This is a genomic window from Bacillus sp. UMB0893 (genome assembly GCF_002858905.1).
Taxonomy (GTDB): domain Bacteria; phylum Bacillota; class Bacilli; order Bacillales; family Bacillaceae; genus Bacillus_P.
The window spans coordinates 226,852-284,522 of sequence record NZ_PKLB01000005.1 but is presented as its reverse complement, the minus strand read 5'-3'; the positions used below and the strand labels follow the sequence as shown (position 1 = coordinate 284,522).

Sequence of the window (57,671 nt, the reverse complement as noted above, 5' to 3'; positions counted from 1 at the left end):
TACCAAGCTTAATTGAAGAGGTGAAAAGAAAAACAGGGATCCCCATCCTTGCAGGAGGCTTCGTAAAAACCTCAGAGGAAGTGCATAAAGCATTAAAAGCTGGTGCGACAGCCGTCACATCATCAGAGATGTCATTGTGGAAAAATTATCAAAATATATAAAATATATCTGTTGACAACGCTTTCAAAAGAATGTACGATGAGAGCAAGTTAATAAATGTGATGGAGAAACGGAGATCCACAACAAATCTTTACTTGGGTAAAGGAATTTGTTGTGGATTTTTTTATCTTCTAATCTATGAGAATCACATTTATAGATAGGGGGATTTAGAGATGACAGCTTTTTGGGGTGAAGTAATTGGTACGATGATTTTAATCGTGTTTGGCGGAGGTGTATGTGCTGGAGTCAGCTTAAAGAAATCATTTGCACATGAATCCGGCTGGATTGTTATTACAATGGGATGGGGTTTCGGTGTAGCTATGGCTGTTTATGCAGTAGGGGGAATAAGCGGAGCGCATTTGAATCCAGCTGTTACATTTGCACTTGCATTTGCCGGTTCATTTGATTGGAACCAGGTGCCATCCTATCTTTTAGCTCAAATGATTGGAGCATTTTTAGGAGCTGTGCTTGTTTATCTGCAATATTTGCCGCACTGGAAAGAAACAGAAGATCCAGGTGCAAAGCTTGGAGTATTCTCAACAAGTCCAGCGATTCCAAATCATTTTGCAAACTTTATCAGTGAAGCGCTTGGAACATTTATCTTTGTGCTGACGTTGCTTGCGATTGGAGCGAATACATTTACAGAGGGCTTAAATCCCCTGATTGTAGGTTTCCTCGTCGTTGCAATTGGCTTATCATTAGGCGGAACAACAGGGTATGCGATCAACCCGGCACGCGATCTTGGACCAAGACTTGCCCATTTTGTATTGCCGATTGCAGGCAAGGGAAGTTCTAACTGGAAATATGCGTGGATTCCGGTTGTAGCTCCTCTAGTAGGGGGATCATTTGCAGCCGTCTTTTACAATTACGTATTTAAGGGTAATATCGATACTATGTTCTGGTATGTCGCAGCTGTCCTTGTGATCATGCTTGGAATTGTATACGCTCTTACAAAAAAACAAACAAATTCTTCTAGCACAGCATCATATTGAAAATTACTGAGGGGGATTTATTATGGAAAAGTATATTTTGTCATTAGACCAAGGAACTACAAGTTCAAGAGCCATCTTATTTAACAAACAAGGTGAAATCGTTCATATTGCACAAAAAGAATTTAAACAGTATTTCCCTAAGCCAGGCTGGGTAGAGCATAATGCAAATGAGATATGGGGTTCCATTTTGGCTGTTATTGCTTCTTGTTTATCAGAATCAAATGTGAAGCCTGAGCAAATTGCAGGCATCGGGATTACGAATCAGCGTGAAACAGCAGTTGTCTGGGATAAAAACTCATCACAGCCTATTTATAACGCTATTGTGTGGCAATCCAGACAGACTGCAGGTATTTGCGAAGAGTTAAAAGAAAAAGGCTACAATGATACATTTAGAGAAAAAACAGGATTATTAATTGATGCTTATTTCTCAGGAACAAAAGTGAAATGGATTTTAGATAATGTTGAAGGTGCGAGAGAAAAAGCTGAAAAAGGCGATCTTCTCTTCGGAACAATTGATACATGGCTGATCTGGAAGCTATCAGGCGGCAAAGCGCATGTTACTGATTATTCAAATGCTTCCCGTACATTAATGTACAACATTCATGAGTTAAAATGGGATGATGAACTGCTTGAATATTTAACAGTTCCTAAATCGATGCTGCCTGAAGTAAAGCCATCTTCAGAAGTTTATGCTAATACAGTGGAATATCACTTCTTCGGTCATTCCGTGCCAATCGCAGGAGCTGCCGGAGATCAGCAGTCAGCATTATTTGGCCAGGCATGCTTTGAAGAAGGAATGGCTAAAAATACGTATGGCACAGGCTGCTTCATGCTGATGAACACAGGAGAAAAAGCGATTCGTTCTGAAAATGGCCTGTTAACCACCATCGCATGGGGTGTGGACGGCAAAGTAGAATATGCGCTTGAAGGAAGTATCTTCGTAGCCGGTTCTGCGATTCAATGGCTGCGTGACGGTCTCCGCATGTTTAAAGATGCCAAAGACAGTGAGCGCTATGCTGATCGTGTCGAGTCAACTGATGGCGTTTATGTTGTTCCTGCGTTTGTAGGACTTGGTACACCTTATTGGGACAGTGATGTTAGAGGATCTGTTTTCGGATTGACTCGAGGCACTACAAAAGAGCACTTTGTTCGTGCAACACTGGAATCCCTTGCATATCAAACAAAAGATGTGCTGACAGCGATGGAAGCAGATTCTGGCATTTCTTTAAAAACATTGCGTGTTGACGGCGGCGCGGTAAAAAATAATTTCTTAATGGAGTTCCAGAGCAACATGCTTGGTGTACCGGTTGAGCGTCCTGAAGTAAATGAAACAACAGCACTTGGAGCAGCTTATCTTGCGGGTCTTGCTGTTGGATTCTGGGAAGATAAATCAAATATCACAACACAATGGAAATTAGACAAACAGTTCGAACCTGAAATGGAAGATGAAGTACGTGATGAACTGTACGGAGGATGGAAAAAAGCAGTAAAAGCAGCTCAGGCTTTTAAATAATTGCAGCATGTGATATACTAACATTAAGTTAATAGAACGGTTGGAGATATGGAGAGGCCACAACACTAGGGCAGGCATTGATTGCTGCACTAGATTGTTGTGGTCTCTTTTTCATCTCTTGCTGGAAAATATTAGGAGGAATTTAAATGGCTTTTTCAAGTGAAAAAAGAGATGAAATCCTAAATAAAATGACAAAGGAAACATACGATGTATTCGTAATTGGAGGCGGCATTACAGGGTCAGGCATTGCGCTTGATGCAGCGTCACGCGGAATGAAAATCGGTGTCGTTGAAATGCAGGATTTTGCAGCCGGCACTTCCAGCAGATCAACGAAACTGGTCCATGGCGGTTTGCGCTATTTAAAACAATTTGAAGTGAAGATGGTAGCAGAAGTCGGAAAAGAAAGAGCCATTGTTTACGAAAATGGCCCTCATGTTACAACACCTGAATGGATGCTCCTCCCGATGCATAAGGGCGGGACATTCGGTCCTTTCTCAACTTCCATCGGCTTGCGTGTATACGATTACCTTGCTGCCGTCAAGCGCGGTGAAAGAAGGAAAATGCTAAGTGCAAAGGAAACCCTGGCGAAAGAACCGCTTGTTAAAAAACAAGGTTTAAAAGGCGGCGGCTATTATGTAGAATACCGGACAGATGATGCCAGACTGACAATTGAAGTCATAAAAGAAGCTGTCCGCTTTGGCGCTGATGCAGTCAATTATGCAAAAGCCGAAGGATTCATTTACGACAAAGGAAAAGTAGTCGGCGTTCATATTTTAGATACGATTTCAGGCGAGAAATATGATGTATACGCTAAGAAAATCATCAATGCTGCAGGCCCTTGGGTTGATCAGCTGAGAGAAATGGATCATTCGAAAAAAGGCAAATCTCTGCAAATGACAAAAGGGATCCACTTAGTTTTTGATCAAAGCAAATTTCCTCTAAAACAGGCTATTTACTTTGATACACCGGATAAACGGATGGTATTTGCCATTCCGCGCGATGGGAAAACATATGTGGGAACAACAGATACCGTTTACAAAGAAGACCCTAAAAATCCGCGGATGACTGTTCGCGACCGGGACTATGTCATCGAATCAATCAATTACATGTTCCCCGAACTAACAATCACCGCAAAAGATGTTGAATCAAGCTGGTCAGGCATTCGTCCTCTTATACATGAGGACGGAAAAGACCCGTCTGAAATATCAAGAAAAGATGAAATTTGGACATCTGAATCAGGGCTGATCACGATAGCTGGAGGAAAGCTGACTGGTTATAGAAAAATGGCAGAGCATATTATTGATGTGATTGTAAAAGACTTTAAGGATGAAGGTTTAGAGGACTTTGGTATATGCAAAACAAAGAATATGCCGATTTCAGGCGGTCATGTTGGCGGTTCTTCATGCTTAGAAGCATTTGTGAAAACGAAAACAGAACAAGGGATGGAGCTTGGTTTAACAGAAATGCAGGCTAAGCATCTTGCAAGACGCTACGGTTCAAATGCTGACGCCTTACTTGAAAGAGTACAGTCGTTAAATTCGCTTGCTGAAGCATATGGGTTGCCTATTCATATACTTGCAGAAATTGATTATGCGATAACGGAAGAAATGGCAGCAGCTCCAGCTGATTTCTTTGTCAGAAGAACAGGATCCGTGTATTTCGACATCAATTGGGCTAAAACCTACAATGAGCCTGTTACAAATTATATGGCTGAAAAGCTGAAATGGAGTCCTGAGCAAAAACAGCGTCACATTGAAAAACTCCAGGCTCATCTGAATGAGGCAGTTGTCCCTGATGAGGTCAGAAAAGCAAATTAATAGAAAGAATAGGCTGCAGCATTTGTGATTTCCACTCATGATACGCTGCAGTTTTTCTTTAATTTTAGTATTCTAATGTAAAATTTTTTAACAAAATTAAAATATCTGAAAGTCCCATTTTGTGTTAAAATAGGCGATGGAAATGATTGATTTCTATGATTTACATAAGAATTAATGCAGGAATTTTCCTGACGAAAGAAGAAATAATTACTAAAATCTATTACATAAAATCATCGGAGGTACGTTATGAGCTTTGAACAGAGGTATAAGCGCTGGAATGACAAAACGGATTTGAATACTGAGTTAAGACTGCTTTTATCAGATTTAGAGCATAACGATAAAGTTCGTGAGGATTCTTTTTATAAAAATCTCGAATTCGGTACTGGAGGTATGCGCGGTGAAATTGGAGCAGGAACAAACCGCATGAACCTTTATACAGTCCGCAAAGCATCAGAGGGCTTGGCGAGGTACATAGAATCCTTCGGGGAAGAAGCAAAAAAACGCGGAGTTGCTATTGCATATGATTCACGTCATAAATCTCCTGAATTTGCAATGGAATCAGCAAAAACACTTGCAAGCCATGGCATTCAAACGTATGTATTTGAGGAACTGCGCCCAACACCTGAATTATCATTTGCAGTGCGATATTTGAATGCGTTCTCTGGTATTGTGATCACAGCAAGCCACAATCCGCCAGAATATAACGGCTACAAGGTATATGGAGAAGATGGCGGGCAATTGCCTCCGGCTGCAGCCGATGAAGTCATCGCAAGAGTTAATGAAATCGAGGACGAATTAAGCATTGAAGTAAAGGATGAAGCAGCTTTAAAAGCAGACGGGCTTATCAAAATGATCGGCGAAGAGATTGACTCTGCTTATACTGACAAACTGGTCACAATTTCTGTGAATCCCTCTCTTTCTGAAGAAGTTGATTTGAAAATCGTGTTCACTCCACTGCATGGTACAGCTAACAAGCCGGTACGCCGCGGACTTGAAGCACTTGGCTATAAAAATGTAACCGTTGTTAAAGAGCAGGAGCTGCCTGATCCTAACTTCAGCACAGTCAAATCTCCAAATCCTGAGGAGCATGCAGCATTTGAGTATGCGATTCGCGATGGACAGCAAGGAGATGCAGATTTATTGATTGCAACAGACCCGGATGCTGATCGTTTAGGAGTTGCTGTGAAAAATCTGGAAGGCGAATATGTGGTTTTGACCGGCAACCAGACCGGTGCCATTCTTCTGCATTATTTACTATCACAGAAAAAAGAAAAGGGCATCCTGCCTGAAAATGGTGTTGTATTAAAAACCATTGTAACGTCTGAAATTGGAAGAGCTGTAGCAGAATCCTTCAGCTTAGATACAATCGATACGCTAACAGGCTTTAAATTCATTGGAGAAAAAATCAATGAATACGAACGTACTGGCAAGTACAGCTTCCAATTCGGCTACGAAGAAAGCTATGGCTACCTGATTGGAGACTTTGCACGTGATAAAGATGCTGTTCAAGCTGCTCTTTTATCGGTTGAAGTAGCAGCTTATTACAAAAAACAAGGGAAAACACTTTATCAGGGCTTGCTTGATATTTTTGAACAGTATGGCTTCTATCGTGAAGGATTAGAATCACTTACGCTTAAGGGCAAAGAAGGTGCTGAGCAAATTCAAAGCATCTTAGCTTCCTTCCGCAGCAACCCTCCTGAAATGATGGGGGATAAAAAAATCGTTACGATCGAAGATTATAAAGCGGGGACTCGTTATTACACTGAAACGAAAACGACTGAAGAAATAACGCTCCCTTCATCTAACGTGTTAAAATATTACCTTGAAGACGGATCATGGTTCTGCCTTCGTCCATCTGGCACAGAACCGAAAGCGAAGTTCTATTTCGGCGTAAAAGGTGACACACTTGCTGAGAGTGAGCAGAAGCTTAGCGAAGTCACTGCGGCACTTATGAAAAAAGTAAATGAATTGATTTAATGATACAGCAGCTGGAGAAGGTAAGCCTTTTTCAGCTGTTTTAATGGAAAAGAGGGAAAAGAGGATGTTAAAAAATAAAACAGCAATCGTTACAGGTGCATCCAGGGGTATCGGGAAGGAAATCGCGGTTCAGTTATCCAATCAGGGAATGAAGCTTGCCATTATCGGAAGCTCAGAAGAAATTTTCCAAACAGCGAAGGAACTTGCTGAAGCAGGAAATGAGCATATAAAAGCATTTCAGGCAGATGTCGCGAATGAAGAGCACTTGTCAGAAGTAGTAAAAGAAACACTTTCTGCGTTTCAAACAATTGATGTTCTTGTTAACAATGCAGGAATTGGTTTTTTCAAAACAGTGGATGAAACATCCCTTGATGAGTGGAAAAAAGTGTTTGAAGTTAATGTACAAGGTGTGTTTGTAGCAAGTAAAGCGGTATTATCACATATGAAAGAGCGCAATGCTGGAACGATTATTACAATCTCATCAGATGTAGGGAAATACACGATTGCAAATGGTTCAGCGTATACAGCGACGAAGTATGCTGTTCAAGGATTTTCTGGGTCCCTTGCCCAGGAAGTGCGCGAATACGGCATCCGCGTTGGAACAATCAATCCAGGTATGGTCGATTCCTATTTCGCAAATGGAGAACAAGGGGTCGAAGAAAAGAAAGACTGGCTAAAAGCAAAAGACATAGCAGATGCTGTTGTTTATATGGCAAGTGCACCGAAGCATATGATCATCGATGAAATTGTCGTGCATCCGCTGATTCAGCAATATCCGATTTCATAAAATCCGCTATCTTAGCGGGTTTTTTTGTATAGGTTTTAGAGGAGTACATCTCGGCTGGCAGGTCATAGTGCATGGATTATTGGTTTGGATTTCAGTTTTATATGTAGGATTTGAGCACGCGGATTATAAAACAGCCATTTCGATTGATAAGAGTGGATTTTCGGATTATAAAAGGGGTCGTCCAGATAATAAGGTGCGCTTTTTTGATAATGAGGCATGAAATTCTTATTCTGGAGAACTTCATTTGGATTGCAGTCTATTATCTCCATCAAAAGTCGCAGAAAAAATCAGTCACATTGAGAAGGCAGCAAAGACTGGAACGTTGCTATAATAATAATATAAACGGTGTGAGGGAGAGATATATGTCAAAGGATGAAAAAAGGATACTGGAACTGCAGACGCTAAAAACGATAGCGGAAACGCTGAATCAGGCCAATGACCTTGAGCGAATGCTTGATGAAGTGCTGAGTAAGCTGCTTCACTTAACAGGTCTTGAGACAGGGTGGATTTTTCTCATTGATTCTGAAAAACAATACCGTTTAGTTGCAGATCATAAACTTCCCGCTGCGCTTGTAATAGATCATAAAAAGGCGATGTGTTCAGGAAACTGCTGGTGCATTGATCAGTTTTCAGATGGCCGATTGAACAAGGCTGCAAATATCATAAACTGCAAACGACTGGAAGATGCTGAAACATTTAAATGCGGCGATACGAATGATATCACCCATCATGCTACAGTGCCGCTTCGAACAGGAGATGAGAAGATTGGCCTGTTAAATGTAGCATCGCCGAATAAACGTCATTTTTCAGCTGAAGAACTTGCTTTATTAGAAGCAGTTGCCTATCAAATTGGAACAGCGATGAAGCGGATGAAGCTTGTTGAAAATGAACAGCATCTTGCTTTAATTGCCGAGCGGAATCGTTTGGCGCAGGATATGCACGATTCCGTCAATCAGCTTCTTTTTTCAATTATGCTGACAGCAAGAGGAACAAAAGAAATGACAGAGGATGCCCAGATGAAAGAGATGCTTTCGTATGTTCAAGATCTGTCACAGGAAGCTCTCTCTGAGATGAGAGCATTAATCTGGCAGCTGAGGCCACAAGGACTGGAAAACGGGATTGCATCTGCGCTGATGAATTATGCAAAAGTGCTTGGCCTAGAACTTGAAGCTGACATTATTGGCATTCAGACTCTTCCATGCGAAGTGGAGGAAGCTTTATGGAGAATCGGTCAAGAAGCATTAAATAACTGTAAAAAACACGCTCAGATTAAAAACGCTTCAATTAAGATTTCACGGGCGAAAAACGAGGTCTCCATGATCATAAAAGATCAAGGCGCCGGTTTTTCTTACAACGAAACAGTACCGCTGCCTTCTCTTGGTCTTCAAGGTATGAAAAATCGCGCCAAAAAACTGAATGGAACATTCAGTTTATTATCTGAAATAAATAAAGGCACTGAAATACAAATTAATATTCCGATTTAAGGAGGGCAGAAGATGGGAATACGCCTGTTAATTGCTGATGATCATAAAGTCGTCCGAAGAGGGCTTCACTTTTTCTTAACCACACAAAAGGACATAGAAATTGTCGGGGAAGCGGTCAACGGAGAAGAAGCTGTACAGATGGTGAAAAATCTGAACCCGGACGTCATCTTAATGGATCTGTCGATGCCTGTCATGAACGGGGTCGATGCTACTAAAGAAATCCGCTCATTTAACGAGCTTGTGAAAATCATTATTTTGACAAGCTATGCAGATCAGGATCATGTCATTCCCGCTATACAGGCTGGTGCATCTGGATATCAGCTAAAAGATGTGGAACCGGATGAACTCGTTCATACGATCAGGGAAGTATTAAGAGGGGAAAGCAAGCTTCATCCAAAAGTCACATCGCATGTCATGTCCCACCTCATGCAAAAGAATCAAATAGATGAAAAAGGATTGACACCACTTACAAATCGGGAAAATGATGTATTAAAGGAAATTGCAAAAGGCAAAAGCAATAAAGAAATTGCGGCTTCTCTATACATCACTGAAAAAACGGTAAAGACTCATGTTTCAAATATACTCTCCAAGTTATCGCTTGCTGATCGCACGCAGGTTGCATTATATGCCGTCAAGAATGGCTTGGACAAATAAGAGAGGAAGAATGGAAATGAAATTAACAGTTGTTAACGGAAGTCCAAGAAAAAAAGGAAGAACTCGCCTGGCATCCGCATTTATTGCTGAAAAATATAACGCAGACTACATTGATTTAAGCGTTCTTAACCTCCCTTTATTTAATGGGGAAGAAGAACAGGAGAGTCTCGAAGCAGTGCAAAAATTAAAAAAGGCAATGAAAACTGCAGATGGTGTTATTTTATTATCTCCTGAATATCACAGCGGCATGAGCGGAGCATTAAAAAACGCGCTCGATTTTTTAGGAAGTTCTTATTTTGCCCATAAGCCAGTAGCTTTGATTGCTGTTGCAGGAGGCGGAAAAGGCGGGATTAATGCTCTTAATAATATGCGTATTGTGATGAGAGGCGTATATGCAAATGCCATTCCGAAGCAGCTGGTGCTTGATCCCATTTGCTTTGATTATGAAAACAAAAAACTGCTTGAAGATTCTGAAGTACTTGTTCAGCAGCTGATGGAAGAGCTCAAAATGTATACACACTTTTATATGCAAAAGCAAAATTAAAATGGAGGAATGATTCCTCCATTTTTTATCGTTTAGGAAATTATAAAAGGTAAAAGGTTGTGGATAATGAAATAAAGTGATCTACGTCCAGCTCCGGCGCCTAGCTCACTGTGAAAAAGACAATTGCCCAAAGAAGGCAAAAAGCGCCTTCTCCGGTCAATTCCTATTTTCTTCGCGAGCTGACCAAGGCGCCTGCGCTTTTGTTCTTTCCAATCGCTTTTCTATGTTAAATATTCATATTCATTTTCAGCCTCATACCCAGCTTCAACTGCGTGATCAATATAACGAAGCAAAGAATATAATTTCTTCTCGATTTCCCTGTAGTTGTTTTCGAAATTATAAGCGTGCAGGAACTGCTCAATTCGTTTTGAAAGCATGTCATCTTTAGTACGCACCATCAATATTAGAAGGTTATCCCATTGTGATCTGTGTGTATAATACAATGCTTTGTCGTAATCGACTGTCTCCACAAACATTCCTCCCTTGAAGGAGATATGTTTATTTTGTGTGAAACTGACGAAGATTTGCTGTGTAAAAGTTGGAGAACCACCATCCATCAGCTTGGAAGTGTTTCCCCGACATAATTGACTTGAAAATAGCTCATATCCAGTACGATTTAGGAAAAGATATTCAATAAACACCTGTTTGGGAAGTGAAAAGAATGGATTTTTTTCATGGCCAGGAAACTCTAACATCCATTCAATGGGCGTTAAGAGCTGTCATTACCTTTTTCTTTTTGGCATTGATTGCAAAAATTATGGGCCAGAGATCAATCGCCCAGCTTCGGCTGCTTGATTTTATTATGGCACTAATCATTGGCAATATAATGGCTCATCCACTTTCAGATGAGAGCTTAGGACTTAAAGGTTCGATGATCACGATGAGCGTTCTGGTTATTTTATATATTACCGGAATTTTTATTAGCCTGAAGTGGCACTCGTTCCGCATGTTACTTGATCCGCCTGCGTTTCCGTTGATTAAAAACGGAGAGATTTATTATAAATCCTTGGCAAAAGCAAGAATAACAATTGAAGATCTGCTCTCAGAACTCCGCAAGCAGCAGATTGATGATCCTGAAAAAGTGGCGCTTGCTCTTTTCGAATCAGACGGCAAGATTTCATTTTTTTTAAAAGCGGACCATCAAACGGTTACAAACCTTGATTTAAACGTATCTGTCAGTCCATTTGAACTGCCTGTAACCATAATTAGGGAAGGCAGCATCAACAAAACAGAACTTCATCGATTAGGGAAGGACGAAGAATGGTTAACCTCCCAATTAACGAACGTACATCAGAAAAAAGTGAAAGAAATACTGCTTGGCACAATGGATAAGCAAGGAAAACTTCAATTGTTTTTCTATTTATAACATCCCCTGAACTACTTTAAGAATGTAGCACTTTTAAAACACTGAATATTTAAAAAACATTAATATACCCATAAAAATCCATTAGGTTTTATTCATAATGTGTAACCGGTTACATATAGTTGGTAGTGGAAGAAAGCCTTGTTAATAAAGGCGTATTCAGGGGGATGTAATGAGCAAAGAAATTAAGATCCTGTCACCATGCGGAATGCTCGGATATGGTTTTCCAATAGAATCTCTCCAGGCTGGCATGAAAAAAAAGCCCAATGCTATCGTGGTAGATGCAGGTTCGACAGACGCAGGACCTCATAAATTAGGAGCTGGTGTGGGTATTGTTTCAAAACGGGCAGTGAAGAGAGATTTAGGACTCCTCATTGAGGCAAGTTTAAACAATAAAGTTCCGCTCATTATTGGTTCAGCTGGAGGAGCTGGTGCCAGGCCTCATGTGGAATGGACATTGGACATTATTCATGAATTCCTGTCAGAAAAAAAAGCAAAGCCGAAAATGGCCGTAATCTGGGCAGATTTTGAAAAAGATAGCGTCAAAATAGCCTTAAAAGATGGAAGGATTGTAAAAATGAGTCCGAACGTTCCAGAATTAAGTGTCAGTTCCATTTCTGAGACTCATTCTATCGTGGCTCAAATGGGTCATGAGCAAATAGTAGAAGCCTTGCAGCAGCAATGTGAGATTATTGTATGCGGCAGAGCCTTTGATCCATCTCCATTTGCGGCAGTCGGTATTTACCACGGAATGGATGCCGGCCTCTCCTATCACTTAGGGAAAATATTAGAATGCGGTGCTTTATGTGCAGAGCCAGGAACGACGAAAGATTGTATTATTGGAACAATTAAAAAAGACTCCTTTACAGTTCAGGCAACGAATCCTCAAAGAAAGTGCAGCACAATAAGTGTAGCTGCACACACGTTTTATGAAAAGGATCATCCATATCTTCTTCAGGGACCGGGATTTTTACTGGATTTATCACAATGTGAATTCATAGAAGCCGATGAAGGAGTTGTTGAAGTATCAAAGAGTAAATTCATTCCTTCAAATGACTATTATGTAAAGCTGGAAGGAGCAAGAAAAACAGCATACAGAACAATTGTGATTGCAGGTATCCGCGACCCAGTCCTGATTAAAAGCATCGAAGATATTGAAGAGATAGTGAAAGAAGAAGTAATCCTGCATTACAATGATATCTCAAAGGATTCCTACAAAATCAATTTTTATAACTATGGCAAAAATGGAGTTTTAGGAGAAAAAGAGACAGAATTCTTTTCAGGCTACGAAATCGGACTTGTTTTTGAGGTTGTTGCCGACACTCAGGAAATAGCCAGCAGCATATGTGCTTCGGTGCGTTCTACTTTTTTGCATTACGGTTATGAGGGAAGAAAGTCTACAGCGGGAAATCTGGCCTTTCCTTTTGCTCCAAGCGATATTGATTTTGGTCCCGTCTATGAATTCTCAATCTATCATCTTATGAAACTGAATAAAGGTGAAATGCCGTTTCATTTGGAGGTTATATGACGTCTTTAGGAGAATATTCAAAGGTCCTTAGAAGCAAGAATTCGGGTCCATTTGAGATTACATTAGATGTTCTTTTCAGCTGCAGAGAGCACTATTTTCACGTGAAGAATTCAAATAAAATTAATGAATCCAGTATTTGCAGACTTTATAATCTTCGGGCAGAACAGCTGAAGCATATCGTTTTTTTTGATCAGGCATTAGGGTTTAAGGTGACCTTTTACAGAAGCATTTCTTCTGGTGCAGTTTTCGACCGGGATGTATATGGCGCACAGCAGCATGCGCCCTTAATGAACCTTGAAATCGATTAAGGAGAGAGCCGGAAAATGAATAAGATAGCAGTTGTCGGCAGTTTAAATATCGATCTTGTTGCAGTAACAGACGTCTCTCCAAAAATGGGAGAAACGGTCATTGGCAAGGATTTTTCCATGTACCCGGGAGGAAAGGGCGCAAACCAGGCAGTAGCAGGAGCGAGATTAGGAGGGGACATCGAGATTTTTGGCACAATCGGTGACGATCAGCATGGACATATGCTGGAGAGGCAATTGAAAAATGATAGGGTCAGCACATCCAGTCTGCAAAAGCGTTCAGACGTTCCTACAGGCTGCGCATTAATTGAAATCTGCAATGCCCATAACCGAATTATTGTCGTACCCGGGGCTAACGGAAAAACAGATGAAGCCTATTTGAAATCTAGCATGAATGCTATATTAAATGCGGATGTCATCTTACTTTCAATGGAAATACCCTTACCTTCAATAGAATACTTGGTTGAAGAACTATATGAACATAACAAAACAATTGTATTAAATCCTGCTCCAGCCGTTCACTTATGTGAAGAGCTGATAAGCAAGGTGACCTATCTGCTTCCAAATGAATATGAGGCGGAAATTATTTTCGGAGGTACATTATCAGAAGATGCAGCCTTAAAACGATATCCAAATAAGCTGCTGATTACAAAAGGTGAAAAAGGCGTGACTTTTTTTAACGGGGAAGAGATTGAAACAATCCCATCTATTATTGTGAATCCTGTTGATACCACTGGCGCAGGAGATACGTTCGCTGGTGCATTTTCTTACGCCATTTCTGATGGCTTGCCAGTAAAAGAAGCGATCCGATTTGCAGCTATAGCAGCAGGGCTAAGTGTAGAAAAAAAGGGAGCGTAAAGCGGCATGCCGACCTTAGCAGAGTGTAATGAATACAGAAAAAAGGTATCTGATGATGAAGCTTAAACACAATATTGCCCTCATGCGAAAGGAATGGGTTTTATACTTCATGATTTTGCCGGCTTTCCTGTATTTCGGCATCTTTCACATCGTTCCTCTTATCGGCATGAAACTTGCCTTTCAGGATTACCGCATCATCGGGGACAATGTATGGGTCGGATTAAAGCATTTTGAGGTTTTGTTTGATTCACCAGCGTTCTTCTCTGTGCTGAAAAATACAATCATCATCAGTTCGATGAAAATTATTTTCGTTTTTCCGATTCCAATCCTCCTTTCCTTGCTCATCCACGAAGTAAGAAATCATCATTACCGGAAATATGTTCAATCCATTGTTTACCTGCCTCATTTCCTATCGTGGGTCGTGATTGCAGGAATATGGATCAGTCTTCTGAGTCCAATAGACGGAGGTGTGAATGTCATCCGGAATTTTTTCCAGCTTCCTTCTTTGGATTACATGACAAGCAAAGATCAAATACGCTGGGTTTTAGTCTTTTCAGAGATGTGGAGAAGCGCCGGCTGGGATTCAATCATTTATTTGGCAGCCATTATGAAAATCAGCCCTTCGTTGTATGAAGCGGCAAGGATGGACGGAGCTTCAGGTCTGCAGCAAATGAAATATATCACTTTGCCTGAAATGAGCAGCACCATCATCACGGTATTTATCTTGAATTTAGGTTTCTTTATGAATGCCGGCTTTGATCAAGTGATTAACTTTATGAATGATTCGGTCATCAGTGTTGTTGATATTCTGGATACGTACGTTTACCGGATCGGGATCTTAAACGGGCAATATGCATATGCAACGGCAGCAAGCCTTTTTAAAGGGGCAATCGGGGTCGTCCTGATTTTCGGGACACATTTGCTTGCAAAACGATTAACTGGAAAAGGTGTATGGTGAGGAGGATTCTATGAAAACGTTCAAATTAACTAAAATCCTGCTCTATACAGGTCTATTTTTGATAACGCTTACAATGATAATCCCAATTATTAACCTGCTCGCGCTTTCCCTTACTGCACCTGAAAATGCTCACAAGATGAATGGGCTCTCTCTCATTCCTAAAGGATTTTCTCTGATAAATTATCAGATTCTGCTTTCCAATCCGCTGATTGTAAAAAGCTTATTCAACTCTATCTTTATTACTGTTATTGGGACATTGCTGAATCTGCTGCTGACAGCGCTTGCTGCCTATGTTTTGACAAGAAAAAGATTAGTCGGCAGAAGATTCTTTATGGTCATTCTGATTATCATCATGGTGTTTGAACCAGGACTTATTCCAGAATATTTAGTTGTGAAGGATCTTGGTTTATTGGATTCCTATTTATCTCTCATTCTCTATAAAGCGGTCAATGTTTATTACTTATTTATTATGATGAGGTTTTTTGAAGATGTGCCTGAGAGCATTCTGGAGGCAGCCCGTATTGACGGGGCCGGCCATTTAAACATCTTTTTCAGAATCATGCTGCCGCTGTCCAAACCGTCGCTTGCAACTTTAGGTTTGTTTTATGCCGTTTTTCATTGGAATGAGTTTTTCAGAGCGTCTATTTACTTAACAGACCCAGGAAAGTGGCCGCTGCAGCTCGTTCTGAGGCAATTCGTTGTTGAGCGTGATAACGCCTCATTAGTGGGCGTACAAACGCTTTTAGAGTATAAAAGTGTAGCAAGTCTTGATTTTGCATCATTACAAGCAGGAACAATCATGCTTGCCATTGTACCGCTCTTAATCATGTATCCTTTCATTCTCAGGTTTTATGCGAAAGGGGCGCTTGAGGGCGGAGTCAAGGATTAGATCTTTTAAGGAGGATTTCCATGAAGAAAATCATGCTGGTGATGATCGCAAGTCTATTCGCATTTTCTGCGGGCTGCTCAGAAAAAACAGAAACGACAGAAAAGAACAAGGATGGATCGACAACCATTCGCATCGTCATGAAGGATGAAAATCCGTCAAACCCAGCTTCAGTCGCTTACTTTGATGCCCTTGAAAAGGGGTTAAAAGCAGATGAAAAACTGAATGTGAACTTTGAATTGGTTGAAATGCCGCAGGGAAACTATGCTGAGAAGCTGAACTTATTGCTGCTTAGCGGGGACATTCCGGACATCATTTATTTTCAAGGCGGTGATCAGCAGATTGCAGATCAGGATTTGCTTGAAGATTTAACTCCACATATTGAAAAATCAAAGTATTTGAAGCACAGTCTGGAACCATGGAATAAAAAACGATTAGAAAACTATCCATTTTTGCTCTGGGTTAAGCCTCTTTCACAGAAAACACCTGTTATCAGAGGCGATTGGTTTGAAAAAATGGAAACATCTGAAGCTTTGGCGGCAGATCCGACAATCGAAAATTACTATAATTTCTTTAAAGAATTAAAAACCAATCCTCCTGGCGGTACGGGGAAACCGGGGTATGCTTTTACCGCAGCAGGAGATCTTGAAGAACTGAATGCGATTTTTAACATGTCTTTTGGAATCACTTCTTCATGGCTGAACAACGACAGCAAATTTGAGTATTACAAAGTCTCGAATCAGGAAAAGGAGAAGCTTGCATTCTATCAAAAATTATATAAGGAAGGATTGCTTGACCCAGCTTATATTACGAAAGAATGGGATACTAAAGAAAAAGCTTTTTATGACGGTGAAGCCGGCGTGATTGTTGGAACTGCAGGCAAAGTCGTAGATATATACAACGGGAAAATGATGCAGACAAATGGAGATCATACTGGAGTAAAGGTTTTGCCGCCAGCTAAAGGAGAAGGTCAAGGATTTGGCGTGACAGATATAACGAAAGAATCAAGAGGGGTTGCCCTTTCTTCTCAATCAGAGAAAAAGGAGCTTGCGTTCAAAATTCTTGATTATCTGGCAAGCCCTAAAGGACAAATGATTGACCGTCTTGGGTTTGAAGGAGAGCATTATAAGGTAACGGATGGACAGATCGATCTTACGAATACGTATTATGACCAATGGTTTGCAAGATTCTGGGAGCCATCTGAATTTGAACCTGAAAAGCCGCTGAAAAAACCGCTTCTTGGGGAAGCTGCAGAAGAATCGTTAAGGTTAGTGAGTGAATTCTACCAAGAGGATAATCTCTTCATTTTGCCTGAGGAGTATATTGCCAATTGGGACGCAATGGAAAATCTTTATAAAGAATATGCAACGGACATTATTACAGGGAAACGTCCAATTGATGATTTTGAAGCATTCGTAAAAGAATGGAATGCTGCGGGAGGGAAAGAGATTACAGAATACGCCAATAAAAAATTAAACTAGTAAAAGAGAGAGATTCTGATTTCTGGGTCTCTCTTTTTTAAAAAGATAGAATGATAGCCGATCTCCAGACGTAAGTTAGAAAGAACAACAGGAGCTGCAGCGAAACTGAAATGGAGAGGGGAATTGCATTTGATCCCTAAAGACTATCTTGAGCGGGTGTATGCCGGGTTTCTTGGGATGAATATTGGAATAAGGCTCGGTGCGCCAATTGAGCCTTTGGAATGGACGTTTGAGAGAATTGAAGAAGTCTATGGAGATGTGAGAGGGTACCTCAAGGAGTATAAAACATTTTCAGCTGATGATGATGCAAATGGTCCTGCCTTTTTTATACGTGCCCTTTACGATGATGCAAAGAGCCGGGAATTGACAGCTGAAGATGTCGGCCGTGCCTGGCTGAATTACACTCGATTTGGAATCGGCATGTTTTGGTGGGGCGGAGAGGGAATCAGCACGGAACATACGGCATATATGAACTTGCAGAGAGGTATTCTTCCGCCGCATTCGGGTTCTGCAGAAAAAAATGGATTAACATTGGCTGAGCAAATTGGCGGACAGATTTTTGTTGATACATGGGGGCTGCTTTTCCCCGGAAATCCTGAAAGTGCTGCTGATTATGCTGCCAGAGCAGCAAGCGTATCACATGATAAAAACGGGATATATGGCGCTAGATTTATTGCAGCCTGCATAGCTGAAGCGTTTCAAGCAGAGAGCGTCATGGACGTTATTGTGAACGGTTTAAAAACAATTCCATCTGATAGCACGTACGCAAAAATAGTCAATGAAGTGATTGATTATCATTGGGAGCATCCTGAGGATTTCAGAGCCTGCAGAAATTTTTTAGAGGAGAATTGGGGATATGACAAATATCCTGGTGTCTGCCACATTATTCCTAATGCAGGTGTTTGTATTCTTGCTCTTTTATACGGAAAAGGAAACTTTGAGAGAACAATTGAGATCGCGGCAATGTGCGGATGGGATACAGATTGCAATGCAGGAAAGATAGGAACGATTGTTGGTGTGTGGAATGGGATCGGAAAAATTCCGCAGCACTACAGGCAGCCAATCAATGATTTTATTGTGTTATCGAGTGTATCTGGCTATTTAAATATCATGGATATTCCGACTTTTTCAAAAGAGCTTGCGCTGCTCGGCTGCAGGCTTTCAAAACAGCCGCCTCCAAACGGACTGATCAGCAGCTTTAAAGAAAATCAAATCTATTTTGACTTTACGCTGCCAGGATCCACACATGGGTTTCAGACTGATTTCCCTTTCAAAACCTTCATCAGGCATAACAGAGATAAAGGATATCAAACGAGGGGATCACTCGAAGTTTTTATTGATCGGATGGTAGAGGGCGAGGCAAGCAAAGTATTTTATAAACCTTTTCATAGAAGGAAAGATTTTAATGATGAAAAATATAAGCCATCGTTTGCCCCAAAAGCATGCAGCGGTCAAACGGTCAGCATGCAGCTCTTTTTAGATAAATGGCAGGGAGAAGAATTTCTCGTAACTCCTTATGTCCGAAACACCTTTAATGAGATGGATATTAAACTGGAATCTCTTCCACTTCATAATCAGGCATGGAACAAGATAGAGTTTACGATTCCAGACACAGATGGAGCAATTATTGATGAAGTTGGCTTTATTATCGAAAGTCCATCACCGCTCTTAAACCGTGCCTTTGGAAAATTGTATTTAGATGAGTTTCAAATTTACGGCAAATCAAGCTATAAAATTGACTTCAGCAAGCAGGCCGTTGAGTTTCAGTCTGTCACACCATTTGCCCATCATATGGGGAGTGTGAGTCTCGAACAAGGGGAAATGAGGTGTTTCTCTGATACGGAGTGCTCTTCTTTTACAGGAAACTATTATTCAAAAAACTATAAGTACTCAGCAACTATAAAGCCGCTAAGCGGTGAACACCATTCACTGATTTTCAGGGCGGAAGGAATTTATCGCCATTACAAAGCGGGTTTTGACGGGAAAAATAATGTTTCACTGTTAGTAAATGATTTTGGATTAACAAGGCTGATTGAAGTGCCTTTCACATGGAGGTACGGAGAAGAATATCGTTTTGAGGTGATCTGCAGCGAAAATCTCATCCGGTTTTTAATAGATGGAAAACAGATTTTCTCTATGGAAGATGATCGCTATCAACGAGGTATGTTCGGGTTCTCGGTATTGGGAAAAGGAGAAGCTCTTCTGGCAAAGGCTGAAATTGAAGAACTATAGGAAGCAGCAGGGGGAAAATCATTGAGAGACAAGAAAGCTACAATTCGAGATGTAGCAAAGGAAGCTGGGGTGTCTGTTGCTACCATCTCCAGATATCTGAATAAAAAAGGATACGTCAGTCTAGAAACGGAAAAAAGGATTCAGTTCGTGATGGAGACATTGAAGTATAAACCAAATGAAATTGCGAGAGGTCTTGCAAGGCAAAAAACAAATACAATCGCACTGTTCATTCCGGACATTATCAATCCCTTTTTTCCTGAACTCGTCAGTGCGATTGAAAGAGAAGCAAACAGCAAGGGATACAAAATGATTCTCGTACATGCTGATTTTGAGGAAATGACTGAGCCATACATGTGGGAAGGCTTCGAAAATATGTATATAGACGGATTTATTTTTGCTTCCTACCAGCTTAAGCCAACATCCATTCAGCGATTGCAGTATAAAGAGATTCCTTTTGTAATTGTCGATCGTGCAGCAAATGTGACCTTGAAAAACTCGGTCACAATCGATAACTATAAAGGTGCAAAGCTTGCAGTCAGGCATCTTTACTCAGTCGGATGCAGAAAGATTATTCATATTAGCGGACCCATTCATCTTGTGCCGTCTCAAGAAAGGCTGAGAGGTTATATGGAAACCGTAAAGCAATATTCGCTGGACTTTATCCACTATGAAGCAGATTTCAGTCTGGAAAGCGGCATTTCATTAACTAAAAAAGCCATGGCCGAACATCCAGATGCTGATGGCTTTTTTCTCGGAAATGACTTAATGGCGATTGGCTGCTTAAAAATGCTGAAGTATCTTCAGAAAAGGGTGCCGGAAGAAATTGCGATTGCAGGCTTCGACGGGATTGCCCTTACAACAATGGTAGAACCTGAAATTACGACTGTTGTACAGCCAATCTCAGAAATAGGGATTGCTGCAGCGAACAAGCTGCTCCTTTTAATCAATGGAATACAGGATAAACAGGAGAGCTTGCCTGAACTAAATGTGACTCTGGCAGCAAGAGCTTCAACGCTCGGATTTAAGGGAGGAGCAAATAGAAAAAAGGAGGCTTGAGAATGCTTGGAAAAATAGAAGGGGTTCTTTATGGAGGCGCGATAGGGGATGCGATGGGATCTCCAACAGAAGGTTTAACTCCTGAAATGATTATGTCAAAATTCGGCACAGTCACAACGTTTAGGGAACCAGCAAGCGACGCATGGAAGGAACCGGGTAATATGAGGCCGCTCGAAAAAGGAAATGGCCATATAACTGATGATACGTTAATGGTTGAGGCGATGCTTAAAGTATATGCTAAAAAACAAAGCCATTTAACGGCTTATGATATAGCAGAGGCCCTAGTTGAAGAAATAGCCGAGAAAAATGTGTATATTCCAGAGCTTCGAAAAGAAGCACCAGTAATTTCTAGACTTTATTATCCAGAGCAGTACTTATTTTTGCGTCACAGACTCGCAAATGTAGATCCGCGTGAAGCGGGGCAGGGCAATATGGTGAACTGCGGAGCAGCAATGTACATGAGTCCAGTTGGAATCATGAATGCAGGTGATCCTGAGCGTGCCTACCAAGAAGCAATTGACATTGCCGGTGCTCATCAAACAAGCTATGGACGGGAGGCTGCGGGAATCATGGCAGCTGCAGTAGCAGAAGCACTAAGTAAAGATGCAACCGTACAAAGTATATTAAGTGTTGCAAGGTCACTTGCTAAAGACGGAACAAAGCTAGCGATTGAATCTGTACTTGATGCAGCAGCAGTCCATCTGGAATGGGAAACGGCACGGGAAGATCTCCGCAAAGCCATGGAACCGTTCGATACTGTTAAAAACTTCTCCGATCGAAAAAAAACAGGCAAAGGAAACGCCAATACACCAAGCAGAATTCATTCAATTGAAGAATTGCCCATCGCCCTCGCCATGTTCAGCATCGCAGGAGGAGACACGATGAAGACTATTATCGGCGGTGTAAACTATGGTCATGATGCAGACTCTATTGCAAGTATGGGAGGTGCAATAGCGGGTGCTTTAAATGGGGAATTATCCTTGCCAAACGAATTCAAAAAGGAAGTGGATTTTGTTAATAAACGCTCATTTAAAGCATTGTCTCAAGTAGCGTATACGACTATGGCATTGATCCTGAAAAATGATAAAGTTAAATTTGAGAGCAGAATAAATAGAATTGATTTTTGAGTGATGAACTGCAGCTGAATAAGAAGCTGCGGTTTTTTTATTCATTTGCTTTAATCGTGCACGAACACAGTTATGAGGGAATTGGAAGAGTGGACAGAAATAAGATTTTGATCAAGTTAGGCGGTTCACCCTGTTTAGGGAAGCAGAGTTCGTTATAACAGGACAGTGTCCAATGCTGTGAAAGACTCCCTAAATTGTTTCTCAAATTAGTGTTGAATATTAGGAGATGAATGGAAAAAAGAAAGGAAACGCTGTAAATGAAAAGTATTTTATGCATTTTTTCAAGTAAATATGGACATTTGGAAAGGATTCGATTTTTTTGGAAAGTAAAGCTTATTCCAATTTGAAATATTGTAACAGGGAAATTCCGATCAGTGAAAAGACATAAATATTGATTAGGTTAGTCTTTTGCGGAAAAAGAGCTAACTAGAAGTAAATTTCACTATATAAGGACGAGGATTAGATTAATGATAGAAAGGGTAAGAAAGAATATCCTTGATTTAATTATACAAATATTGGATGCGGATAAATGTGTAGACTTTATAACATGGGGGTAAAGATTAATACAAACTTATGGAAAGAGGTACAGCGATGAGGAAGCCGACCATATACTTTTTGTCATACTACAACTCATGCAGAAGCTTAATCGCAGTAGCTTGGGCAAAAAAACTGTTCTCAAGCAAATGGCAAATTGAAAGTGCCGGTCTTGCTAAAAAACAAGTTAATCCTGCCTGCGTGAGAGCAATGAGAGAAGTAAATGTGTTTATAGATGATTACGATTCGGGAAAAATTGATCTTAAAACACTAAACGAAGCTTCATATGTTGTTCAAATGTATGACTTCAAACATGAAAAAACCCCGCCAGTTGAAGAAGGGAACAATGTCATGTCCTGGAATTTGCCGAATCTGTCTTTGTATTCTTTTGACAGTGATGAGGAAGAGTTTGCCTATTATCAAGAGCTGTGTGATGAAATTGCAATGAAAGTGAAGTATCTATATGAAAGAATAGATGGTACGAAACAAAATTATACAGCCTGGGTCATGTAAGACAAATAAAAAAGCTTGGCAGCAGCCAAGCATACATATGTTAATTAATTTAAAACATGTTCGACCCTTGATTTCCCTGCATTCATAAAGCTTAAACTCATTTCTGCTCTAAATCCAGTAAGAATAAGCTTTACTCCAATCAATTCCAAAACTGTCCACAACGATTTCATCAACCTTATAAACTCCTGAAAAGTCGATAATCAGCGCGCTTAGCTGCAGCTGTGAAGATCTAGTTAATGACTGCTCGATTAAATCCAATATGGATGTTTATCCTCTGTCTGAATATATTCTCCTGCATAGTTGATCAGCTGCGTTAGGATGTCTGATACTTGCTGCTGTATTTGCTGATTGCTTTTTACTGCAGAATCTTCATCAAATACCTCTTCAATCATGGAAGTGTCCGAGCGGGGGAGTGTCTGATTATCTTTTTTCCAAATACACCATAGGGATCATCGAAATCCGCTATGTCCATCTTGCGTTCTCCTTTTCATTCCTTAAGCAGTTCTCCTTTATTTTAGGTCTTATTTGCTGATTTCAGTAGAAAGATTAGGAGAAAGGTAACTAAATAGAACTGCGGCAAAGATGTGCACATTTCTTCTTTTGATTAATGAGCAGATCGAAGTCCATTTTCGAACATATAAAGCAATCCTTGTTCAAATCCGGCAGCCCAAACTGACATACCGTGTCCTCCGTTCAGGATGCGAAGTTCTGCCGGACTTCCAGGTACAGGTTCCCATTTTTCAAAGGGACGATTAAAGACGTTTGATCGATGAATAAATTGATAGGAAGTGACGGCTTGAACTTCCATATTATATTTATAAGAGTCTTCTGGAAGATCTTCTTTTTCACTTACATGATTCCAATCATCATCTCCTGCGATAATAAACATAGGTACTTCAAAAGATTGCCTGCCGTATGCGGCGAGTGCCTGCGGGTAGTTAAACGCTTCCCATATATCAGGATCAAAAGGTTCTCCAAATGAACCTCTGCTGACAGCTCCTGAAGTTGCAGGCGCTTCGTCATGCTGAATGGCCGGACTTAACAAGGATGTTCCGGCAAACAGATGCGGATAGACAAGAGAATAGCGCAATGCTCCGTATCCGCCCATCGAATACCCGATGAGCCCGCGTCCGTTTCTCTCTGAGATGGTGTTATAATCTTCATCTATTTTTCCGATTAAATCGTTGATAACGGCTGATTCTGCATTTCCGTATTTCGTCGAATTCACCCAATAGCTGTTTCCGGTGACAGGGGCAACAGCAATCACAGGTCCAATCTTCTTCTTTTCAATCATTTCATCTAAAATCGGCCAGAATTTATCCCAGCTCCTTTCATCACCGTAGGAGCCGTGAAGCAAATAGAGAACTGGATACTTTTTTACAGCATTTTGGTCATACCCATGAGGTGTATAGACGACATATTTAAGTTCGTCCTGACCGTCTGTTTCATCGGTAAATAAGCTTGGAGCTCTGAATGTTGAAATGCTGACCGTTCCTTTTTTTTCTGAAAGATAGGTATCAGGATTGTAGATCGGTGACATTTCAGTGCTTTCTGTTTTTCCAAACATATACTTTAATCCTTCTTGAAATCCCTTAATCCACACATCCATTCCATGACCGCCATTAATAATCCGCAGTTCAGCGGGACTTGCAGGAACCTCTTCCCATTTTGGAAAGTTTGCTCCAAAAAGATTTTTTCTGTGCAGCTCTTGATACAGCTGAACAGCTTGAACTTCCATATTATATTTATACGCATCTGCAGGGAGGTCTTCCTTTTCGCTGAGATGATTCCAGTCATCATCTCCTGTCACGATATAGATAGGTACCCGGTTAGGCTGGTTTACATAGCTTTCAATGGCAGTCGGATAATTATTGGCATTCCAAAGGGCGGGGTCATATGGTTCTCCAAAGCTTCCGCGTTCAACAGCTCCAGATGTAGCCGGAGGTTCTCCATTTTGAATAGCTGGACTTAAAAGAGTTGCTGCTGCAAACAAATCAGGATAAACCATTGAATATCTGAGGGCCCCATATCCTCCCATCGAATAACCGGAAATGTATCTTCCTCCGCGATCTGCAATCGAATTGTATTTTTTATCAATATGCGGAATTAAATCTTCAATAATAGCACTTTCAAAGTGGCCGTACTTTGCAGAATTTACCCAATAAGAATTTCCAGTGGAAGGGACCACGGCTATAAGCGGCTCAATTTCTTTTTTCTCAATCATGTCATCCAGTTTCCCAAAAAAATCATCCCAGCTGTTTTCATTACCGAAGCTGCCATGAAGCAAATAGATGACTGGATAGCCTTCTGATCGTTTTTTATCATATCCTTTTGGAAGGTATATTTTATAGGTGAGTTTATGATGTTTGGGACGGCTATCTTTTTGCAATGCCTTTGAGTGAATGGTTTCAACAGCGGTGGTGCTGGATGATGCATGTTGTTTTTTTGCAAAAGAAGAAGACGGATCGGTAAAATTGATCATCAAAAAGACGATGAGAAGCAAGAGCCATATTTTTTTATTCCCCACTTTAGGAACCTCCTTTTTTTATGTATACTCTTATAGTTTATTAGAAAACGGCCTGATTGATTATTAAGCATTTACAAAAAAAAGCTGCCAGTTCGGCAGCATTGGATTACTTGTTATTTAATAATTGAACTAACAGGGGTTTATTTTTTACCAAGTCAGCAAGTGTAAACCCATCAAGCACCTCAAAATAAGCCTGCAGAGCTTTACTGAGTACGCCTCTTAACGTGCATACAGGAGAGATGGCGCAGGTATTGCGTTCTGGGTCAAAGCATTCGACTAGATTAAAATCGTCTTCTGTCTGTCTGACAATATATCCGATATTAATGTCAGCAGGATCTTTAGCCAAACGGATTCCGCCATTGCGTCCTCTGATCGTTTCTATCACATTCAGTTTCCCAAGTTCATATGTCACTTTCATTAAGTGATTTTTGGAAATTTGGTATGCATCCGCTATTTCTTTTATATTTGAAAGCTCCTTTTTTTCCTTAGAAGCCAAGTAAATCAGCACTCTTAGTGAATAATCCGTATAGTTTGTTAATCTCATTAAAGTACATCGCCCCATTGCATGAAGTATACCTATCTTATCACAGCATAAAGACCTTTAGAAAAAGATTGAGATGAAATGTGACAGGTTTCTTAAAGATGTATTTGAAATATTGCTTTAAATCACTTCTCGCTCTAAGATAAAGATGTATTTAAAATACTACTTTAAAATAAAGGAGCACATCCGCATGCTGGCTCAAAAAACAATTGAAATCATTCAGTCAACTGTACCTGTTTTAGAAGAAAAAGGTGTAGAAATTACTTCTCGCTTTTACAAAAATCTTTTTGAAAGCCACCCAGAGCTATTAAATATTTTCAATCATGCCAATCAGCAAAAGGGGAGACAGCAAACTGCACTTGCAAATACGGTTTACGCAGCAGCGAAAAACATTCACCAGCTTCACATGATTTTGCCTGTTGTGAAACAAATTGCTCATAAACACCGCAGTCTCGGTGTTAAACCAGAGCATTATCCGATTGTCGGGGAACACTTGCTGCAAGCAATCAAACAAGTGCTTGGAGACGCTGCAACACCTGAGATTTTACAAGCTTGGGGAAATGCATATGGCGTCATTGCCGGTTTTTTTATCGACGCAGAAAAGGATTTATATAATGAAGCAGGATGGGAAGGGTTCAAGCCATTCAAGGTTGTCCGCATTGAGAAAGAAAGCGAATTTATCTCTTCTTTCTATTTAGATTCATCAGAAGGGATACCGGCTTTTCAGTCAGGTCAGTACATTTCGCTTCGGATCAGCATTCCTTCAGAAACGTATGCGATGAATAGACAATATAGTTTGTCAGGCAGCAAGGATATGCCATATTTAAGAATTTCAGTGAAACGGGAAGGCGGAATCGAATCTGAAGCAGGCAAAGTATCCAATTACCTTCATGATTATGTATCAGTCGGAGATATGGTAGAAATCAGTGCTCCTGCAGGTGAATTTGTCTTAAGTGATTCAGCTGAAACCCCTGTAACGTTTATTAGCGGAGGAGTAGGAATCACCCCATTTATGAGCATGCTTCATACTCTTGCAAAAGATCAGGCGGAACGCGAAGTGACCTTTATTCATGCAACACAGAATAGCAGCACACATGCTTTTTCAAAAGAAACTGCTGAATTATGTGCTAAATTGCCGGACAGCCGTACATTTGCATTTTACAGCAAACCTTCTGCTCAAGACTGCATCGATCAATGTTTTTACAAAGAAGGCATAATCGGCAAGAATGACTTAGAAAAAATTCTGGACAATAAAGAAGGGGAATTTTATATTTGCGGTCCTGCTTCATTTATGAAAGCAATGATTCAAAATCTGATCGATCTAGGAGTTAAACAGGAAAAGATCCATTACGAATTCTTTGGTCCTGCTATGGACTTAAAAGCAGAACCTGCAGCGATTTCATGATCACATAAAAAACTCCAATCCTTTCTCGTTGACAGATGATCCCCAACAACTTAACATGGTTAAGTATTTAAAAAAATAAAATGTCTGATGCAGCAGTTTATTATAGGAAGAGGGGCTGTCATTTTGTCAGCAGAACAAAAGAAAAAAATGTTTATATTAATGATCAACATGTTTATTGCGATTGGAAGTTTTGGGATTATAATTCCGATTCTGCCGGCATATTTGGAATCCATTAACCAGGGCGGTACAGCAGCTGGTTTAATGATTGCCATATTTGCAGGCGCACAGCTCATTTTTTCTCCGATAGCGGGAAAATGGGCAGACCAATATGGCCGCAGAAAAATGATTATCTACGGTTTAATAGGGTTAACACTCTCGATGTTTGTGTTTTACGCATTTGATTCGATTTGGTGGCTATATGCTTCCCGTGTCATTGGGGGAATTGGAGCAGCTTTATTAGTTCCGGCAATCTTTGCATATGTTGCAGATATCACTTCAATGGACCAGCGTGCAAAAGGAAACAGCTTCGTTTCAGCTGCGATGTCACTTGGTATCGTCGTTGGACCAGGAATCGGCGGCTTTCTTGCAGACTTTGGCTTGAAAATGCCGTTCTTAATCTCAGCAATCGTTTCACTGGCAGCTGTCATTTTCTCAATCCTTGTTCTTGAAGAAAGCGAAACGAAGGATGCCACTGCAATGACTATGCCAAAAGATAATGAATCAATGGCTAAAAAGATGGTACGTTCAATCAGCATTCCATACTTCGTGCCGCTTGTAATCACGCTCGTAATGAGCTTCGGTTTGATGGCGTACGAGTCGGTTCTTGGGTTATTTGTAGACAATCAATTCGATGCAACACCTCAGCAAATCGCTCTTATGATTACTTCTACTGGAATCATTAGTGTCATTGTTCAGCTATTTGTAGTGGATCGCGTTGTAAGACGCTACGGCGAAGGGATGGTTTTGAACATTTTCCTTGCTGTGGCAGCAATCGGATTTTTATTATCGCTATTTGCTTCAAGCTACATTCTATTCTTTGGTGTCACATTACTGATTTTCCTTGCCACATCAATCCTGCGTCCTGTACTGAATACGCTCATCTCGAAAATGGCTGGTGATGAACAGGGCTTTGCAATGGGTATGAACAATGCATACATGAGCATCGGCAATATTCTTGGACCAACACTCGCAGGCATGCTGTATGATGTTCAAATCTTGTATCCGTTTGTTTTAGGGCTCGCGTTCCTAGTGGTTACACTGATTATGACTATCTTTTGGCAAAAACGCACATTAAAGCAAACTGTATCTGTTGAGAGAGTATAAGCAGAAAAACGTTCGGTGAAGCAGCCGAACGTTTTATTGTTATTCTTCGTTGATTTCTTCCATTTTTTCTTTCGTGCCATCACTTTTAACTGCTGTTACCGACGTATCTTTCACGCTGCTGATGGCGTACCAAAATCGTTTGCCGTCTTCAACCTTGATAATTTTGGCTAATGCGTCTCCCGCATAAACTTCAGATACCGATTCATCTGTTATAGCACCTGAATAAATGTATGGTATTTCATGCATGGCAGACCATTGTACTCGAGAATCCAATTCCGCTCCTCTTGTCCGGATCCAGTTCCATATTCCATTTTTTCTTTTCAAAGTATGCTATGAATAGCTGTTCTCTATTATTCTTTTGCTCTTTGAAAACAGCAATAGCATCATCAGGGTGTACAATATTGTATTCCTTGTGTAAGAGAGAATACGAGTAATCAACCTCATTTCCCCACTCTTTCTTTGTTTCCTCCATTTTTGTATGGAAAAAATCTTCAAACGTCTGTTCTTTTGAACACCCGGTTAGAATGGCTATAGATATTATGATTGCTAAAATGATTGGATGTTTCATGCGTCGTCCCCTTAGTGCTTTATTTTATCTGAAATATCCTTTTTCTAGTTGCCTTTGGCCATTTAAAGCCCTGGCAAACATGGAAATGCACTCATTTTCAAGCGTGGCAGTATCTCTGACTGCTGCGGAGTCTGTCTTAATCACTGAAATGAGAGTTCAAACGGTGTATGTACAATTCTATCAGTGAAATCCGCAGTTTTATCAGTCTAAATAGTGATTTTATCAGTATTTCCAATAAAATACATTGATCCTGTACTCGCACTATCAATAACAATACAATAACCAAAGGTTCCATTCAATACTATGTTCAAGGGAATCTCTTTAAAATCAAACTTCAGCCTGCTAAGCTTTTTTTCATCTTTTCGGACTCCGATTCATACATTGTCTTAAAGAGGAGATAGGGGGAAAACGCGTGAACGAAGCTTACCGGAAATCACTTGAATATGCCATTGCAGAAATTACGGAAATTGCAGATGGATTTGGGCTGGACTATTATCCGATGCGGTATGAAATTTGTCCGGCTGATATCATTTATACATTTGGTGCCTACGGAATGCCGACCCGTTTTTCACATTGGAGCTTTGGAAAACAATTTTATAAAATGAAGCTTCACTACGATCTGGGCTTAAGCAAAATTTATGAATTGGTTATTAATTCTGATCCATGCTATGCCTTTTTGCTTGATACTAATTCACTTATTCAAAATAAATTAATTGTCGCACACGTTCTTGCCCATTGTGATTTTTTCAAGAACAACAGCCGGTTTCAAAATACAAAACGGGACATGGTGGAAAGCATGGCGGCAACTGCGGAGCGGATCAAACAATATGAAATTGATCATGGCAGAGCAGAAGTAGAAACATTCTTAGACGCTGTTCTTGCCATTCAAGAGCATATCGATCCGTCGTTAATGCGACCAAAATTATCATGGACAATGGGGGATGAGGAAGAAGAAGATGTCAAAAAAACCTCACCTTATGATGACTTGTGGGGACTGGATGACAAACAAAAGCCTAAAGCGGCACCTTCAAAAAAGAAAAAGCAATTTCCGCCATCGCCTGAAAAGGACATCCTGCTGTTCATTGAAGAATACAGCCGAGACCTTGAAGAATGGCAGCGTGACATTTTAACCATGATGCGCGAGGAAATGCTCTATTTCTGGCCTCAGCTCGAGACAAAAATCATGAACGAAGGCTGGGCTTCCTTCTGGCATCAGCGTATCCTGCGGGAGCTTGATCTCACTTCAGACGAGGCAATTGAGTTTGCAAAACTGAATGCAGGAGTCGTTCAGCCTTCACGTACTGGCATTAATCCATACTATTTGGGACTGAAAATCTTTGAAGATATCGAAGAGCGTTACAATAACCCGACAGAAGATATGATCAAACTTGGGGTTGAACGAGGATCAGGACGGGAAAAAATGTTTGAAGTAAGAGAAGTTGAATCTGATTTATCCTTTATCCGAAATTACATGACAAAAGATCTAGTCACCAGGGAAGATATGTATCTTTTCCAAAAGCAAGGCAGAGATTATAAGGTCGTTGATAAAGAATGGGAACATGTCCGCGATCAGTTAATCAACATGCGTGTAAACGGAGGGTTCCCGTACATTACAGTGAACGATGGGGATTACCTGAAAAATAATGAACTGTATTTGAAGCATTGGTATGAAGATATTGAACTCGACTTGAAATATCTCGAAAAAGTGCTTCCGTATATTCACCAGCTTTGGGGACGCGCGGTGCATATGGAGTCGATTTTGGAAGGGAAGCCGGTATTGTTTACGTATGACGGGAAAGCGATTCATCGGAAGTATTTGTAAAAATAGCAGCTTATGCTGCTTTTTTTTGTGAACAAATTTTTTGCATGTATATGAACATATGTATATATATTAAATTTTTATCTCCATATCCTTTCTTATTTAAAAACGTTTCCTTTCTAACGAGAAAAAGAAATAATATTCAAAAGATTGTTTGACTATAGTGGATCACCTGCATATACTAATAATCAAACGAATGTTTGAATGTAGGGGTGAGTATATGAAAATCCAAGATGTATGTGAAGTACCCTGTGTTGATAGTAAAAAGGTACAACGGGTAAAAGAGCAGCTGGACAAACAAGAAACATCACCTGTTGCCAAAATTTATAAAGCATTATCTGATGATACAAGATTGAAGATTGCCTACGCTCTTTCTTTAGAAGAAGAATTATGTGTATGCGATGCAGCAAATATAGTAGGTGCAACAATGGCGACAGCCTCTCACCATTTAAGGCTTCTTAATAACTTAGGTCTAGCAAAATATCGAAAAGAGGGAAAGCTTGTTTTTTATTCATTAGATGATGACCATGTGAAACAGCTTATACAAATAGCTTTTGCTCATCAAAGGGAGTTGAGTGTTCGTGGCAGCTGAAGTGGAACAAATCGGGGAAAAGAATGTATACCGCGTTCAAGGCTTCACATGTGCTGGCTGTGCAGGGAAATTTGAACGAAATGTAAAAGAACTGAATGGTGTACAAGATGCAAAAGTGAATTTCGGTGCAGCGAAATTGACGGTAGTAGGAAACCCGAGTATTAAAGAGCTGGAAAAGGCAGGGGCTTTTGAAAATCTAAAACTAACACCTGAAAAAGAGAAGATTCAGGCAGTCAAAGAACCTTTCATGAAAAAGTATGGCACTCTCATAACTTCCGGATTGTTCATAGCAATCGGTTATTTTTCAATGATGATGTATGGAGAGGAAAGTATTCAATCCATTCTTGCCTTTTTAGTTGCCATCATCATTGGGGGTTACTCATTATTTGTTGTCGGTTTCAAGAATTTGATTCGTTTTGAATTTGATATGAAAACCTTAATGACAATTGCCATTATCGGAGCGGCTATTATTGGGGAGTGGAGCGAAGGTGCGATTGTCGTTATCTTGTTCGCCATCAGCGAAGCGTTAGAATCTTATTCGATGGATAAAGCACGGCAATCGATTCGTTCCTTAATGGATATTGCCCCAAAAGAAGCTCTCATACGACGCAATGGCACAGAAAGCATGATTACAGTTGAGGATATTCAAGTCGGAGACATTATGATCGTTAAGCCAGGTCAGAAAATCGCAATGGATGGTATGGTTGTAAAAGGAAATTCATCCATCAACCAAGCAGCGATAACTGGAGAATCTGTTCCTGTTGAAAAAGGAATTGATGATGAGGTTTTTGCAGGAACATTAAATACAGAAGGTTTATTAGAAGTTAAAGTAACAAAGCACGTAGATGATACAACCATTGCAAAGATCATCCATCTTGTGGAAGAAGCTCAGGCAGAACGTGCTCCTTCCCAAGCGTTTGTTGATAAATTCGCGAAATGGTATACACCAGCTATTATGGTCGCGGCATTCCTTGTCGCGGTTCTGCCTCCCCTTTTCTTTGAAGCAAGCTGGGATACTTGGATTTATCAAGGGTTAGCGGTATTGGTTGTTGGCTGTCCGTGTGCATTAGTCATTTCAACCCCAGTATCCATCGTCACTGCAATAGGGAACGCAGCGAAAAACGGAGTCTTAATCAAAGGCGGTATTTATTTAGAAGAAATGGGTGAGTTAAAGGCAATCGCCTTTGATAAAACAGGCACGTTAACTAAAGGTATCCCAGTTGTCACTGACTTTGAAATGGTAAACCTTAATGGGAACGAAAATGAATTGTTCTCGATCATTACTGCTTTGGAATATGGTTCCCAGCATCCTCTTGCGTCAGCCATTATGAAAAAAGCAGAAGATAAAGGAATTGCCTATAAACACTTACAAGTAGAAAATTTTTCATCAATTACCGGCAAGGGAATTGAAGGGATCGTTGATGGAGATCATTATTTCATTGGCAGCCCTAAGTTATTTGAAGAAATGCTTCCAGTTCAGATGACTTCTGAAATGAAAGATCGCATTTTATCCTTACAAAATCAAGGTAAAACCGTAATGGTGATTGGTACGAATGAAACCCTTCTCGCAATTTTAGCTGTAGCTGATCAAGTTCGCGAAAGCTCAAAGTATGTTGTGAAAAGATTGCACGATCTAGGCATTAAAAAGACAATCATGCTTACTGGCGATAATAATGGTACCGCACGTGCCATTGGCAATGAGGTAGGCGTTTCTGATTTTCAAGCTGAATTGCACCCTCAGGATAAGCTAAACACGGTAAAGAAATTGAGAGATGAATATGGTCAAGTGGCAATGGTCGGAGACGGTATCAATGATGCACCGGCACTAGCATCTGCAACAGTAGGCATTGCGATGGGCGGGGCTGGAACCGACACTGCTCTTGAAACAGCAGACGTGGCATTAATGGGAGATGATTTAAAGAAACTTCCTTTCACAATTGAACTTAGCCGCAAAGCCCTGTCGATTATTAAACAGAATATTACGTTCGCTTTAGGAATTAAGCTGCTTGCTTTATTACTGGTCATCCCAGGATGGCTAACCCTATGGATTGCCATCTTTGCTGACATGGGAGCTACGCTGATTGTTACATTAAATGGTTTACGGCTTCTGAGAGTTAAAGATAAGTAAGTAAAAAGGCTTTCCAATTAGGAAAGCCTTTTCTACGCTGTTTTCACTATTATTTTAAGAATAGGACTTGGCTCATTCTAATAAAGAAGAGGTAATATATTTGATCTGTTTTCATTTCTAAAGGATTACAAAATTTTCAGCTGGCGAATAGGACAATACAATTCTCCATATTGAATAAATAACTTGCAAAATGCAAATAATAAGTGTATAACTATCTTATGAGGTGAATTAGCATGGAAAACACAAGAGAATTATTTCAAATCATGACCAGGCGCTTTGGTTTACTTAATAAAAACTGCTGTACAGCAGGAGGAATTGATATTTCATTAATCCAGAGTCATATTCTTTATGAAATTGACCATATGCATCAGCCTTCCATCCAACAAGTAGCAGATACTCTTGGTACGGATATAACGACGTTCAGCCGCCAAGTTCAGTCTTTAATCAAGCTGAACTTAATCAAAAAGACGCCTCATCCAGACGATAGAAGAGTTTATGTTCTTTCTCTGACAGCTGAAGGAAAGTATGTTGCCGCAACGATCGATCACCAGATGAATGCTTACTTAGATGAGGTTTTCTCTCATATGAATGAATTTGAAAAGGAAACTGTCATTCGCTCCATTAAGCTATTAAATGCCTCGATGGCAAAATCCAGCGTATGCTGCACTCCATTGGGGTGATTTTATTAATTAATACTTGCATTATGCAAATATTATATTAGAATTTCATTTTCATTTTATTACTAAGGAGGATCTTTATGAATGATTTGAATATCTCACTGAAATTAAATGGGTGCTGTGTATCAGAAAACCAAGTTACAGCAGCAAATCCTGGTGGTGAACAAGTAACTGAATTGCCAGTTGCCATCATTGGTGCCGGTCCTGTAGGTCTTGCGGCTGCTGCTCATTTAGAAAGCAGAGAAGAATCCTTTTTCTTATTAGAAGCTGGAAATCAAGTTGGCTCAAACATTTTATCATGGGGCCATGTCCGGTTATTTTCGCCATGGCGATATAACATTGATAAAGCAGCTTCAAAGTTACTGGATAAGCATGAATGGAATCAGTCGGATCTAGATGCTTTACCAACAGGAAAGGAACTCGTTGAGCAATATTTGCATCCACTTTCCAATCTTCCTGAAATTCAGCCCTTTATACACCTGAATACAAAGGTTTTGTCCATTGGTAAAAAAGATACCGATAAAATGAAAACGGCAAATCGTGACAATGTACCATTTATTATCTATGCAGAAAAAGATGGAGAGTTTCAAACGTTTGAGGCAAGAGCTGTGTTAGATGCTACTGGTACATGGGGAAATCCAAGTCCATCAAATTCAAATGGAATATGGGTGAAAGACGAAATAGCTCTTAAAGATCAAATCTTTTACGGGATACCTGACATTTTAGGAAAACAAAAAGAACGGTATGCCAATAAACGTGTAGCAGTTGTAGGAGGTGGTCATTCAGCTATTAACGCATTATTGGAACTTGCAACGCTGAAAGAATCTTATCCTGAGACCGTGATCATTTGGGTTATGAGAAGACAAAAAGTTCAAGATGCATACGGCGGTGAAGAAAAAGACGCACTTGCTGCCAGGGGAGCTCTTGGAAGCCGTATTCATCAGCTGGTTGATGCAAATATGATTACCGTTGAAACACCTTTTCTTATCCAATACCTTAAAAAATCTAATAGGGGAATCGATATGATAGGTACGCAATTTGGGAAACAGCGAACTCTTTCTGGGATAGAAGAAGTCATTGTCAATGCAGGGAGCCGCCCAGATCTTGCGATGATAAGTGAAATACGTACATCCATAGATTCTGCTACTGAAAGTGTCGAAGCATTATCACCCTTGATTGATCCGAATCTTCACAGCTGCGGTACGGTTCGTCCGCATGGGGAAAAAGAACTTCGTCAGCCCGAACAGAATTTTTATATTGTGGGTGCAAAGAGTTATGGCCGTGCGCCTACATTCTTGATGGCAACTGGATATGAACAAGTCAGATCAATAACTGCGCATCTGAGCGGAGACCGTGAAGCAGCTGAAAAAGTAGAATTAGATCTTCCAGAAACTGGCGTGTGCAGTGTAAACTTAAACTCAAAAAATGCATCTGAGGACTCTATTTCTTGCTGTTGAAACATGCAGTAATAATTAGATTCAAATCTTTATCAGAAAGATGTGGAATAAATTATGGTGATTAACCATTCAGGACCGTTTTGAAAAGATTATTTATTCCCTATATGAAATTAATTATGAATGAATTTGAATGTTCGACGGAACAGGCACGTGATGTAACATTTGAACGCTTGTTTCAAATTAAGAAAGATTATTTAGACCATGAAAGCTATCAGCAGTTCCTTCAGGCTTATGAAGAAATAAAACGATAGGAATATTGAAAGCAGGTGATATGCTGCATGGATGATTCAATAAGGAAACATAAGAATCAAAAAGTGATTGTAATGGCTGCAATCATTACAGCCCTAAGTTTATTGGGGGATTCCATGCTTTATATTGCCTTGCCAATCTTCTGGAGGGAAGCTGGACTGGACTCCATTTGGCAAGTGGGAATTCTCCTTTCCATTAATCGGTTTATTCGATTGCCTATTAATCCTATAGTAGGCTGGATTTATAAAAAAATCTCATTAAAAACTGGATTAATCATTGCGATCATCATTGGTGGATTCACCACATTGGGATATGGTTTATGTAAGGGATTTATCGCTTGGATAATCTTACGTGGTTTATGGGGGATTGCATGGTCGTTTTTTCGAATTGGCGGACTTTCAAGTGTGGCAATGTATGCAGATGAAAACCATCGTGGTGAAGCGATGGGATTATACAATGGCATCTACCGTTTAGGGAGTTTATTTGGCATGCTGCTTGGAGGACTATTGGTACCAATTTTTGGTTTGAGTGTTATCTCTGTAGCATTTGGCTGTCTTACACTGCTTGGTCTGCCATTCATAATGTATTACTTTGTGACAGATTCACATCTTCAGGTTGAAAAGAAAATAAACTCTCGTCGGCTCTTTGATTTTTCATTCGTTTTTAAAAGGAAACTCCTAATCATTATTAGCGGTTTTTTTATAACGTTATTATTTCAAGGCGTACTTACTTCAACTTTGAGCTCACTTATTGAACAGAATTATGGTCAGCAAATCGGACTCTTTGGACTAATTGTCAGCGTGACTTTTTTATCCGGTCTCATCCAATCTGTAAGGTGGATGTGGGAACCATTTTTAGGCAGAAAAATTGGCATCTGGTCGGATGGACCAAATGGAAGGATTCCCATTTTCATAATTTCACTCGTTTTTACGGCTGTTTCATTTGGAATCATTTCAAGTTACTTACCGTTAAGCTTATGGATCTTTACTGTCTTGTTAGTAATGATCGGAGCTACGGCTATATCTACACTTACCGATGCCATTGCAATTGATGCGTCTAGGAGTGCAAATGTTGTTTCTTTTCTTACTTTATACTCCATAGTTCAAGATGTTGGGGCGGCACTGGGACCATTTTTAGGTTACATGTTAATTAGACTTGAACAAGGATTTACATATCTTTATTGGGGTGGAGCGGGCATCTTTATTATGCTGGCATCGTTATGGCTGCTCTTTTACTTTCAAGAAAAAGCATCAGCATTAAATTCTGCAGAGTCAAGAGAATCAATTTCGTAATTTATTTTAAGGATCACAAAAAGCTTGAGGGAGGTTTCCCTCAGGCTTTTATTCTTATAAAGATATAGATACCGAGTTTTGTTACTTACGACACCATGCTATCGAAAAAGAATTTGGAGAATTTATTTATTTTAACAGAGAAAGAAGCTATATTTCTGAGGAGAATTTCGCGTTAATGCTTCATACATCTGTTTCATTCGTTAAGCGATTGGAACGCGTTGAAGTTCATCCAACTGATACATTAATTACTGAGATTTCAAAATACTTACTATACCGTTCGATGAATTGAAAGGGAAAATATGGTGTGATCCTCCAACTGATCCTTTGTCCAGGAGAATAAATGAGACCCTCAAAATCGTAAATGAGCAAAATTAGGGCGTCAAAGAGCCCGAATGAGACCCTCAAAATCGCAAATGAGCAAAATTAGGGCGTCAAAGAGCCCGAATAAGACCCTCAAAATCGCAAATGAGTAAAATAAGGGTATCAAAGAGCCTGAATGAGACCCTCAAAATCGCAAATGAGTAAAATAAGGGTATCAAAGAGCCTGAATGAGACCCTCAAAATCGCAAATGAGGAAAATAAGGGTATCAAAGAGCCTGAATGAGGCCCTCAAAATCGCAATTAAGCAAAATAGGTCATTCTTGCAAGACGTGATACAATTTTATAAATTATATTTTGCTAATATAAGCAAATGATTATATAATGATTAACGACATGGAGGTGTTGGTAATTGGAAGTGGCTTCTGATATTCAGAAAGTGTCTCAAATACTTAAATTGCTTGGTGATAAAACACGTCTCACGATGATGAAACTGCTTGAGACGAATGATTGCTGTGTGTGTGAATTTGTTGCCATCTTTAGTACTAGTCAGCCTGCAATCAGTCAGCATCTGCGAAAACTTCGTGATGCGGGATTGGTGAATGAAAACCGCAAAGGTCAATGGATATTTTATTCAGCAAATAAAGAGAATGAGTATTACCCATTCATAAAAGGATTATTAGAGTATTTACCTGCACAAGATAATTTATTAACAGAAATAGAAGCACAAGGATTGCGTATTTCATGTGAATAGAGAGGGGAAGAAAGATTGACTTCAGTAATTTTAGCTTCATTGATTTTTCTTTTAACTCTCATCTTGGTGATTTGGCAGCCTAAAAATCTCTCAATCGGCTGGTCAGCCTGTGGGGGAGCTATCGTTGCTTTATTAGTTGGAGTAGTTGATTTTGGTGACGTCATTGATGTGACGTCGATTGTTTGGAATGCAACACTTGCGTTTATCGCAATTATTATTATCTCTCTGATCTTAGATGAGATTGGTTTCTTTGAATGGTCCGCTCTGCATATGGCAAGAGCGGCAAGAGGAAATGGCGTCAGAATGTTTATATATGTATCAGTTTTAGGGGCATTGGTAGCAGCGTTTTTTGCGAATGACGGTGCAGCTCTGATTTTAACTCCTATTGTCCTTGCGATGGTCAGGAACCTGAATTTTGAAGAGAAAATGGTGTTTCCATTTATTATGGCGAGCGGGTTTATCGCAGATACAACCTCATTGCCGCTGGTGGTCAGTAATTTAGTGAATATTGTCTCTGCTGATTACTTTAATATTGGCTTTATTGATTATGCTTCACGGATGATTGTTCCTAACTTTTTTTCTTTGGTTGCAAGTATAGTGGTCTTATATCTTTTTTTCCGCAAAAGCATTCCAAGAAATTATGATCTTTGTGATATTAAGGTGCCTAAAGAAGCAATCAAAGATGAAAAAATTTTCCGTTTATCTTGGGTTGTACTTGGAATTTTGCTTATCGGATACTTTATCAGTGAGTTTATGCACATTCCAGTATCCTTTGTTGCAGGCGTAGTTGCCATCTACTTCTTAGTTATGGCTAGACGAAGTCCTGCAGTTCATACGAAAAATGTACTTAAAGGAGCTCCATGGGCGATCGTTTTCTTCTCAATTGGGATGTATGTCGTTGTGTATGGTCTTCGTAATGCAGGATTAACAGCTGTTTTAGCTGATGTGATTCAAGTGGCAGCTGATCAGGGATTATTTGTCGCAACGATTTCAATGGGCTTCATTGCTGCTATCTTATCTTCAGTAATGAACAACATGCCGACCGTCATGATAGATGCTTTAGCCATTGCCGATACAGACACGGCAGGCACTATAAGAGAAGCTTTGATTTATGCAAATGTAATTGGTTCTGATTTAGGACCTAAAATTACCCCAATTGGTTCTCTTGCCACGCTTTTATGGCTCCATGTTTTGAGCTTAAAAGGCGTCAAGATATCTTGGGGCACGTACTTTAAAACAGGCATTATTCTAACAATTCCAACTTTGTTTATAACACTTGTTGGACTCTATCTGTGGCTGCTGATTATATAAAACAACTAAAAAAGGAGACAACTACTATGTCTAAAAAAACAATCTACTTCTTATGTACGGGAAACTCTTGCAGAAGCCAAATGGCAGAAGGCTGGGCGAAAAAACATCTTGGTGAAGAGTGGGATGTGAAAAGTGCCGGACTTGAAGCACATGGTTTAAATCCTAACGCTGTTAAGGCAATGAAAGAAACAGGAATCGATATCTCAAACCAAACATCAGATGTGATTGATCCTGAAATCTTAAACAATGCAGATTTGATTGTCACACTTTGCGGACATGCTGCTGACCATTGCCCTGTAACACCTCCGCATATTAAACGAGTGCATTGGGGATTTGATGACCCTGCGAAAGCAGAAGGAACGGAAGAAGAAAAATGGGCGTTCTTCCAACGCGTACGTGATGAGATTGGTGAAAGAATTGAGCGTTTTGCCAAGACTGGCGAATAGTCTAAAAGAAAGCCGTGAGATCTTCTCACGGCTTTCTTTTAGATATCAATCAAAAGTGAATCACTCTATTATAATGAAGGAGATTCTATTGCGAGGAAAGTTGAAGTTTTTCACTGAGCATTGTTCTGTTCAACTACAACTTGATATTATTAAGGAATATAAATAGATAAACCATTAAGTGATGGAGGGTGTGCATGATGGATTTTAAGATAGAAAAAATGCTTGATAGTGACTGGGACCAGGTCAAATGGATCTATCTTGATGGAATTGCAACCGGCAATGCTACATTCGAAACCGACGCACCTTCATGGGAAAGCTGGGATGAAAGCCATTCTAAAACATGTCGGCTAGTTGCTAAAGGTGAAAATGAAGTCCTTGGCTGGGCTGCATTAAGTCCCGTTTCAGAAAGATGCGTATACGCTGGTGTAGCAGATATAAGCATTTATATTAGTCAAACATCCAAAGGTCAGGGAATTGGAAATGCCCTGCTGCGCTCAATCATAGATTTAAGTGAAAAAGAAGGATTTTGGACACTTCAAGCAGGTATTTTTCCTGAAAACACCCCAAGCTTGAAATTACATAAAAAAGCTGGGTTTAGAGAAGTTGGGATTAGAGAACGGATTGGTAAAATGAATGGTGTGTGGAGAGATGTTGTCTTTTTAGAAAGAAGATCAATATAGTAAATGTAATCTTATATGTATAATTAATAATCAGTTAAATAAGCACATCCTTTTTTAACGAACATTCAGGCTAGAAGAGCAGAAGCCCTCGCTGAATAAAGTTTAACTTCAATCATATAGGGAAAAGTAAGGTTATATTACAAAACCCTTTTGAGAAAGAAGGAAAAGAAGATGTTATGGACCATTATAGGAGTATTGCTTTTACTTTGGGTACTGGGATTGATTTTCAATGTAGTAGGCGGCATTATTCATTTTCTTCTAGTCATTGCAGCCGCAGTATTAATTTATAAGTTTGTATCCGGCAGAGTTCGAAATAAGGCTTGAAAATAAGTTTGCACACTCCGTAAGATAGGGAGTGTGCTTCTTTTTTTTGGCTCTTTTCGTAAACTTTGTTGCTTTTAGACTAAATGTTTAAAACCTTAGGGGATTGTAGCGGAGAGCACTTGACTCGTGCGGAAAGGAACGGGTACCAATCTGAATACAACTCTCCAACTATCCACCCAATTGTCCATAACAGACAAATACAAGGCTAAATTCTTGTTTTTTTAGAACGTTGTGAAAATTGTCGAATAAACGTAAAATTACATTGTGAACTATAACTTTTTAGGGGGTGCCTTAATAATGGAAGCGATTACAAGGGACTTTTTCTTGTTTTTATCTAAAAATAATTTACTTAATAATATCGCAAAGAAACGCGGCGGAAGTTTTGCAGCTGGAAAAATTATCGGGGGAACGGATTTCCAAAGTTCCATCAAATTCATTAAACAGCTTAATGAAAGCGGTTTGCTGGTGACAGTTGACCATCTTGGTGAATTCGTAGATTCAGAGGAAGTGACCCGTGAAAGAACAGCAGAATGCATTGAAACGATAAAAATGATCAGCAGAGAAAAACTGGATTCGCAGGTTTCTCTAAAGATGACATCATTAGGTCTTGATATTGATCATAAGCTTGTTATCGAAAATATGACAAAAATTCTTGATACAGCAGAAAAACACAATGTCATGGTCACAATTGACATGGAAGATGAAGTCCGCTGTCAGGCTACTCTTGATATTTTCAGACAGTTCAAAGAAAAATACAGCTGCATCAGCACAGTATTACAGGCCTATTTATATCGTACAGAGAAGGATTTAAGCGATTTCGCACAATATAAGCCATTCCTGAGACTCGTTAAGGGAGCATACAAAGAGTCACCAGAGGTCGCTTTTCCTGAGAAAAAAGATGTGGATGAAAACTATAAAAAACTGATTGAGCAAAGCATGCTTAACGGTAATTATACGGCGGTCGCGTCTCATGATGACCAAATCATCGAGTATACTAAAATACTGGCTAAAAAGCATAACATTCCGAATTCCATGTTCGAATTCCAAATGCTTTATGGAATGAGAAACAAAACACAATTGGAACTGGTAAAGCAAGGCTATAAAATGCGAGTTTATGTACCGTATGGTCTTGATTGGTATGGATATTTCATGAGAAGACTTGCAGAAAGACCATCCAATATTGCCTTTGCATTCAAAGGAATGGTGAAAAGTTAAATTTCAATCAGATATAAAAATATTCTATGAAGAGGTGCAATATCAATGATTCCATATAAACACGAACCATTTATTGATTTTTCAAAAGAAGAAAACAAGAAAGACTATCTGGAAGCACTTCAAACAGTTGAAGGCTACTTAGGGCAAGACTATCCTCTATATATCGGAGCAGAAAAAGTGACAACGGATGATAAAATTGTCTCTTATAATCCTGCAGATAAGCAAGAAGTCATTGGCCGTGTATCAAAGGCGAACCAAGAGCTTGCAGAAAAAGCAATGCAGGAAGCTGCTGCTGCATTTGAAAGCTGGAAAAAAGTGAAGCCGGAAATCCGTGCAGACGTCCTGTTCAAAGCAGCTGCGATTATTCGCCGCCGCAAGCATGAATTTTCTGCCCTGCTGACAAAAGAAGCAGGTAAACCTTGGAACGAGGCTGATGCAGATACAGCTGAAGCGATTGACTTCCTTGAATTCTACGCACGCCAAATGCTGAAGCTCAAAAATGGTGTCCCTGTTGAAAGCCGTCCAGGTGAATATAATCGTTATGATTACATTCCATTAGGCGTCGGGATCATCATCTCACCTTGGAACTTCCCATTTGCAATCATGGCAGGAACAGCTGTTGCAGCTATCGTAACAGGCAATACGATTCTATTAAAACCGGCTTCAACGACACCAATTGTTGCTGCCAAATTTGTAGAAGTAATGTTGGAAGCAGGACTTCCAGCAGGCGTGTTAAACTTTGTACCAGGCAGTGGAGCAGAAGTAGGAGACTACCTGGTAGACCATCCAAAAACTCGATTTATATCATTTACAGGTTCACGTGATGTGGGACTTCGCATTTTCAAGCGTGCTTCTGAATTAAACGACGGCCAGATATGGCTGAAGCGTGTCATTGCTGAAATGGGCGGAAAAGATACGATTGTAGTGGACAAAGAAGCAGATCTAGAACTAGCGGCTCAATCAATTGTTAAATCGGCATTTGGCTTCTCTGGACAAAAATGTTCGGCTTGTTCCCGTGTTGTTATCGTTGAAGATGTGTATGATCAAGTTTTAGATCGCGCTGTTGAATTAACAAAGCAATTGACAGTCGGCAACCCTGTAGAGAATCATTTCATGGGACCGGTAATCGATCAGGCTGCCTTTGACAAAATTATGAGCTATGTTGAAATTGGCAAAGAAGAGGGACGCATTCTTACTGGCGGAGAGGGAGATAGCTCTATAGGCTACTTCGTTCAGCCGACAATCGTTGCTGATGTTGATCCGCAAGCCCGTTTAATGCAGGAAGAAATCTTCGGACCAATCGTTGCATTTACAAAAGCAAAAAGCTTTGAAGAGGCGCTTGATATTGCCAACAACACAGAGTATGGGTTGACAGGTGCTGTCATTACGACAAATCGCACGAATATGGAAAAAGCGCGTGAAGACTTCCATGTAGGAAACTTATATTTTAACCGCGGCTGCACAGGCGCAATCGTAGGCTATCAGCCTTTCGGAGGATTCAACATGTCTGGAACTGATTCCAAGGCAGGAGGACCAGATTACTTGCAGCTTCATATGCAAGCTAAGACCACTTCTGAAACTTTTTAATAGAGGAATAGAAGTGTGATTCAGATATATAGATTGATAATGACAACTATTAATAGGTATAAATCTAGTTAAATCCGGCTTTATTGAGGAAGTAACAAAAAAGTTGCTTCCTCTTTTTATAAAAAGTGAAAGAAGGACCATCACATTTTGCAAGAGTATGTTTCGGCTTAAATGTCTAATAATTCACATTTAACAATTAATTGAAACCCTTTGCAAAAAAGTGTCCTTGGAAAATGTTCTAAACCTATCATTTTAGATTTGAAAGGAGTTACTCTATGATTGATTATGCACTAATACTATCTATAAGTATTTATATGGCAGGTATGCTGATTATTGGATACTTCGCCTACAAAAGAACTTCTAATTTAAATGATTATATGCTGGGCGATCGCGGGCTTGGCCCGGCTGTTACAGCATTAAGTGCCGGTGCTGCAGACATGAGCGGCTGGCTCTTAATGGGACTGCCTGGTGCTATGTTTGCAACTGGACTTAGCTCTATGTGGATTGTAATCGGTCTGACACTGGGTGCCTACGCGAACTGGCTGTACGTTGCCCCAAGATTAAGAACCTATACAGAAGTAGCGAATAATTCAATTACCATTCCAGCTTTTCTGGAAAACCGATTCGCTGATGGATCACGTATTCTGCGACTTATTTCAGCTTTAGTTATTTTAATATTCTTTACGTTTTATGTTTCATCAGGTATGGTTTCCGGCGGTGTTTTATTCCAAAGTACGTTTGGCCTTGATTATCATACTGGCTTATGGATTTTAACAGGTGTTGTTGTCGCCTATACTTTATTCGGCGGATTCCTGGCTGTGAGCTGGACGGACTTTGTTCAGGGGATTATCATGTTTATTGCCTTGATCCTTGTGCCTATCGTGACTCTCATCCATGTTGGCGGTTTCGGTCCGACTATAGATACAGCACGATCCATTGATCCTGCCCTTTTAAATATTTTTACTGGAACAAGCTTTTTAGGAGTTATTTCTTTATTTGCCTGGGGGCTTGGATATTTTGGACAGCCTCATATCATTGTCCGCTTTATGGCGATCAATTCTGTAAAGGAAATTAAGAAAGCCCGCAATATCGGGATGGGATGGATGATTTTCTCAAGTATCGGTGCCATGCTGACGGGATTCATCGGAATCACTTATTTTTCTCAAAATGATATGAAGCTTGATGACCCTGAAACAGTTTTCATCGTCTTAGGTGAAGTATTATTTCACCCATTCATCACTGGATTCTTAATTTCAGCTATACTGGCTGCCATCATGAGTACAATCTCTTCTCAGCTTCTAGTTACAGCCAGCTCATTAACAGAGGATTTATATAAAACCTTCTTCCGCCGTTCAGCGTCTGATAAAGAGCTTGTCTTTTTAGGCAGACTATCAGTACTGATCATTTCCGTTATCGCGCTTATTCTCTCTTGGGAGAAAAACGACACAATTCTTGGTCTTGTGGGGTATGCATGGGCAGGATTCGGCTCTTCATTCGGTCCATTGATTCTGCTCAGCCTCTTCTGGAAACGCATGACGAAATGGGGTGCGTTAGCAGGGATGATCGTTGGAGCCGCTACCGTTATTTTCTGGTCAATGGCAGGACTATCGGATACGCTTTACGAAATGATCCCTGGATTTGCTGCAAGCTTACTTGCGATCCTCGTTGTCAGCTTGCTTACAGCCCAGCCTTCTAGAGAAGTAGAATCGAAATTCGAGGAATTCGAGAAAACATTAAAAGAATAAGGATACACCTAGGACCGGGATATGAAAAGTTTTTCATATCCCGGTCCTTCTTTCTTTCAGCCCCTATTCACTTCCTTCTTATAAAAGTATTATAATTAGATTCATCATTAGAAGCAGGGGGCCATATATGTTACTGGAAAAAATTCTGACTCAAACAAATATTAACGATATTACAGATATGGTCAGCACGTATTTAAAAAAACCAGTCGTTATTGAAAATGATCAATTCTCATTGCTGGCATACAGCTCCTATTATATAGAACACTTCGATCAAGCCAATCAGCAAACCATCTTCACAAAGCATTGGCCGATTCCAATCCTGGAGAAATTTATGGACGAAGGCATTGTAGAACAGTTAAAAACCGTACCTCATCCGTTTCGAGTTAAACAAATCGAGGAAATTGGCTTAAATCAGCGAGTCGTTGTTAGCGCCATCCATAAGGAACAAGTTTTTGGATATATATGGGTCCAGGAAACGGAAAAAATGACGGACTCGGATCTGCAATTTTTACATGAGGTATCTCACCATATCGGAAAGCTTCTTTATCAAAAAAACCAGGTGAATCTGAGGAAAAATGAAGAAAAAAATGAGTTTTATAAAAAGATCATCGATGAAATCTTTCAAACTGAAAACCAAATCAAGTGGGAAGCTGCAAATGTAAATATCCTCATTCCGGAAACGTTTATTGTAAATATTTTTACAATAGCCCGGAGTGATGAGGAGCTATTTGCTGAAGTAACGGAAACCGTCCGGTTATTTGCAAACGCTTTGAACCATTTCTCCCATGTCTTTACCGATCAATTAAAGATTGTTGTTATAATCGGCAGCAATATTCAAGGTACAGACCAGCTTTCTGATAGCGCAGAGGAATTGACGAATACCGTTCTTTCACAATTCAGCAAAAATGTATACTCAGGAATCGGAAATGAATATTCCTCGATTCTGCAATTAAGAAAGTCTTATTTTGAAGCGCTGGAAGTGATCAATGCAGCCAAATTTATCGGCTCTCCTGACCAGCTTCCATTCAAATATGAAAAGCTTGGGATATTTCGTTACCTTGAAACGATTTCCAAGCACCATAGTAAGACGGATTATATCAATAAAAATTTAGAGATTCTGCTCAAAAAGGATTTAGAAAGCCAAACCAAATTACTTCAAACACTGGAAATTTATCTGCTGAACAATTGTCGAATCAAACCGACAGCGGAACAGCTATTTATTCACACCAATACGTTAAAATACAGAATTAACCAGATGGCTGAACTCACCACGATTGATTTTGATGACTTTTATACGCGAATTCAGCTGTATATTGATTTACAGTTAATGAAGCAGAAAAGATAGTGATAGCTACTTGAAAATATTTCTATTTATTTCTATTGGAAAAGCTAGTTTCCTTTTTAAGTACCGCCCTCATTCAGAAGAAAAAGCTATGTTAGCGGTTTATGTTAGTGAAAATGAGGATTTTAGTGAGGTGTTTTTGTCATAATTACGATTATTTTTTTATTCCTGCTGGCAGGACTTGCCGAAATTGGAGGAGGATATTTAATTTGGCTTTGGCTTCGTGAAGGGAAGCCAGTATATTGGGGTATTTTTGGTGGTTTATCTTTAGCCATATACGGAGTTATTGCAGCTCTGCAGACGTTTCCTTCTTTTGGAAGGGTGTATGCAGCCTATGGAGGAATATTTATAGTTCTTTCCGTTTTATGGGGATGGGGTGTGGATAAAAAAGCGCCTGACCTATTTGATCTGTTAGGAGCAGGGATTTGTATAATTGGAGTTTCGATTATGCTGTTTGCACCAAGACATTAAAAGCACCAAGCAAGATGTGCCTGGTGCTTTAGCTTAATTATTATAAAATTTTCGCGTCTACGTCTGAGGTATCAACATGATCTCCAAACCACTCGATAAGTTTTGCTCTTGCCTGATCCTTAATATCCTGGTCGATATACATGGCCACCTGCAATAAAGCGAGCCCTAGTGCTCCAAGGTCATCTGTGAAGCCGACTCCAATGGCTAAGTCAGGGATTAAATCTAACGGCAAAATAAAGTATCCTAATGCTCCGATTATGATACCCTTCGTTTTCTTTGGTACTTCAGGCTTTTGCAGTGTGAAATATAAAAGCAGCACTGCGTATACAACAGATGAGCCTGCTTTTTTACCATACTTCTTTAACTTACTCCAAAATTTTGTGTCTGAGTAATGCTTTTCAGACTCATTCAATTGATCCAGCGTATCCTGTTCCTGCTGTGATGTCATATCTACACCTTCTTTTCCCTAAAGACTGTACCATTATTTTACTACATTTTCGGAAGTTCATGTTAAGACTTCATTGTTTATTAGATGTTGCATCAGGTAATAGTAAAGGATAGGTCAATTATTTACATTGTTCGTACACACCATAACGTTCTACTGTATCAGGGGATATGATAATAGGAAGAAAATTTCAAAGGTAAGAATAATCGGAGAGCGGGAGGAATCAACACATGTTTTTTCATCCAATGGATTTTTTGGTATTTGCTGCATTTGGATTAGCGCTATGGGCACAGTTTAAAGTGAAAAGTAATTTTAATAAATGGTCAAAGGTTCAAGGATCATCAGGGATGACAGGAATGGAAACAGCAAGGCGCATTTTGGATCATCATGGTTTGCATCAAGTGCCTGTAGAAGCTGTAAGAGGTACACTGACAGACCATTATGATCCCACAAAAAAAGTTGTTCGTTTATCTGAACCCGTTTATCATGGGAATTCAATCGCTGCTATTTCAATTGCCTCACATGAAGTAGGGCATGCCGTCCAGCATAAAGAGTCATATGGTGCTTTAACACTGAGACATAAAATGTTTCCTGTCGTAAACATTACCTCCGGGATTGCGGCGTTCCTTCTTATTGGCGGTTTTTTATTAGGGTCATTTAACTTGATTGGAATCGGAATTATTTTTTTCTCTGCAGCGGTGGCTTTTCAGCTAGTTACGCTTCCTGTTGAATTTAACGCAAGCTCTAGAGCAAAAGATTACATTGTTTCTGAAGGAATCATCCGCAATGAAGAAGAGCGCGGTGTGAATAAAGTACTTGGTGCTGCAGCATTAACGTATGTAGCGGGTGCTCTTATGGCGTTATTTGAATTAATTAAGTTCATCATGATTTTTAATCAAGGCAATGATGAATAGAATATGGAACATGCTAAAAGGCCACTTTTATTTGGTCTTTTTTAATGGCTGTTTTCGCATTGATTGTTGTTTTTGGTTATTAATTGTACTTGTGGATTATCGCTGCAGGCACTTGCTTTCCGCGGAGAGCCTCCTCGGCTATCCCTGTGGGCTCTCCCATTTCCCTCTATTTCCCGCAGGAGTCATGTGGCTTCCGCTACAATCCACTAAAGGTTTTAACCATTTCTCTATAAGCAACAAACTTTACGAAAATGAAAAAAGAAGCCGGTTCAAATAATCAGTGAACCAGACTACTTTTTAGTTATTTTATGTTTCTAATGTTTAATGATGTTGACCTGTATTCCCTTTTTCCTGTTCAGCAGCCTCTTCAGCAGCCTTTATTTCTTCTTCAGATACTTCGCCAATCACAAATTGCTGCTTTGGCATCACGTGCATATCCCGGGCCGTTACATGTGTTTGAATAAAATATACACCGTCTTCTATAAAGCTTTTCGCAGCACTGTATATTCCGTTCTTTTCATGAACAGCTTCGATCTTCTCAACCTTTTCTTTTTCGTCAGCTTTCCAAATTTCAAATACAACCTCGTCAGCATCTTCAACTGCTTCATTTCCTTGCGTTACTTCTGCTCTAAAAATATTTTCCTGATTCAAAGTAAGTGAATCAGGTAATTGAATGTCAACTTCCACTACTTTTGGTGTTTCATTTTCAGCGGCTTGATCCGTATTTGCTGCACAGGCAGTTAGAATAAAAATTGAAAACAGCATCCATGGTAATTTTCTCTTCATCGTTTCATCATCCTATCCAAGTTTTCAGCGGCTTGATTCGTACAAAAATAAAACGGTCAAAAATAAAGACAACGATAATGGAGATACCAGCCAAGGGCATTATTATTCCAAGTGCCAGCATGATGATGAAAACTCCCCGGGTAACCTTTTTATTCTGTGGTTTAGCTGGTGCACCTGATTTCCCATTAGGTTTGCGTTTTCTCCACATAAAAAATGAACTAAGGACTAATCCAATTAATCCTAAACAAACAATTAATCCAATCATTTGATTGGCAAGTCCAAATAACGAGCCTTCATGCAGGGCGATACCGAGTGATATCCCTTTTGCCATGATTCCATAATCATGAAAACGTACATCGCTTAAAACTGAACCGCTGTATTGATTAACGTGTAAGGTTGCATCACTGCTGGGATTTGCATGTGATGCAGAAATGGTGTAAACTCCTTTTTCATCTTGGGGAAATGAAATGGTATATGGTTTTTTGACCTGTTCATTCTCAGCTATATATTGAACATCTTCTAGTGAAATGGATACATACTTTGCACTGGAAGATGCAGGAACTGGAAGGTTCTCTGTTGCCCAAGGAACTTCCGGAGCAACATCCTGAGTTCGGATTAGTGACTCAGGTTTTTCATCCCAGACATTGGCAAATGGCGGAGTTCCGGTGTTTGTAGCTGTAGCCAGTCTATTGATTTGTTCCCCCATCACGCCAGACCAAGGTAGTCCTGTAGCAATTAATATTAAAATAGCAACTGAGAACCAGAAAGCTGGAACTGCATGCATATCACGCCAAAACGTCCTTCCTTTATTTCTGAATCTCGGTAATAGGGTTCCCCAAATAGATGCTTTAGTTCTTGGAAACCATATATATAAGCCGGTTATGAGCAGTATTACCGCCCAGCATGCGGCAAGTTCGACTAACCTGTTGGCAATTGTTCCTCCAACAAGCAGCTCACTGTGAAGTTTTACAAAGATTTCCGTGAATTTATCCTCGGCCTTTAAACTTCCTTGAATGTCTCCATTATAAGGATTAACAAAGACAGAGGTCATTTGATCTTTTTTAAGTAAACCGATTTCCGTAGTACGCTGCGGGTCGTCATAAAATTTAATGGAGGTTACAGATCCATCAGGATATATCTCTTTTACTTTTTCAGCCTGAGCCGATGGAGACAGGGTACTTGAACCATCTTCTTGTACAAAGTACATATCCTTATAAAGATAATTTTCAATTTGCGGCTTAAAAAGATACACTCCGCCGCTAAAAGCTAAAATAATTAGAAAGGGAGCAAATATGAGTCCCGCATAAAAGTGCCATCTCCAAACAGCTTGATAAATTGAAGTTTTTGTCCTTTTTTGGCTTGCAGATTCACGGGCTTGCAATACTAGATCCTCTTGAACGTTTCTCTCACTATTAAACATGCTGGTTCTCCTCTGGTTTCTACAGTTGTTTTTTTACATCAGCTATGATTTTTTCAAAGCCGTCTCCTTGGGTAAAGCTATAATCATTTACAATTTCACCATTTTGATTAATTAAATAAAAATTAGTCCCGTGTATGACCTGATCTGAAGATTCAGGTTTTTGAATCAGGGTTTGAAATTCATCTCTTGCAAACTCTTCTATTTCCTGCTGGGAATAGCCAGTCAGCATATTCCAATTAGAATCATCCTCTGTAAACTTACCCATAAAAGATTTGAGTTTATCTGGTGTATCAACCGCTGGATCGACGCTCATAGAAACGAACTCTACTGGAATGTCTTCAGATTTAAATTTTTTCTGCAAAGATGCCATATTAGCCGTCATTGGCGGACAGACTGTCTCACAGCTAGTAAAAATAAAATCTGCAATCCATACTTTTCCATTCAAATCTTCAACTCCAAAGTCCTGTCCTTTTTGATTAATAAAAGTAAACGATTTCATTTGATAAGACTCATTGCCATTTAAATTGCACGCCGAAAGAAATCCCAATGATAAAACTATGAATAGGCTTAATGCATTTTTCAATTTGCACCTCATTTCTCTAGTCATTTATAGACAGATAATAGATTTGTATAACAAGAATAAACGATGATTGTGAAATATATGTGAGAAAAGATTAGCAATAATTCAACAAATAAAACTGAAAAATTGGCTGAATGAATTCAGGAGACAGGTGAACTATGTTCATTTTTGTTATAGTAATAATAATTAGGTGTAAGGAACTCTGATTTTCGAGGGAGAAAGAGGAATGAAAAAGAGATATATCTTATTTTTGATGATGCTTTTATTGTTGGCTGTGTCTGGATGTACAGCAATTCAGAAACAAGAAGCTCCTGACAAAAAGGTGGAATTGACGATCTCAGCAGCAGCCAGTTTGCAAGATGCATTGAAAGGCATAAAAACGGCCTTTGAAAAGGAACACCCTCATATAAAAGTAGTTTTTAACTTTGGAGCCTCAGGTGCGCTTCAACAGCAAATCACTCAAGGGGCGCCAGTCGATCTCTTTTTCTCTGCTGCTGAAGACAAATTTGATCAATTAGTGCATGAAGGATTCATTGAAAAGAAAAAAAGTGCAGATCTTGTTGGTAATGAACTTGTTTTAGTGGTTCCAAAGGATTCGAATATTGATATTAATGGATTTGATGACCTAACCAAAACAGAGAAAATTTCCATTGGCACCCCTGAGACTGTACCGGCAGGGCAGTATGCTAAAGAAACATTAGAACACTTAAATATTTGGAAAATAATTGAAGGAAAAGTGGTATACGCTAAAGATGTCCGCCAGGTTCTTACATATGTAGAATTGAATAATGTTGACGCAGGAATGGTGTATAAAACAGATGCGCTTAGTTCTCCAAAAGTTGAGATAGCAGAGATTGCGAAGGAAAATACTCATGAACCCATTATTTATCCTGCGGGTGTGATAAAAAATAGTTCCCATCCAAAAGAAGCCAAACAATTCTTTGATTATCTTCAAAAAGAAGCATCTATGAAGATTTTAGAAATGTATGGATTTAAAGGACTGAATGAATCAAAATGACAGCTGATTTCTGGTCTCCAGTCAGACTCTCCATTGAGATCGCGTCTGTATCTGGAATAATAGTTATTATATTAGGGTTATTCTTTGGGAAGATAATGGCTGGGAAGAGGTTCAAAGGGAAAGTTATCATCGAAACGATCTTCCTTTTGCCATTAGTATTACCTCCTACTGTCGTGGGGTTTTTGCTGATTTTCTTTTTTGGCAGGAACAGTCCAGCAGGGGAATTGATTGAATGGCTGTTTAACCAGCCGATTATGTTTACATGGTGGGCAGCTGTTATTGCTTCTGTTGTAGTTGCCTTTCCCCTTATGTACCAATCCGCTAAAACCGGGTTTGAATCGATAGATAAAGAAATTGAGGACGCAGCCCGTGTAGATGGTGCGAATGAATATAGCCTATTTATTTATGTTTCCATTCCTCTTACACTTAAATCTATCATTTCAGGAGGAATCTTGAGTTTTACAAGAGCGCTTGGTGAATTTGGAGCAACGTTAATGTTCGCGGGCAACATTCCAGGAAAAACACAAACGACTTCTACAGCCATCTATATTGCCATTGATTCCGGCAATATGGAAATGGCTTGGTTATGGGTCATGAGCATGATTGGTATTTCATTTTTAATGTTAGTATGTGTGCAGCTTGTAAAATCAAATTAGCAAAAAAGAAAGTACAAATTAGACATTGTACTTTCATTTTTTGCATATCCTACCGTCACAGCAGAAGAGGCAGTATGATCGAAACGGTTGTCCCATTTGATGTATGGCTGCTTAGTGAAAACGAGCCCCCATGAAGCCTTACAATTTCTTTTACAATTGATATACCTAAACCAGTTCCGCCTGTAGATCTGCTTCTCGCTTTATCTGTACGGAAAAAGCGCTCCCCGATATGTCCAATATCGGTTTCAGATATTTCATTACCTTTGTTGTTAACTTGAAACAACAATTTTTTTTTGTTTTCTTCAATCAGGTTCACTTTGATTATGCTTTTTTCTGCAGAATATTTTATGGCATTATCTAAAAGGTTGTAGAAAACCTGCTGCATCCGTTTGGGATCACCATTGACAATGAGATCTTCCTGAATGTCTAATTCGATGTTTAATTGCTTTTCGTTAATGCGGATATCAAAAAGAGCAAGTGTATCTAAAAATAGCTGGGCAATCGCCATTGGTTCTTCATTCAGAATGTACATATTTTCTTGAAGATGGTCCAGTTCAATCACATCATGAATCAGTTTCTTAAGACGGTTTGTTTCATTTTCAATGGTTTTCAAATAGTGCTGAGCTTCTTCGGGTGATGTATAGATTTGCTGTTTTAATGCTTGAGTATAGCCGCCGATATATGTTAAGGGTGTTCTCAGTTCGTGAACCACATTTGATAAAAACTCTTTTTTCCGGGTCTCTTGTTCCTCTAACGACTGGCTCATCGAATTGAAGGCAAGAGCCAATTGACCGATCTCGTCGTTATTCTTATTAAGTAAGCGATTTGAATAATTGCCTTTTGAAACCTCTTTTGAAAATGCTTCAATCTCGTTTAGAGGCTTAAAAAGGGAACTTTGGATCTTATTGACCACTAGAAAGAGAATAATGAAAAATATGGACCCGACAAGGACTAAGATAGGGAGACTTCCTTTAAACACTTCCTGAAGATCAGCCAAAGGTACATAAATATATATAAATCCAATAAGACCAGCTTCTCCCATTATTGGGAAAACAGCTCCGACAATTTCACGGTTAAACTCCTTCACATAACCGTCTTTCATAACAAAGTTTCCTTTTTCAAGCTGTTTGCGATCCTGGTTATTAATCAGCGCTTCATAGTTCACTTCATAAGGAAAATATGTTGTTAATTCTTCAATACGATCAAATACGATCACTTCATATTCAGAAACAACATTGTACCAATGGATTTTTTCGATGATTTCATCGCTCAGAGATCCGTAGTGATAATGAGAAGCAGTCCTTTCTCCTTGGTATATGACGGATTCTTTAATGCTGTTAATGTATAGCTCTTTATATAAAAAATGAAGAAAGAAAAAAGAGAAAAGAATACTGAATAAAATACAGACTCCAATAAGAAATAAGATTTTCTGACTTAGTTTCAGCCTTTTGATTTTCAAAGATTACACCTCAAATTTATAGCCGATGCCCCATGCTGTTTGAATGAGATATGCATGATCTTTTAATTTTAGCCGCAGCGTTTTAATATGTGTATCTACTGTACGTCCAGTGCCGTTGTAGTCAGTTCCCCATACAGATTCCAACAGCTGATCCCTTGTGAAAACGGTCCCTTTATTCCTTGCGAGCAATGAAAGCATCTCAAATTCTTTCAATGTTAGTGAAAGAGGCTGATCATCTATCAGCGCTTTGTAAGCAAGTGAATCAAGAACGAGAGGACCTATGATGAATCTAGTATGCGGTTTTGGAATCTGCCTTGTTCTTCTTAAGACAGATTCAATTCTTGCCAACAGTTCTCCAGGGTGAAATGGTTTCACGATGTAATCGTCTCCGCCGAGCTTAAGTCCTTGAACTTTATCCCACTCTTCTCCTCTTGCGGATAAAAAGATGAGAGGAATATCGTGATTCTTTTTCAATTCACCAGCAAATGAAAATCCGTCCATATAAGGCATCATGACATCTGCCAATAAAAGATCAGGTGTATTATTCTGCAAAAGCGCAAGAGCGTCCATACCGTTAGCGGCTTCAATAACAGAATACCCTTCCTGGATTAAAAAAGTTTTTACTAATGCCCTCATTGTTTCTTCATCATCTATGACCATCACAGTTATTCTCTTCACGATGCAAACCTCGCTTTATAATTTCATATAACAGAAGTATAATACCAATTTTATTAAAATGATGTGAAGTTTTTGTGAGATCGCATTTTAAGTTTTATTTATTTCATCTGCGGATTATAAAGGACAATAACAGAAAAAAATGACAAAAATCCTTTATAGTAAATTTCACAGGATATGATAAATTAAAAGGCTCTTTTCGTAAACCTTGTGGCTATTAGAATAGAAATGTTTAAAGCCATAAGTGGATCTACGCTGCAGGCACTTGACTCCTGCGGTAAAATAGAGGGAAATGGGAGACCCCACAGGCAAAGCCGAGGAGGCTCCCAGCCGGACTGCGGAAAGCAAGTGACTGGAGCGGAAAGGAACGGACAACATTTATAATCAAAAACAACAATCTATGCGAAAACAGCCAATTAAAAAGATTAACTGACTATAAAAGGAAATGGAAACAAGTGAATATGCCATGAAGCTATTGGCTTATATGGGCTATAATAATAGTAAATATGGATTCAAGCAAAAAACTAGTTTGCAAGAGTGGGTTAAAGACATATTTATCATTTTTATGTAAGGGTTTTCTTTTTAGGCGGGGGGACTATATGTTTTTTTCTTTGCGAAATCGATTATTTATTATTTTCACTATATTGTTAACGATTCCATTCCTTCTTTTATCCATTATTATTCCGAACTGGTTTACATCTATTATGGAAGAACAAACGAAGGATTCAACGGTAGAAATGATGGATCAGTACTCGCTTTATATTGATTCCATTACTGCACAGGCTGAGGATCTCGGAAAACAAGTTCTCGTGAATCAAACGACTCAACAGTGGATGCAATTAGAAAAAGAGGGTGAGGATACGACAAATAATCAGCTTTTATTAATGAAAAATCAGCTTAAAATGCAGTTATCATCAATGATGATCAATAACTCAAATGCAATGTCAATTTCCATGTTTCTAAATGACGGCACTGGAACTTGGGGGAATAATCCATCGCTAAAGAAAACGGAGTGGTACAAAGGGTATTCAGAAAATGATCAGCGGTGGGTGAAAACACATATCGATTCATTTCAACAGTATCAAGACATGCGTGAGAGAAAGGTAAATAGTTATCTTATCCCCCTGTTTGATATATATACCTTTGAATTATCTGGAATTATAAAGATTAATTTTCCGACAGCATTGCTTGAAACGGCATTAAGCAAAATCAAACTCGGTGAAAATGGACGAGTTTATTTATTAGATAGTGAGGCATCGAATGTATTATCGGGGGAGGTCCAGACACCCAAATATGTATTAAATCAAAGCTTAGATAAAATAACGAATCACAGGCAAAATACAGGCTTAATAGAAACGGACCATAATGGGGAGGAATACCTCGTATTCTTTCAAAAGTTAAAAATCGGTGATTGGATCCTTTTCAGTGAGATTACAAAGACGGAATTGTTCTCGGAAATTGAACAGCTGCAAAAAAACTTGTTCTTTACAAGTGCATTCATTTTCATCTTAACAATCATTGTCTCCTATTTATTATCCACCAATATCGTAAGTCCGCTGGGACAGCTTGCTAAAGCAATGAGATTTATTGAAAAAGGAGACTTCTCTGGAGCCAAACGATTTATGCCTTCAATCAAATCTTATAACGATGAAGTTGGTTATTTAATTAAAGTTTTCGGTCAAACAATTGATCGATTGAATCACTTAATAGAAATTGAGTATGAGGCAAATATCCGCAGAAAAGATGCAGAATACAAAGCCTTGTTACTGCAAATCAATCCTCATTTTATGAATAATACTCTCGAAATTATAGGAGGATTAGCTGTTCAAGGTAAAAATCGAGAGGTAATGAATGTCAGCATTTATTTAGGGCGTATGATGAGGTATTCCATGAATACTCATAGTGATGTCGTGAAATTAGGTGAAGAAATAAATTATATACGCAATTTCACTGATATCTTAAAAGTAAGATATGAAGATGATATCTCGATTGAAATTGAGGAGGATCCAGAAACAAAGTCTTTGCCGATCATTAAATTTATCATACAGCCGCTTGTAGAAAATGCAGTAAAATATAGTTTTATAGAAAACACAAAAGCTGTTCTGAAAATCCAAACCAAAAAGAGCGGAGATCAACTATTTATCATAGTAGAAGATAATGGAGTGGGTATGTCTGATGA

The 57,671-nt window shown here is 39.5% G+C and carries 56 protein-coding genes (1 of these 56 running past the window's edge); 43 read left to right on the top strand and 13 right to left on the bottom strand.

The features are described 5' to 3' along the window. From CYJ36_RS13150 to CYJ36_RS13110, 9 genes are all read left to right on the top strand, one after another. Positions 1-161: the 3' end of a glycerol-3-phosphate responsive antiterminator gene (locus tag CYJ36_RS13150; protein WP_101567728.1), read on the top strand. The gene continues 400 nt to the left of window position 1, outside the view; only the last 161 of its 561 coding nucleotides appear in the window; its start codon lies beyond the left edge, outside the window; it ends in the stop codon at positions 159-161. Between the two features lie 171 nt (positions 162-332). Further along, positions 333-1,151 carry an MIP/aquaporin family protein gene (locus CYJ36_RS13145; protein WP_101567727.1) on the top strand — a complete coding sequence of 273 codons (819 nt, stop codon included), beginning with the start codon at positions 333-335 and terminating at the stop codon, positions 1,149-1,151. Positions 1,152-1,173: 22 nt separating this feature from the next. Continuing rightward, positions 1,174-2,664 (top strand): glycerol kinase GlpK, encoded by a 1,491-nt coding sequence (gene glpK / locus CYJ36_RS13140; RefSeq protein WP_101567726.1) that lies wholly within the window; start codon positions 1,174-1,176, stop codon positions 2,662-2,664. A 146-nt stretch (positions 2,665-2,810) separates the two neighbouring features. Beyond that, positions 2,811-4,481 carry a glycerol-3-phosphate dehydrogenase/oxidase gene (locus tag CYJ36_RS13135; protein ID WP_101567725.1) on the top strand — a complete coding sequence of 557 codons (1,671 nt, stop codon included), beginning with the start codon at positions 2,811-2,813 and terminating at the stop codon, positions 4,479-4,481. Positions 4,482-4,727: 246 nt separating this feature from the next. Beyond that, the gene (locus CYJ36_RS13130; protein WP_101567724.1) at positions 4,728-6,458 is read left to right on the top strand and encodes a phospho-sugar mutase; all 1,731 of its coding nucleotides are present in this window, start codon (positions 4,728-4,730) and stop codon (positions 6,456-6,458) included. A gap of 64 nt (positions 6,459-6,522) precedes the next feature. Next, positions 6,523-7,245, top strand: a complete 723-nt coding sequence (locus tag CYJ36_RS13125; protein ID WP_101567723.1) for an SDR family oxidoreductase — start codon at positions 6,523-6,525, stop codon at positions 7,243-7,245. Between the two features lie 362 nt (positions 7,246-7,607). Beyond that, positions 7,608-8,729 carry a GAF domain-containing sensor histidine kinase gene (locus CYJ36_RS13120; RefSeq protein ID WP_101567722.1) on the top strand — a complete coding sequence of 374 codons (1,122 nt, stop codon included), beginning with the start codon at positions 7,608-7,610 and terminating at the stop codon, positions 8,727-8,729. A 12-nt stretch (positions 8,730-8,741) separates the two neighbouring features. Further along, entirely contained in the window at positions 8,742-9,383 is a 642-nt protein-coding gene (locus tag CYJ36_RS13115; RefSeq protein ID WP_101567721.1) for a response regulator, read from the top strand. A 16-nt stretch (positions 9,384-9,399) separates the two neighbouring features. Next, positions 9,400-9,927, top strand: coding sequence for an NADPH-dependent FMN reductase (locus CYJ36_RS13110; protein ID WP_101567720.1), 528 nt, complete (start codon positions 9,400-9,402; stop codon positions 9,925-9,927). 221 nt (positions 9,928-10,148) lie between these two features. On the opposite strand, the gene CYJ36_RS13105 is transcribed toward CYJ36_RS13110, so the two are convergent. After that, positions 10,149-10,397 carry a YhdB family protein gene (locus CYJ36_RS13105; RefSeq protein ID WP_101567719.1) on the bottom strand — a complete coding sequence of 83 codons (249 nt, stop codon included), beginning with the start codon at positions 10,395-10,397 and terminating at the stop codon, positions 10,149-10,151. Between the two features lie 191 nt (positions 10,398-10,588). Between CYJ36_RS13105 and CYJ36_RS13100 the strand changes: the two genes are divergently transcribed. From CYJ36_RS13100 to CYJ36_RS13050, 11 genes are all read left to right on the top strand, one after another. Beyond that, positions 10,589-11,293 (top strand): DUF421 domain-containing protein, encoded by a 705-nt coding sequence (locus CYJ36_RS13100; protein ID WP_101567718.1) that lies wholly within the window; start codon positions 10,589-10,591, stop codon positions 11,291-11,293. Between the two features lie 169 nt (positions 11,294-11,462). Next, entirely contained in the window at positions 11,463-12,818 is a 1,356-nt protein-coding gene (locus tag CYJ36_RS13095; RefSeq protein WP_101567717.1) for an acyclic terpene utilization AtuA family protein, read from the top strand. Then, positions 12,815-13,126 (top strand): DUF4387 domain-containing protein, encoded by a 312-nt coding sequence (locus CYJ36_RS13090; protein WP_101567716.1) that lies wholly within the window; start codon positions 12,815-12,817, stop codon positions 13,124-13,126. Before CYJ36_RS13095 ends, CYJ36_RS13090 begins: the two co-directional genes overlap by 4 nt. Positions 13,127-13,141: 15 nt before the next feature. Then, complete coding sequence (locus tag CYJ36_RS13085) at positions 13,142-13,981, top strand: ribokinase (RefSeq protein ID WP_101567715.1); 840 nt, start codon at positions 13,142-13,144, stop codon at positions 13,979-13,981. A 28-nt stretch (positions 13,982-14,009) separates the two neighbouring features. Beyond that, entirely contained in the window at positions 14,010-14,939 is a 930-nt protein-coding gene (locus CYJ36_RS13080) for an ABC transporter permease (RefSeq protein ID WP_374702803.1), read from the top strand. Positions 14,940-14,949: 10 nt separating this feature from the next. After that, complete coding sequence (locus CYJ36_RS13075; protein WP_101567714.1) at positions 14,950-15,828, top strand: carbohydrate ABC transporter permease; 879 nt, start codon at positions 14,950-14,952, stop codon at positions 15,826-15,828. A 20-nt stretch (positions 15,829-15,848) separates the two neighbouring features. Beyond that, positions 15,849-17,306, top strand: coding sequence for an extracellular solute-binding protein (locus tag CYJ36_RS13070; protein ID WP_101567713.1), 1,458 nt, complete (start codon positions 15,849-15,851; stop codon positions 17,304-17,306). Between the two features lie 129 nt (positions 17,307-17,435). Then, positions 17,436-19,538 (top strand): ADP-ribosylglycohydrolase family protein, encoded by a 2,103-nt coding sequence (locus tag CYJ36_RS13065; RefSeq protein WP_101567712.1) that lies wholly within the window; start codon positions 17,436-17,438, stop codon positions 19,536-19,538. 21 nt (positions 19,539-19,559) lie between these two features. Then, positions 19,560-20,594 (top strand): LacI family DNA-binding transcriptional regulator, encoded by a 1,035-nt coding sequence (locus tag CYJ36_RS13060; RefSeq protein ID WP_101567711.1) that lies wholly within the window; start codon positions 19,560-19,562, stop codon positions 20,592-20,594. 2 nt (positions 20,595-20,596) lie between these two features. Continuing rightward, positions 20,597-21,721, top strand: coding sequence for an ADP-ribosylglycohydrolase family protein (locus CYJ36_RS13055; protein ID WP_101567710.1), 1,125 nt, complete (start codon positions 20,597-20,599; stop codon positions 21,719-21,721). Between the two features lie 573 nt (positions 21,722-22,294). Further along, the gene (locus CYJ36_RS13050; RefSeq protein WP_101567709.1) at positions 22,295-22,768 is read left to right on the top strand and encodes an arsenate reductase/protein-tyrosine-phosphatase family protein; all 474 of its coding nucleotides are present in this window, start codon (positions 22,295-22,297) and stop codon (positions 22,766-22,768) included. Positions 22,769-22,876: 108 nt separating this feature from the next. Here the strand turns inward: CYJ36_RS13050 and CYJ36_RS23670 are convergent, their stop codons facing one another. The 4 genes from CYJ36_RS23670 to CYJ36_RS13040 all read right to left on the bottom strand — a co-directional run bounded on the left by CYJ36_RS23670 (position 22,877) and on the right by CYJ36_RS13040 (position 25,839). Next, on the bottom strand, positions 22,877-23,026 hold the full coding sequence (locus CYJ36_RS23670; protein ID WP_180850300.1) for a hypothetical protein: 150 nt from the start codon (positions 23,024-23,026) through the stop codon (positions 22,877-22,879). Further along, a complete protein-coding gene (locus CYJ36_RS23665) occupies positions 23,017-23,160 on the bottom strand; it encodes a hypothetical protein (protein WP_180850298.1) in 144 nt (47 codons plus the stop codon). Before CYJ36_RS23665 ends, CYJ36_RS23670 begins: the two co-directional genes overlap by 10 nt. A gap of 212 nt (positions 23,161-23,372) precedes the next feature. Beyond that, positions 23,373-25,295 (bottom strand): alpha/beta hydrolase, encoded by a 1,923-nt coding sequence (locus tag CYJ36_RS13045; RefSeq protein WP_101567708.1) that lies wholly within the window; start codon positions 25,293-25,295, stop codon positions 23,373-23,375. A 106-nt stretch (positions 25,296-25,401) separates the two neighbouring features. Further along, positions 25,402-25,839 (bottom strand): RrF2 family transcriptional regulator, encoded by a 438-nt coding sequence (locus tag CYJ36_RS13040; protein WP_101567707.1) that lies wholly within the window; start codon positions 25,837-25,839, stop codon positions 25,402-25,404. Between the two features lie 187 nt (positions 25,840-26,026). Here CYJ36_RS13040 and hmpA point away from each other — a divergent pair, with 187 nt between their 5' ends. Both hmpA and CYJ36_RS13030 read left to right on the top strand, forming a co-directional pair. Continuing rightward, the gene (hmpA, locus tag CYJ36_RS13035; RefSeq protein WP_101567706.1) at positions 26,027-27,241 is read left to right on the top strand and encodes an NO-inducible flavohemoprotein; all 1,215 of its coding nucleotides are present in this window, start codon (positions 26,027-26,029) and stop codon (positions 27,239-27,241) included. A 123-nt stretch (positions 27,242-27,364) separates the two neighbouring features. Then, positions 27,365-28,564 carry an MFS transporter gene (locus CYJ36_RS13030; RefSeq protein WP_101567705.1) on the top strand — a complete coding sequence of 400 codons (1,200 nt, stop codon included), beginning with the start codon at positions 27,365-27,367 and terminating at the stop codon, positions 28,562-28,564. A 39-nt stretch (positions 28,565-28,603) separates the two neighbouring features. Here CYJ36_RS13030 and CYJ36_RS24425 read toward each other — a convergent pair whose 3' ends face one another. Both CYJ36_RS24425 and CYJ36_RS24420 read right to left on the bottom strand, forming a co-directional pair. Beyond that, complete coding sequence (locus CYJ36_RS24425; protein ID WP_257962474.1) at positions 28,604-28,837, bottom strand: hypothetical protein; 234 nt, start codon at positions 28,835-28,837, stop codon at positions 28,604-28,606. Next, a complete protein-coding gene (locus tag CYJ36_RS24420; protein WP_257962473.1) occupies positions 28,803-29,132 on the bottom strand; it encodes a hypothetical protein in 330 nt (109 codons plus the stop codon). Before CYJ36_RS24420 ends, CYJ36_RS24425 begins: the two co-directional genes overlap by 35 nt. Positions 29,133-29,544: 412 nt before the next feature. On the opposite strand from CYJ36_RS24420, the gene CYJ36_RS13020 reads away from it, so the two are divergent. The 17 genes from CYJ36_RS13020 to CYJ36_RS12950 all read left to right on the top strand — a co-directional run bounded on the left by CYJ36_RS13020 (position 29,545) and on the right by CYJ36_RS12950 (position 47,539). Continuing rightward, complete coding sequence (locus tag CYJ36_RS13020) at positions 29,545-30,954, top strand: SpoVR family protein (RefSeq protein ID WP_101567704.1); 1,410 nt, start codon at positions 29,545-29,547, stop codon at positions 30,952-30,954. Between the two features lie 217 nt (positions 30,955-31,171). Next, positions 31,172-31,543, top strand: a complete 372-nt coding sequence (locus CYJ36_RS13015; protein WP_101567703.1) for an ArsR/SmtB family transcription factor — start codon at positions 31,172-31,174, stop codon at positions 31,541-31,543. Continuing rightward, positions 31,533-33,671: a heavy metal translocating P-type ATPase gene (locus tag CYJ36_RS13010; protein ID WP_101567702.1), complete on the top strand. Its 2,139-nt coding sequence runs from the start codon at positions 31,533-31,535 to the stop codon at positions 33,669-33,671. The genes CYJ36_RS13015 and CYJ36_RS13010 overlap by 11 nt, the downstream gene beginning before the upstream one ends. Before the next feature lie 233 nt (positions 33,672-33,904). Then, entirely contained in the window at positions 33,905-34,351 is a 447-nt protein-coding gene (locus CYJ36_RS13005; RefSeq protein ID WP_101567701.1) for a MarR family winged helix-turn-helix transcriptional regulator, read from the top strand. A gap of 77 nt (positions 34,352-34,428) precedes the next feature. After that, positions 34,429-35,805, top strand: coding sequence for an NAD(P)-binding domain-containing protein (locus tag CYJ36_RS13000; protein WP_101567700.1), 1,377 nt, complete (start codon positions 34,429-34,431; stop codon positions 35,803-35,805). Between the two features lie 104 nt (positions 35,806-35,909). Further along, a complete protein-coding gene (locus CYJ36_RS23660; RefSeq protein WP_219621100.1) occupies positions 35,910-36,056 on the top strand; it encodes a hypothetical protein in 147 nt (48 codons plus the stop codon). Between the two features lie 27 nt (positions 36,057-36,083). Continuing rightward, complete coding sequence (locus CYJ36_RS12995) at positions 36,084-37,346, top strand: MFS transporter (RefSeq protein WP_101567699.1); 1,263 nt, start codon at positions 36,084-36,086, stop codon at positions 37,344-37,346. Positions 37,347-38,076: 730 nt separating this feature from the next. Then, entirely contained in the window at positions 38,077-38,418 is a 342-nt protein-coding gene (locus CYJ36_RS12990; protein ID WP_101567698.1) for an ArsR/SmtB family transcription factor, read from the top strand. 15 nt (positions 38,419-38,433) lie between these two features. Next, entirely contained in the window at positions 38,434-39,729 is a 1,296-nt protein-coding gene (locus CYJ36_RS12985) for an arsenic transporter (protein ID WP_101567697.1), read from the top strand. 26 nt (positions 39,730-39,755) lie between these two features. After that, positions 39,756-40,175 carry an arsenate reductase (thioredoxin) gene (gene arsC, locus CYJ36_RS12980; protein WP_101567696.1) on the top strand — a complete coding sequence of 140 codons (420 nt, stop codon included), beginning with the start codon at positions 39,756-39,758 and terminating at the stop codon, positions 40,173-40,175. Positions 40,176-40,372: 197 nt separating this feature from the next. Further along, the gene (locus CYJ36_RS12975; protein ID WP_101567805.1) at positions 40,373-40,855 is read left to right on the top strand and encodes a GNAT family N-acetyltransferase; all 483 of its coding nucleotides are present in this window, start codon (positions 40,373-40,375) and stop codon (positions 40,853-40,855) included. Positions 40,856-41,026: 171 nt separating this feature from the next. After that, positions 41,027-41,179: a lmo0937 family membrane protein gene (locus tag CYJ36_RS23395; protein WP_142382709.1), complete on the top strand. Its 153-nt coding sequence runs from the start codon at positions 41,027-41,029 to the stop codon at positions 41,177-41,179. 297 nt (positions 41,180-41,476) lie between these two features. Then, on the top strand, positions 41,477-42,394 hold the full coding sequence (locus tag CYJ36_RS12970) for a proline dehydrogenase family protein (RefSeq protein WP_101567695.1): 918 nt from the start codon (positions 41,477-41,479) through the stop codon (positions 42,392-42,394). Between the two features lie 45 nt (positions 42,395-42,439). Next, positions 42,440-43,981: an L-glutamate gamma-semialdehyde dehydrogenase gene (gene pruA / locus CYJ36_RS12965; RefSeq protein WP_101567694.1), complete on the top strand. Its 1,542-nt coding sequence runs from the start codon at positions 42,440-42,442 to the stop codon at positions 43,979-43,981. Positions 43,982-44,256: 275 nt separating this feature from the next. Then, a complete protein-coding gene (gene putP / locus CYJ36_RS12960; RefSeq protein ID WP_180850296.1) occupies positions 44,257-45,726 on the top strand; it encodes a sodium/proline symporter PutP in 1,470 nt (489 codons plus the stop codon). A 127-nt stretch (positions 45,727-45,853) separates the two neighbouring features. Continuing rightward, a complete protein-coding gene (locus CYJ36_RS12955) occupies positions 45,854-47,071 on the top strand; it encodes a PucR family transcriptional regulator (RefSeq protein ID WP_101567693.1) in 1,218 nt (405 codons plus the stop codon). A gap of 141 nt (positions 47,072-47,212) precedes the next feature. After that, positions 47,213-47,539, top strand: coding sequence for a YnfA family protein (locus CYJ36_RS12950; protein WP_101567692.1), 327 nt, complete (start codon positions 47,213-47,215; stop codon positions 47,537-47,539). 40 nt (positions 47,540-47,579) lie between these two features. Here the strand turns inward: CYJ36_RS12950 and CYJ36_RS12945 are convergent, their stop codons facing one another. Continuing rightward, entirely contained in the window at positions 47,580-47,987 is a 408-nt protein-coding gene (locus CYJ36_RS12945; RefSeq protein WP_101567691.1) for a YkvA family protein, read from the bottom strand. A 227-nt stretch (positions 47,988-48,214) separates the two neighbouring features. On the opposite strand from CYJ36_RS12945, the gene CYJ36_RS12940 reads away from it, so the two are divergent. Further along, positions 48,215-48,898 (top strand): zinc metallopeptidase, encoded by a 684-nt coding sequence (locus tag CYJ36_RS12940; protein ID WP_101567690.1) that lies wholly within the window; start codon positions 48,215-48,217, stop codon positions 48,896-48,898. 321 nt (positions 48,899-49,219) lie between these two features. Here CYJ36_RS12940 and CYJ36_RS12935 read toward each other — a convergent pair whose 3' ends face one another. The 3 genes from CYJ36_RS12935 to CYJ36_RS12925 are packed head-to-tail and all read right to left on the bottom strand — an operon-like array spanning position 49,220 to position 51,699. Next, positions 49,220-49,684: a FixH family protein gene (locus CYJ36_RS12935; protein ID WP_101567689.1), complete on the bottom strand. Its 465-nt coding sequence runs from the start codon at positions 49,682-49,684 to the stop codon at positions 49,220-49,222. 7 nt (positions 49,685-49,691) lie between these two features. Further along, positions 49,692-51,104 carry a PepSY-associated TM helix domain-containing protein gene (locus CYJ36_RS12930; RefSeq protein WP_101567688.1) on the bottom strand — a complete coding sequence of 471 codons (1,413 nt, stop codon included), beginning with the start codon at positions 51,102-51,104 and terminating at the stop codon, positions 49,692-49,694. A gap of 19 nt (positions 51,105-51,123) precedes the next feature. Beyond that, on the bottom strand, positions 51,124-51,699 hold the full coding sequence (locus CYJ36_RS12925) for an SCO family protein (protein ID WP_101567687.1): 576 nt from the start codon (positions 51,697-51,699) through the stop codon (positions 51,124-51,126). A gap of 211 nt (positions 51,700-51,910) precedes the next feature. Between CYJ36_RS12925 and modA the strand changes: the two genes are divergently transcribed. Both modA and modB read left to right on the top strand, forming a co-directional pair. Beyond that, a complete protein-coding gene (modA, locus tag CYJ36_RS12920) occupies positions 51,911-52,702 on the top strand; it encodes a molybdate ABC transporter substrate-binding protein (protein WP_101567686.1) in 792 nt (263 codons plus the stop codon). Further along, entirely contained in the window at positions 52,699-53,358 is a 660-nt protein-coding gene (gene modB, locus CYJ36_RS12915) for a molybdate ABC transporter permease subunit (protein ID WP_101567685.1), read from the top strand. The genes modA and modB overlap by 4 nt, the downstream gene beginning before the upstream one ends. A 55-nt stretch (positions 53,359-53,413) precedes the next feature. On the opposite strand, the gene CYJ36_RS12910 is transcribed toward modB, so the two are convergent. Next, entirely contained in the window at positions 53,414-54,817 is a 1,404-nt protein-coding gene (locus tag CYJ36_RS12910) for a sensor histidine kinase (RefSeq protein WP_101567684.1), read from the bottom strand. A gap of 3 nt (positions 54,818-54,820) precedes the next feature. Then, positions 54,821-55,477 carry a response regulator transcription factor gene (locus CYJ36_RS12905; RefSeq protein WP_101567683.1) on the bottom strand — a complete coding sequence of 219 codons (657 nt, stop codon included), beginning with the start codon at positions 55,475-55,477 and terminating at the stop codon, positions 54,821-54,823. Positions 55,478-56,091: 614 nt separating this feature from the next. Between CYJ36_RS12905 and CYJ36_RS12900 the strand changes: the two genes are divergently transcribed. Beyond that, positions 56,092-57,671: sensor histidine kinase (locus tag CYJ36_RS12900; protein ID WP_101567682.1), on the top strand; the 1,580-nt coding region annotated here is incomplete at its 3' end.

What these genes read in the sequence shown, in the direction of transcription:
- CYJ36_RS13125 (WP_101567723.1), top strand. Translation starts at nt 6,523, where the DNA reads ATGTTAAAAAATAAAACAGCAATCGTTACAGGTGCATCCAGGGGTATC.
- CYJ36_RS13015 (WP_101567703.1), top strand. Translation starts at nt 31,172, where the DNA reads ATGAAAATCCAAGATGTATGTGAAGTACCCTGTGTTGATAGTAAAAAG.
- CYJ36_RS13040 (WP_101567707.1), bottom strand. Translation starts at nt 25,839, where the DNA reads ATGAGATTAACAAACTATACGGATTATTCACTAAGAGTGCTGATTTAC.
- CYJ36_RS13080 (WP_374702803.1), top strand. Translation starts at nt 14,010, where the DNA reads ATGAATACAGAAAAAAGGTATCTGATGATGAAGCTTAAACACAATATT.
- CYJ36_RS24420 (WP_257962473.1), bottom strand. Translation starts at nt 29,132, where the DNA reads ATGAAACATCCAATCATTTTAGCAATCATAATATCTATAGCCATTCTA.
- CYJ36_RS13000 (WP_101567700.1), top strand. Translation starts at nt 34,429, where the DNA reads ATGAATGATTTGAATATCTCACTGAAATTAAATGGGTGCTGTGTATCA.
- CYJ36_RS13120 (WP_101567722.1), top strand. Translation starts at nt 7,608, where the DNA reads ATGTCAAAGGATGAAAAAAGGATACTGGAACTGCAGACGCTAAAAACG.
- putP (WP_180850296.1), top strand. Translation starts at nt 44,257, where the DNA reads ATGATTGATTATGCACTAATACTATCTATAAGTATTTATATGGCAGGT.
- CYJ36_RS13145 (WP_101567727.1), top strand. Translation starts at nt 333, where the DNA reads ATGACAGCTTTTTGGGGTGAAGTAATTGGTACGATGATTTTAATCGTG.
- CYJ36_RS12995 (WP_101567699.1), top strand. Translation starts at nt 36,084, where the DNA reads ATGGATGATTCAATAAGGAAACATAAGAATCAAAAAGTGATTGTAATG.
- CYJ36_RS13100 (WP_101567718.1), top strand. Translation starts at nt 10,589, where the DNA reads ATGGATTTTTTTCATGGCCAGGAAACTCTAACATCCATTCAATGGGCG.
- pruA (WP_101567694.1), top strand. Translation starts at nt 42,440, where the DNA reads ATGATTCCATATAAACACGAACCATTTATTGATTTTTCAAAAGAAGAA.
- CYJ36_RS23660 (WP_219621100.1), top strand. Translation starts at nt 35,910, where the DNA reads ATGAAATTAATTATGAATGAATTTGAATGTTCGACGGAACAGGCACGT.
- CYJ36_RS12940 (WP_101567690.1), top strand. Translation starts at nt 48,215, where the DNA reads ATGTTTTTTCATCCAATGGATTTTTTGGTATTTGCTGCATTTGGATTA.
- CYJ36_RS12970 (WP_101567695.1), top strand. Translation starts at nt 41,477, where the DNA reads ATGGAAGCGATTACAAGGGACTTTTTCTTGTTTTTATCTAAAAATAAT.
- CYJ36_RS13135 (WP_101567725.1), top strand. Translation starts at nt 2,811, where the DNA reads ATGGCTTTTTCAAGTGAAAAAAGAGATGAAATCCTAAATAAAATGACA.
- modB (WP_101567685.1), top strand. Translation starts at nt 52,699, where the DNA reads ATGACAGCTGATTTCTGGTCTCCAGTCAGACTCTCCATTGAGATCGCG.
- CYJ36_RS12945 (WP_101567691.1), bottom strand. Translation starts at nt 47,987, where the DNA reads ATGACATCACAGCAGGAACAGGATACGCTGGATCAATTGAATGAGTCT.
- CYJ36_RS13090 (WP_101567716.1), top strand. Translation starts at nt 12,815, where the DNA reads ATGACGTCTTTAGGAGAATATTCAAAGGTCCTTAGAAGCAAGAATTCG.
- glpK (WP_101567726.1), top strand. Translation starts at nt 1,174, where the DNA reads ATGGAAAAGTATATTTTGTCATTAGACCAAGGAACTACAAGTTCAAGA.
- CYJ36_RS13095 (WP_101567717.1), top strand. Translation starts at nt 11,463, where the DNA reads ATGAGCAAAGAAATTAAGATCCTGTCACCATGCGGAATGCTCGGATAT.
- CYJ36_RS12930 (WP_101567688.1), bottom strand. Translation starts at nt 51,104, where the DNA reads ATGTTTAATAGTGAGAGAAACGTTCAAGAGGATCTAGTATTGCAAGCC.
- CYJ36_RS23395 (WP_142382709.1), top strand. Translation starts at nt 41,027, where the DNA reads ATGTTATGGACCATTATAGGAGTATTGCTTTTACTTTGGGTACTGGGA.
- CYJ36_RS13075 (WP_101567714.1), top strand. Translation starts at nt 14,950, where the DNA reads ATGAAAACGTTCAAATTAACTAAAATCCTGCTCTATACAGGTCTATTT.
- CYJ36_RS12975 (WP_101567805.1), top strand. Translation starts at nt 40,373, where the DNA reads ATGGATTTTAAGATAGAAAAAATGCTTGATAGTGACTGGGACCAGGTC.
- CYJ36_RS13130 (WP_101567724.1), top strand. Translation starts at nt 4,728, where the DNA reads ATGAGCTTTGAACAGAGGTATAAGCGCTGGAATGACAAAACGGATTTG.
- CYJ36_RS12905 (WP_101567683.1), bottom strand. Translation starts at nt 55,477, where the DNA reads ATGGTCATAGATGATGAAGAAACAATGAGGGCATTAGTAAAAACTTTT.
- CYJ36_RS13115 (WP_101567721.1), top strand. Translation starts at nt 8,742, where the DNA reads ATGGGAATACGCCTGTTAATTGCTGATGATCATAAAGTCGTCCGAAGA.
- CYJ36_RS12925 (WP_101567687.1), bottom strand. Translation starts at nt 51,699, where the DNA reads ATGAGGTGCAAATTGAAAAATGCATTAAGCCTATTCATAGTTTTATCA.
- hmpA (WP_101567706.1), top strand. Translation starts at nt 26,027, where the DNA reads ATGCTGGCTCAAAAAACAATTGAAATCATTCAGTCAACTGTACCTGTT.
- CYJ36_RS13050 (WP_101567709.1), top strand. Translation starts at nt 22,295, where the DNA reads ATGGAAAGAGGTACAGCGATGAGGAAGCCGACCATATACTTTTTGTCA.
- CYJ36_RS13005 (WP_101567701.1), top strand. Translation starts at nt 33,905, where the DNA reads ATGGAAAACACAAGAGAATTATTTCAAATCATGACCAGGCGCTTTGGT.
- CYJ36_RS13055 (WP_101567710.1), top strand. Translation starts at nt 20,597, where the DNA reads ATGCTTGGAAAAATAGAAGGGGTTCTTTATGGAGGCGCGATAGGGGAT.
- modA (WP_101567686.1), top strand. Translation starts at nt 51,911, where the DNA reads ATGAAAAAGAGATATATCTTATTTTTGATGATGCTTTTATTGTTGGCT.
- CYJ36_RS23665 (WP_180850298.1), bottom strand. Translation starts at nt 23,160, where the DNA reads ATGATTGAAGAGGTATTTGATGAAGATTCTGCAGTAAAAAGCAATCAG.
- CYJ36_RS13110 (WP_101567720.1), top strand. Translation starts at nt 9,400, where the DNA reads ATGAAATTAACAGTTGTTAACGGAAGTCCAAGAAAAAAAGGAAGAACT.
- CYJ36_RS12935 (WP_101567689.1), bottom strand. Translation starts at nt 49,684, where the DNA reads ATGAAGAGAAAATTACCATGGATGCTGTTTTCAATTTTTATTCTAACT.
- CYJ36_RS13070 (WP_101567713.1), top strand. Translation starts at nt 15,849, where the DNA reads ATGAAGAAAATCATGCTGGTGATGATCGCAAGTCTATTCGCATTTTCT.
- CYJ36_RS13085 (WP_101567715.1), top strand. Translation starts at nt 13,142, where the DNA reads ATGAATAAGATAGCAGTTGTCGGCAGTTTAAATATCGATCTTGTTGCA.
- CYJ36_RS12955 (WP_101567693.1), top strand. Translation starts at nt 45,854, where the DNA reads ATGTTACTGGAAAAAATTCTGACTCAAACAAATATTAACGATATTACA.
- arsC (WP_101567696.1), top strand. Translation starts at nt 39,756, where the DNA reads ATGTCTAAAAAAACAATCTACTTCTTATGTACGGGAAACTCTTGCAGA.